Annotated in this window: 49 protein-coding genes; 31 read left to right on the forward strand and 18 right to left on the reverse strand. The window is 61.2% G+C overall.

Annotated elements, in window-relative coordinates; translation table 11 throughout:
- From FHK92_RS27850 to mqo, 6 genes are all read left to right on the forward strand, one after another.
- On the forward strand, positions 1-127 hold a 127-nt coding region (locus tag FHK92_RS27850), incomplete at its 5' end, for an aldehyde dehydrogenase family protein (RefSeq protein ID WP_258232700.1).
- A 241-nt stretch (positions 128-368) separates the two neighbouring features.
- Positions 369-440, forward strand: a complete 72-nt coding sequence (pqqA, locus tag FHK92_RS19490) for a pyrroloquinoline quinone precursor peptide PqqA (RefSeq protein WP_003243383.1) — start codon at positions 369-371, stop codon at positions 438-440.
- Positions 441-573: 133 nt separating this feature from the next.
- Entirely contained in the window at positions 574-1,731 is a 1,158-nt protein-coding gene (ercA, locus tag FHK92_RS19495; RefSeq protein ID WP_181289614.1) for an alcohol dehydrogenase-like regulatory protein ErcA, read from the forward strand.
- Positions 1,715-3,085 (forward strand): hybrid sensor histidine kinase/response regulator, encoded by a 1,371-nt coding sequence (locus FHK92_RS19500; RefSeq protein WP_181289483.1) that lies wholly within the window; start codon positions 1,715-1,717, stop codon positions 3,083-3,085. Before ercA ends, FHK92_RS19500 begins: the two co-directional genes overlap by 17 nt.
- Positions 3,086-3,296: 211 nt before the next feature.
- A complete protein-coding gene (locus FHK92_RS19505; protein WP_181289484.1) occupies positions 3,297-4,502 on the forward strand; it encodes a DUF1624 domain-containing protein in 1,206 nt (401 codons plus the stop codon).
- A gap of 374 nt (positions 4,503-4,876) precedes the next feature.
- Positions 4,877-6,517 carry a malate dehydrogenase (quinone) gene (mqo, locus tag FHK92_RS19510; protein ID WP_181289485.1) on the forward strand — a complete coding sequence of 547 codons (1,641 nt, stop codon included), beginning with the start codon at positions 4,877-4,879 and terminating at the stop codon, positions 6,515-6,517.
- Positions 6,518-6,688: 171 nt separating this feature from the next.
- Here mqo and FHK92_RS19515 read toward each other — a convergent pair whose 3' ends face one another.
- Positions 6,689-7,138, reverse strand: a complete 450-nt coding sequence (locus FHK92_RS19515) for an Rrf2 family transcriptional regulator (protein WP_181289486.1) — start codon at positions 7,136-7,138, stop codon at positions 6,689-6,691.
- A 133-nt stretch (positions 7,139-7,271) separates the two neighbouring features.
- Here FHK92_RS19515 and FHK92_RS19520 point away from each other — a divergent pair, with 133 nt between their 5' ends.
- Positions 7,272-8,171: an NAD(P)/FAD-dependent oxidoreductase gene (locus tag FHK92_RS19520; RefSeq protein WP_181289487.1), complete on the forward strand. Its 900-nt coding sequence runs from the start codon at positions 7,272-7,274 to the stop codon at positions 8,169-8,171.
- 3 nt (positions 8,172-8,174) lie between these two features.
- Here the strand turns inward: FHK92_RS19520 and FHK92_RS19525 are convergent, their stop codons facing one another.
- The 3 genes from FHK92_RS19525 to FHK92_RS19535 are packed head-to-tail and all read right to left on the reverse strand — an operon-like array spanning position 8,175 to position 11,207.
- Complete coding sequence (locus FHK92_RS19525) at positions 8,175-9,482, reverse strand: CitMHS family transporter (RefSeq protein WP_181289488.1); 1,308 nt, start codon at positions 9,480-9,482, stop codon at positions 8,175-8,177.
- Positions 9,483-9,534: 52 nt separating this feature from the next.
- Entirely contained in the window at positions 9,535-9,858 is a 324-nt protein-coding gene (locus FHK92_RS19530) for an AtuA-related protein (protein WP_181289489.1), read from the reverse strand.
- Positions 9,858-11,207, reverse strand: coding sequence for an acyclic terpene utilization AtuA family protein (locus tag FHK92_RS19535; RefSeq protein ID WP_181289490.1), 1,350 nt, complete (start codon positions 11,205-11,207; stop codon positions 9,858-9,860). The genes FHK92_RS19530 and FHK92_RS19535 overlap by 1 nt, the downstream gene beginning before the upstream one ends.
- 101 nt (positions 11,208-11,308) lie before the next feature.
- Here FHK92_RS19535 and FHK92_RS19540 point away from each other — a divergent pair, with 101 nt between their 5' ends.
- Positions 11,309-12,175 carry a LysR family transcriptional regulator gene (locus FHK92_RS19540; RefSeq protein ID WP_181289491.1) on the forward strand — a complete coding sequence of 289 codons (867 nt, stop codon included), beginning with the start codon at positions 11,309-11,311 and terminating at the stop codon, positions 12,173-12,175.
- A 104-nt stretch (positions 12,176-12,279) separates the two neighbouring features.
- Here the strand turns inward: FHK92_RS19540 and FHK92_RS19545 are convergent, their stop codons facing one another.
- Together FHK92_RS19545 and FHK92_RS19550 are read right to left on the reverse strand one after the other, a co-directional pair.
- On the reverse strand, positions 12,280-13,131 hold the full coding sequence (locus FHK92_RS19545) for a CAP domain-containing protein (protein ID WP_181289492.1): 852 nt from the start codon (positions 13,129-13,131) through the stop codon (positions 12,280-12,282).
- A gap of 195 nt (positions 13,132-13,326) precedes the next feature.
- The gene (locus tag FHK92_RS19550) at positions 13,327-14,100 is read right to left on the reverse strand and encodes an L-iditol 2-dehydrogenase (protein ID WP_181289493.1); all 774 of its coding nucleotides are present in this window, start codon (positions 14,098-14,100) and stop codon (positions 13,327-13,329) included.
- Between the two features lie 212 nt (positions 14,101-14,312).
- On the opposite strand from FHK92_RS19550, the gene FHK92_RS19555 reads away from it, so the two are divergent.
- On the forward strand, positions 14,313-15,224 hold the full coding sequence (locus FHK92_RS19555) for an AraC family transcriptional regulator (protein ID WP_181289494.1): 912 nt from the start codon (positions 14,313-14,315) through the stop codon (positions 15,222-15,224).
- Between the two features lie 91 nt (positions 15,225-15,315).
- Here the strand turns inward: FHK92_RS19555 and FHK92_RS19560 are convergent, their stop codons facing one another.
- On the reverse strand, positions 15,316-17,091 hold the full coding sequence (locus FHK92_RS19560) for a sigma-54-dependent Fis family transcriptional regulator (protein ID WP_181289495.1): 1,776 nt from the start codon (positions 17,089-17,091) through the stop codon (positions 15,316-15,318).
- A 285-nt stretch (positions 17,092-17,376) separates the two neighbouring features.
- Between FHK92_RS19560 and FHK92_RS19565 the strand changes: the two genes are divergently transcribed.
- The 6 genes from FHK92_RS19565 (at position 17,377) to FHK92_RS19590 (ending at position 26,420) form a co-directional block, all read left to right on the forward strand.
- Positions 17,377-18,849 (forward strand): benzaldehyde dehydrogenase, encoded by a 1,473-nt coding sequence (locus tag FHK92_RS19565; RefSeq protein ID WP_181289496.1) that lies wholly within the window; start codon positions 17,377-17,379, stop codon positions 18,847-18,849.
- 70 nt (positions 18,850-18,919) lie between these two features.
- Positions 18,920-19,687, forward strand: coding sequence for a coniferyl-alcohol dehydrogenase (locus FHK92_RS19570; RefSeq protein WP_181289497.1), 768 nt, complete (start codon positions 18,920-18,922; stop codon positions 19,685-19,687).
- A gap of 63 nt (positions 19,688-19,750) precedes the next feature.
- Positions 19,751-21,400: a DUF1302 domain-containing protein gene (locus FHK92_RS19575; protein ID WP_181289498.1), complete on the forward strand. Its 1,650-nt coding sequence runs from the start codon at positions 19,751-19,753 to the stop codon at positions 21,398-21,400.
- 15 nt (positions 21,401-21,415) lie between these two features.
- The gene (locus tag FHK92_RS19580) at positions 21,416-22,777 is read left to right on the forward strand and encodes a DUF1329 domain-containing protein (protein ID WP_181289499.1); all 1,362 of its coding nucleotides are present in this window, start codon (positions 21,416-21,418) and stop codon (positions 22,775-22,777) included.
- Between the two features lie 66 nt (positions 22,778-22,843).
- Positions 22,844-23,947 carry a WD40/YVTN/BNR-like repeat-containing protein gene (locus FHK92_RS19585; protein ID WP_181289500.1) on the forward strand — a complete coding sequence of 368 codons (1,104 nt, stop codon included), beginning with the start codon at positions 22,844-22,846 and terminating at the stop codon, positions 23,945-23,947.
- A gap of 52 nt (positions 23,948-23,999) precedes the next feature.
- Complete coding sequence (locus tag FHK92_RS19590) at positions 24,000-26,420, forward strand: efflux RND transporter permease subunit (RefSeq protein ID WP_181289501.1); 2,421 nt, start codon at positions 24,000-24,002, stop codon at positions 26,418-26,420.
- 565 nt (positions 26,421-26,985) lie between these two features.
- Here the strand turns inward: FHK92_RS19590 and FHK92_RS19595 are convergent.
- The 3 genes from FHK92_RS19595 to FHK92_RS19605 form a co-directional block, all read right to left on the reverse strand.
- Positions 26,986-27,693 (reverse strand): cupin domain-containing protein, encoded by a 708-nt coding sequence (locus FHK92_RS19595; protein ID WP_181289502.1) that lies wholly within the window; start codon positions 27,691-27,693, stop codon positions 26,986-26,988.
- 42 nt (positions 27,694-27,735) lie between these two features.
- The gene (locus FHK92_RS19600) at positions 27,736-28,593 is read right to left on the reverse strand and encodes a GNAT family N-acetyltransferase (protein WP_181289503.1); all 858 of its coding nucleotides are present in this window, start codon (positions 28,591-28,593) and stop codon (positions 27,736-27,738) included.
- Positions 28,594-28,804: 211 nt separating this feature from the next.
- Positions 28,805-29,731: a 2-hydroxyacid dehydrogenase gene (locus FHK92_RS19605; protein WP_181289504.1), complete on the reverse strand. Its 927-nt coding sequence runs from the start codon at positions 29,729-29,731 to the stop codon at positions 28,805-28,807.
- Between the two features lie 286 nt (positions 29,732-30,017).
- Here FHK92_RS19605 and gabT point away from each other — a divergent pair, with 286 nt between their 5' ends.
- The 3 genes from gabT (at position 30,018) to FHK92_RS19620 (ending at position 32,582) form a co-directional block, all read left to right on the forward strand.
- Positions 30,018-31,310, forward strand: a complete 1,293-nt coding sequence (gene gabT, locus FHK92_RS19610; RefSeq protein WP_181289505.1) for a 4-aminobutyrate--2-oxoglutarate transaminase — start codon at positions 30,018-30,020, stop codon at positions 31,308-31,310.
- Between the two features lie 80 nt (positions 31,311-31,390).
- Positions 31,391-32,047 (forward strand): HAD family hydrolase, encoded by a 657-nt coding sequence (locus FHK92_RS19615; RefSeq protein WP_181289506.1) that lies wholly within the window; start codon positions 31,391-31,393, stop codon positions 32,045-32,047.
- A gap of 46 nt (positions 32,048-32,093) precedes the next feature.
- A complete protein-coding gene (locus FHK92_RS19620) occupies positions 32,094-32,582 on the forward strand; it encodes an Lrp/AsnC family transcriptional regulator (protein ID WP_008146530.1) in 489 nt (162 codons plus the stop codon).
- A gap of 58 nt (positions 32,583-32,640) precedes the next feature.
- Here the strand turns inward: FHK92_RS19620 and FHK92_RS19625 are convergent, their stop codons facing one another.
- Positions 32,641-33,426 carry an SDR family NAD(P)-dependent oxidoreductase gene (locus tag FHK92_RS19625; protein ID WP_181289507.1) on the reverse strand — a complete coding sequence of 262 codons (786 nt, stop codon included), beginning with the start codon at positions 33,424-33,426 and terminating at the stop codon, positions 32,641-32,643.
- A 180-nt stretch (positions 33,427-33,606) separates the two neighbouring features.
- Between FHK92_RS19625 and FHK92_RS19630 the strand changes: the two genes are divergently transcribed.
- The 7 genes from FHK92_RS19630 to FHK92_RS19660 all read left to right on the forward strand — a co-directional run bounded on the left by FHK92_RS19630 (position 33,607) and on the right by FHK92_RS19660 (position 40,161).
- Positions 33,607-34,311, forward strand: a complete 705-nt coding sequence (locus FHK92_RS19630; RefSeq protein WP_181289508.1) for a heavy metal response regulator transcription factor — start codon at positions 33,607-33,609, stop codon at positions 34,309-34,311.
- Positions 34,311-35,684 (forward strand): heavy metal sensor histidine kinase, encoded by a 1,374-nt coding sequence (locus tag FHK92_RS19635; protein WP_181289509.1) that lies wholly within the window; start codon positions 34,311-34,313, stop codon positions 35,682-35,684. The genes FHK92_RS19630 and FHK92_RS19635 overlap by 1 nt, the downstream gene beginning before the upstream one ends.
- A gap of 409 nt (positions 35,685-36,093) precedes the next feature.
- Complete coding sequence (locus tag FHK92_RS19640) at positions 36,094-36,354, forward strand: DUF2790 domain-containing protein (RefSeq protein WP_181289510.1); 261 nt, start codon at positions 36,094-36,096, stop codon at positions 36,352-36,354.
- Between the two features lie 46 nt (positions 36,355-36,400).
- Positions 36,401-37,456, forward strand: coding sequence for an oxidoreductase (locus tag FHK92_RS19645; RefSeq protein WP_181289511.1), 1,056 nt, complete (start codon positions 36,401-36,403; stop codon positions 37,454-37,456).
- A 62-nt stretch (positions 37,457-37,518) separates the two neighbouring features.
- On the forward strand, positions 37,519-38,841 hold the full coding sequence (locus tag FHK92_RS19650; RefSeq protein WP_181289512.1) for an NTP/NDP exchange transporter: 1,323 nt from the start codon (positions 37,519-37,521) through the stop codon (positions 38,839-38,841).
- A 126-nt stretch (positions 38,842-38,967) separates the two neighbouring features.
- A complete protein-coding gene (locus FHK92_RS19655; protein WP_181289513.1) occupies positions 38,968-39,660 on the forward strand; it encodes a type 1 glutamine amidotransferase domain-containing protein in 693 nt (230 codons plus the stop codon).
- Positions 39,661-39,729: 69 nt separating this feature from the next.
- Positions 39,730-40,161, forward strand: coding sequence for a DUF1810 domain-containing protein (locus tag FHK92_RS19660; RefSeq protein WP_181289514.1), 432 nt, complete (start codon positions 39,730-39,732; stop codon positions 40,159-40,161).
- A gap of 40 nt (positions 40,162-40,201) precedes the next feature.
- On the opposite strand, the gene FHK92_RS19665 is transcribed toward FHK92_RS19660, so the two are convergent.
- The 7 genes from FHK92_RS19665 to FHK92_RS19695 all read right to left on the reverse strand — a co-directional run bounded on the left by FHK92_RS19665 (position 40,202) and on the right by FHK92_RS19695 (position 48,450).
- A complete protein-coding gene (locus FHK92_RS19665; protein ID WP_181289515.1) occupies positions 40,202-41,461 on the reverse strand; it encodes a TIGR02270 family protein in 1,260 nt (419 codons plus the stop codon).
- Positions 41,462-41,494: 33 nt separating this feature from the next.
- A complete protein-coding gene (locus FHK92_RS19670; RefSeq protein WP_258232693.1) occupies positions 41,495-42,340 on the reverse strand; it encodes a hypothetical protein in 846 nt (281 codons plus the stop codon).
- Positions 42,341-42,445: 105 nt separating this feature from the next.
- Entirely contained in the window at positions 42,446-43,633 is a 1,188-nt protein-coding gene (locus FHK92_RS19675; protein WP_181289516.1) for a PAAR-like domain-containing protein, read from the reverse strand.
- Positions 43,633-44,673: a beta-ketoacyl synthase N-terminal-like domain-containing protein gene (locus FHK92_RS19680; protein WP_181289616.1), complete on the reverse strand. Its 1,041-nt coding sequence runs from the start codon at positions 44,671-44,673 to the stop codon at positions 43,633-43,635. The genes FHK92_RS19675 and FHK92_RS19680 overlap by 1 nt, the downstream gene beginning before the upstream one ends.
- Entirely contained in the window at positions 44,670-45,782 is a 1,113-nt protein-coding gene (locus tag FHK92_RS19685; RefSeq protein ID WP_181289517.1) for a DUF2169 family type VI secretion system accessory protein, read from the reverse strand. The genes FHK92_RS19680 and FHK92_RS19685 overlap by 4 nt, the downstream gene beginning before the upstream one ends.
- Positions 45,783-45,797: 15 nt before the next feature.
- Positions 45,798-46,256, reverse strand: a complete 459-nt coding sequence (locus FHK92_RS19690) for a DUF6484 domain-containing protein (RefSeq protein ID WP_181289518.1) — start codon at positions 46,254-46,256, stop codon at positions 45,798-45,800.
- 16 nt (positions 46,257-46,272) lie between these two features.
- A complete protein-coding gene (locus FHK92_RS19695; protein WP_181289519.1) occupies positions 46,273-48,450 on the reverse strand; it encodes a type VI secretion system Vgr family protein in 2,178 nt (725 codons plus the stop codon).
- A 337-nt stretch (positions 48,451-48,787) separates the two neighbouring features.
- Here FHK92_RS19695 and FHK92_RS19700 point away from each other — a divergent pair, with 337 nt between their 5' ends.
- The 6 genes from FHK92_RS19700 to FHK92_RS19725 all read left to right on the forward strand — a co-directional run bounded on the left by FHK92_RS19700 (position 48,788) and on the right by FHK92_RS19725 (position 57,529).
- Positions 48,788-50,641 carry an ABC transporter ATP-binding protein gene (locus FHK92_RS19700; protein WP_181289520.1) on the forward strand — a complete coding sequence of 618 codons (1,854 nt, stop codon included), beginning with the start codon at positions 48,788-48,790 and terminating at the stop codon, positions 50,639-50,641.
- A 124-nt stretch (positions 50,642-50,765) separates the two neighbouring features.
- Entirely contained in the window at positions 50,766-51,992 is a 1,227-nt protein-coding gene (locus tag FHK92_RS19705; protein WP_181289521.1) for an RtcB family protein, read from the forward strand.
- Positions 51,993-52,267: 275 nt separating this feature from the next.
- Positions 52,268-53,641 (forward strand): sigma-54 interaction domain-containing protein, encoded by a 1,374-nt coding sequence (locus FHK92_RS19710; RefSeq protein WP_181289522.1) that lies wholly within the window; start codon positions 52,268-52,270, stop codon positions 53,639-53,641.
- 183 nt (positions 53,642-53,824) lie between these two features.
- Entirely contained in the window at positions 53,825-54,973 is a 1,149-nt protein-coding gene (locus FHK92_RS19715; RefSeq protein WP_181289523.1) for an iron-containing alcohol dehydrogenase, read from the forward strand.
- A 71-nt stretch (positions 54,974-55,044) separates the two neighbouring features.
- Positions 55,045-56,487, forward strand: coding sequence for a hypothetical protein (locus FHK92_RS19720; RefSeq protein ID WP_181289524.1), 1,443 nt, complete (start codon positions 55,045-55,047; stop codon positions 56,485-56,487).
- A gap of 85 nt (positions 56,488-56,572) precedes the next feature.
- Positions 56,573-57,529, forward strand: coding sequence for a cyclase family protein (locus FHK92_RS19725; RefSeq protein ID WP_181289525.1), 957 nt, complete (start codon positions 56,573-56,575; stop codon positions 57,527-57,529).
- Positions 57,530-57,671 lie beyond the last annotated feature (142 nt).

Below are 57,671 nucleotides of genomic sequence, written 5' to 3' on the forward strand. Positions count from 1 at the left end.
TGCCGCGTTCGGCGGCTACAAGAAATCCGGCGTCGGGCGTGAAACGCATAAGATGATGCTCGACCATTACCAGCAGACCAAGAACTTGCTGGTGAGCTATGACGTTAATCCGTTGGGGTTCTTCTAATCACCTGATACAGCAATTTCCCCTGTGGGAGCGAGCTTGCTCGCGATGAGGCCGGACCAGCTAGCATCGATGTTGACTGGTCGGCCGCTATCGCGAGCAAGCTCGCTCCCACAGGAATATTGTGAAATCCAGTAATACCAACGCACCCCAACCACCGCTTCGAAAGTAGCATTCGGGCCCTGGTCGCCCCGTGCATTAATGAACCTGCCGGAATCGCCCGGTACAAGAAGAGGAAAGACCCATGTGGACTAAACCCGCGTACACCGACCTGCGTATTGGCTTTGAAGTGACGATGTACTTCGCCAACCGATGAGTGCCTGGCCCGGCTTGACGCGTTCAGGCCGGGCTACCCATTGGTCGGATTGCATTAACGGCGGGATGCTTTAGGCTCAACGTATCCCTCGACAATAACAACAGGCTTACCCATGAGCCCCGCCACTGAAAAGATGAGCCTCAGCCCGCTGCGCAAGTTCGTTTCCCCTGAAATCATGTTCGGTGCCGGCTGCCGGCACAACGTCGGCAACTACGCCAAGACCTTCGGCGCCCGCAAGGTGCTGGTGGTCACCGATCCCGGGGTGATTGCCGCCGGTTGGGTCGGCGACGTCGAAGCCAGCCTGCAAGCCCAGGGCATCGATTACTGCATCTACAGCGCCGTCTCGCCCAACCCACGGGTCGAGGAAGTCATGCTCGGTGCCGAGCTGTACCGCGAAAACCACTGTGACGTGATCGTCGCGGTTGGCGGCGGCAGCCCGATGGACTGCGGCAAGGGCATCGGCATTGTCGTCGCCCATGGCCGCAACATTCTTGAATTCGAAGGCGTGGACACGCTGCATGTGCCCAGTCCGCCGCTGATCCTGATTCCTACCACGGCCGGTACCTCGGCCGACGTGTCGCAGTTCGTCATCATCTCCAACCAACAAGAGCGCATGAAGTTTTCCATCGTCAGCAAGGCAGCGGTGCCGGACGTGTCGTTGATCGACCCGGAAACGACCCTGAGCATGGACCCGTTCCTGTCGGCCTGTACCGGCATCGATGCGTTGGTGCATGCGATCGAGGCGTTCGTCTCCACCGGCCACGGACCGCTGACCGATCCCCACGCGCTGGAAGCGATGCGCCTGATCAACAATAACCTGGTGCAGATGATCGCCAATCCGGCGGACGTCGCCTTGCGGGAAAAGATCATGCTCGGCAGCATGCAGGCCGGGTTGGCGTTTTCCAACGCGATCCTCGGCGCGGTGCACGCGATGTCCCACAGCCTGGGCGGTTTTCTCGACCTGCCCCACGGTTTGTGCAACGCGGTGCTGGTGGAACACGTGGTGGCGTTCAACTACAACTCGGCGCCGGACCGCTTCAAAGTGATCGCCGAGACCCTGGGCATCGATTGCCGTGGGCTCAACCATCGGCAGATCCGCACCCGGCTGGTGGAACACCTGATCGCCCTCAAGCGCACCATCGGTTTCCACGAAACCCTCGGGCTGCACGGCGTGAGCACCTCGGACATTCCGTTCCTGTCGCAGCATGCGATGGATGACCCGTGCATTCTTACCAACCCTCGGGAGTCGAGCCAGCGGGATGTCGAGGTCGTCTATGGCGAAGCCCTCTGACGAGCAGCAGAAAGCCTTGGCGGGCTTGCTGGGGTTGGGCAACCACTCGACACGCAAGAGTCATTACCCGGAATTGGCGGCGCGTCTCGATGAGCTGGAGCAGGCCCGGCAACGCTTGCAACAGCTCAACGATCAACTGGAACAACGGGTGGCCGAACGCACCGATGCGTTGCTGGAGGCCAACCACAACCTGCAGCAGCAGATCGCCCAGCGCAAGTTGGTCGAGCAACAGTTGCGCGATGCCCGGGACGCGGCCCAGGCGGCCAACCGCAGCAAGGATAAATACCTGGCCGCCGCCAGCCATGACCTGCTGCAACCCCTGAATGCTGCGCGATTGCTGATCGCGACCTTGCGCGAGCGACAACTGCCCAGTGCCGAGCATGTGCTTGTGGAACGCACGCACCAGGCGCTTGAAGGCGCTGAAGATCTGCTCGCCGACCTGCTGGACATTTCCCGGTTGGATCAAGCCGCCGTCAAGCCAGACCTGGCGCCTTATCGGCTGGATGAGCTGTTGGCGCCGCTGACGTCCGAATTCCAGTCGGTGGCCGGTGCCGCAGGCCTGGAACTGCGCGTGCGGTTCGGCGACGAAGCGGTGCTGACCGACTTGCGGCTGATGACCCGCATCCTGCGCAATCTACTCAGCAACGCCTGTCGCTATACCGACCAGGGCGGCATTCTCCTGGCGGCGCGGCGGCGGGGAGGGCACTTGAGCCTGGAGGTCTGGGACACCGGGCGCGGCATTGCCGCCGACTGCCTGGAGTCGATTTTCCTCGAATTCAATCAACTGGACGTCGGTCGAGCGGCGGATCGCAAGGGCGTGGGCCTCGGGCTGGCGATCGTCGAGCGTATCGCCCATATCCTCGGCTATCGGGTGCAGGTGCGCTCCCGGCCAGGACGCGGTTCGGTGTTCAGCATCGAAGTGCCGCTGTCCGCCGAACGACCGCTGCCCATGTCCCAGGTTCCGGTGCAGGCGGTGGCGGGCAATCCGCTGCCGGGACGCCGGCTGCTGGTCATCGATAACGAGGTAAGCATCCTGCAAAGCATGGCGGCGCTGCTGGAGCAGTGGGGCTGCGAGGTGTTGACCGCCACCGATGAAGCGGCTGCCTTCGACGCCCTGCAAGGTCGCGCTCCGGAGTTGGTACTGGCGGATTTCCACCTCGACCACGGGGTGGTCGGCTGCGAGGTGGTCAGGCATCTTCGTGAGCATTTCCAGCAGGCGATTCCCGCCGTGATCATCACCGCCGACCGCAGCGATCAGTGCCGCCGCGCCCTGCGCAAACTGAACGCGCCGCTGCTCAACAAACCGGTCAAGCCAGGCAAGTTGCGAGCGGTATTGAGCCAGTTGCTCGGGTAGTCAGCCTAGACAGGACCTGTGGGAGCGAGCTTGCTCGCGATAGCGTTGCGTCAGGCGAAGCTAGGCGGCCTGTGACATCGCCATCGCGAGCAAGCTCGCTCCCACAGGTTCTTCGGGTGAATACGATAATATGTGTTATGTTATCCGCTTTCGTTTGGCAGGAATTCTCATTCCTGGCCTTGCACGGACCAACGACTGCCCGAGTACCCCGATGAGCCTATCCACAAGCGCGACAAGCCCAGCCGCTGTCATCACGCCGACCCTTGCATCCAGCACAGCAAAAACCGCCACACGCCTGCTCGCCATCGACGCCCTGAGGGGGTTCGTCATGTTGCTGATGCTGGTTGACCATGTGCGCGAAACATTTCTCCTACATCGCCAGGTCACCGACCCCATCGATGCCCTGAGCGTGACACCGGACCTGTTTTTCACCCGTTTGCTCAGCACGCTTTGTGCCCCGGTGTTCATCTTTCTCACTGGTTTATCGGCATGGCTGTACAGCCAGAAGCACACGGCCGGCGAGACATCGGTGTTCCTGCTCAAGCGCGGCCTGTTCCTGGTATTCCTGGAACTCACGTTCGTGTGTTTTGCCTGGAACGCCGAGTTCCCGCCGAAGACGCTGTGGTTGCAAGTGATCTGGTGCATCGGGATCTGCATGATCGTCCTGGCGGCGCTGCTCCATTTCAAGCGCAGTTGGCTGATTGTGCTTGGGGTCGCCATCGTCGCCGGGCATAACCTGCTGGACGGTATTGTGCTGGGGCCGGACTCGCCATTTTTTGTGCCCTGGTCGATTCTTCATCAACGAGCGTTCATCGACATCACCGAATTCACCCGTGCTCGCACGACGTATCCGGTGCTGCCATGGATTGGCGTGATCCTGCTGGGGTGGGGCATCGGGCCTTGGTTCGCCAAGGATGCGGACCCGGCCGTGAGATTGCGGCGGTTGTTCACGGTCGGCACCGGCCTGTTGATCGCCTTCTTGCTGATCCGCTATGCCAACGTCTACGGTGACAAGCCCTGGGTGCAGACCGGCGACGCGCTGCGCACATTCATGAGTTTCATGAGCGCGACGAAATACCCGCCATCCTTGATGTTCCTACTGCCGACGCTTGGATTGGGCTTGATCCTGCTGGCGCTGTTCGAAAAAGCCCAGGAGCGCGGAAGCATTGCGGTACTGGCGATCTACGGTGGCGCGCCGATGTTTTTCTACCTCTTGCACCTCTACGTGCTGAAGGCCATGTACCTGGTGGCAGTCCTGATCTGGGGGACCAATCAAGGCGCCTATTTCGGCTTCGATCAGTTGCCAATGGTTTGGTTGTGGAGTGCAGTGCTGGGCGTCGTGCTGTTCTTTCCGACGCGTTGGTTCGCCTCCTTGAAACAACGCCGTCGCGATATCTCTCTCCTCAAATACCTCTGAATTGGCGGGAGCGCCGCATTTACGGGACGCAAGCGAGCCACTAAAACGCCGTCATTTGGTCGGCGTTTTTGTCAGGAATGCAAAAATGCGCTTCGGTCTGTTTGGTTCATTCTGTAAACTCCCCCCCGCTGCGACAATCGGGCACGGCCACGGCAGGCCCGATCTAGACCGTTTTGCAGTGTCCCTCACCCAGCTGAAGCCAAGACCTACAAGAAGTCAGCGCCGGAGAGACATAAATGCGAGGCCGATTCGCTCGGCCCCTGTAGGTCCTTCCTTCAGTCCATTCGATACCCGTCCGCCGACCTGGCATTGGGCGAGGTTTATGCATGATCGTGACTGTGGGAGGGAATGGCGTTTTATCTAGGGATACAAACATGTTGAAGAAAACACACACGGCGCTGCTGGGCCTGGCGATGGCGATGGGTCTTGCGACCACGCATGCCGCCGAGCCGAAGAAAGTCGATGTCTTGCTCATTGGTGGCGGCATCATGAGTTCGACCCTCGGTGTCTGGCTCAATGAACTGGAGCCGGGCTGGACCATGGAAATGGTCGAGCGCCTGGACGGTGTTGCCGAAGAGAGCTCCAACGGCTGGAACAACGCCGGTACCGGGCACTCCGCGTTGGCCGAGTTGAACTACACCCCGGAAAAGGACGGCAAGGTCGACATCTCCAAGGCCATCGAAATCAACGAAGCCTTTCAGATTTCCCGTCAGTTCTGGTCCTGGCAGGTCAAGAACGGCGTGCTGAAGAATCCGCGTTCGTTCATCAACTCCACGCCGCACATGAGTTTCCTGTGGGGCGACGAAAACATCGAGTTCCTGAAGAAGCGCTACGAAGCCCTCCAGGCCAGCCCGTTGTTCGCCGGCATGCAGTACTCCGAAGATCCTGCGCAGATCAGCAAGTGGGTGCCGCTGATGATGCAAGGACGTGACCCGAGCCAGAAGGTCGCGGCCACCTGGAGTCCGTTGGGTACTGATGTGAACTTTGGCGAAATCACGCGCCAGTTCGCGGCTTACCTGCAATCCAAGCCGAACTTCTCCCTCAAGCTGTCCAGCGAAGTGGAAGAAATCACCCGCAACGAAGACGGATCCTGGCGCGTTTCGTACAAGAACCTGAAAGACGGTACCGAAACCGAGACCGATGCCAAGTTCGTCTTCATCGGTGCCGGTGGCGGCGCGCTGCACCTGCTGCAGAAATCCGACATTCCGGAAGCCCGTGAATACGCCGGTTTCCCGGTGGGTGGTTCGTTCCTGGTGACCGAAAACCCGACCGTCGCCCAGATGCACCTGGCGAAGGCCTACGGCAAGGCTTCGGTGGGCGCACCGCCAATGTCGGTTCCACACCTGGACACTCGCGTGCTCGATGGCAAGCGCGTGATCCTGTTTGGCCCATTCGCCACGTTCTCCACCAAGTTCCTGAAAAACGGTTCGTACTTTGACCTGCTGTCCAGCACCACGACCCACAACGTGTGGCCGATGACCAAGGTTGGCATCGAACAGTACCCGCTGGTGGAATACCTGGCCGGCCAACTGATGCTGTCGGACGAAGACCGCTTCAACGCGCTGAAGGAATACTTCCCGGACGCCAAGCAGGAAGACTGGCGCCTGTGGCAAGCCGGCCAGCGTGTGCAGATCATCAAGCGTGACGAAGAGAAGGGCGGCGTGCTGAAACTCGGCACCGAAGTTGTCGCTTCCCAGGACGGCAGCATCGCCGGCCTGCTGGGTGCTTCGCCAGGCGCTTCGACCGCCGCGCCGATCATGCTAAGCGTGCTTGAGAAGGTCTTCAAGGACAAGGTAGCCACCCCGGCCTGGCAGGAAAAACTGCACCAGATCGTACCGAGCTACGGCACCAAGCTGAACGACAGCCCTGAGCGTGTCGCGCAGGAATGGGCCTACACCAGCGAAGTCCTGCAACTGGACCCGCCTCCTGCCATCGGCAAGGCTGTGACCCCTGTAGCGCCGGCCAAGCCGGCTGCTGCTCGGGAAGCCAATCCAGCCGCTGACATGGCGCTGTAAACCGGACGCTGTCTGGTCTGGTACAAAAAACGCCGCTCAAATGAGCGGCGTTTTTTTATGTGCGCCCGATTATCCCTAGTGGGAGCGAGCCTGCTCGCGAATGCGATTCACCTGAATAGATAATGTTTGGATGTGCCAACGCCTTCGCGGTCAAGCCCGCTCCCACAGGGGTCAGAGGTGATGCTCAACCTTGGGGTCATTGCGAAACCGCGCGTCAAAATCCTCCGCCAACTGCGCCAACGTAATGCTCCCCAAACGCTTGAGCAGCAACGCCTGGGCTTCATCGAACGCATCCGTCAGCGCCGCATTCACTGCTTGTTCCACCAGGCATTGCGGATGATCAGTGGACAGGCCAATGGCAAAGATCGACGTGCTGCCCAACGCCTGGTGAATGTCCAGCAGGGTCATCTGCGCCAACGGCTTGGCCAGGCTCCAGCCACCACGATGACCTTTCTCCGAAGTGACATATCCCCGCTCCTTGAGCAACGCCATGGTCCGGCGCACCACCACCGGGTTGGTGCCCAGCATCTGGGCGAGGGTGTCGGAGGTCGCCGATTGCTGGTGGCGATCCATATGGATCAAGACGTGCAGCATGCGCGATAGGCGGGTGTCGTTTCTCATGAGCGGGTCCGGAAGTGAACTGGGCCGAGTATCGCCTGTAATCGCAAAAGTTACGAGACTGTTGACAGACGCTTTTCAAGATACTTACGATGTTTCGAGAAATCCCCAGCCCCTCGAAAAACGGAGATCGCTCATGGAATACGACATCATCATCGTTGGCGGCAGCTACGCCGGCCTGTCCGCGGGGCTTCAATTGGCCCGGGCCCGACAAAGGGTATTGGTGATCGACGCCGGCCAGCGTCGCAATCGGTTTGCCGCGACATCCCATGGATTTCTCGGACAGGACGGTCGTGCTCCAGGCGACATCGTTAACGACGCCCGCGCCCAGCTCATGGACTATCCAACCGTGGAATGGGCGTCGGATAACGCGACGAATGCCGCCAGGGACGCAAACGGGTTCGTCATCGAGACGGCCCGCAGGCAACGCTACAGTGCCAAACGCCTGTTGCTCGCCACCGGCGTGATCGATGAGTTGCCAGACGTGCCAGGGCTGGCGGAGCGCTGGGGAAAAAGCGTTTTCCATTGTCCGTATTGCCACGGTTATGAGTTGGAGCAAGGGCCGATTGGCGTGCTGGCGACGTCGCCGATGTCGCTGCACCATGCCTTGATGCTGCCTGACTGGGGTCCGACGACGTTCTTTACCAATGGCGTGTTCGAGCCTGACCACGAGCAACAGGACAGCTTGGCGCAACGCGGTGTAACCCTGGTGGGGGAACGGGTCGAACGTATTGAAGGCGACCGGGCCAACGTGAAGCTGGCGGACGGGCGTTTGATCACTGTTGACGGTCTGTTTGTCTTGCCGCATACCCGCGTTGCCGGTTCACTCGCCACGTCCCTGGGTTGCAGCTTTGAGGAAGGCCCGCTCGGGGCCTTCATTCAGACCGACCCGATGACCCGGGAAACCAGCGTCCCCGGCGTCTTTGCCTGTGGCGACGCGGCGATGCCGTTCGGCTCGGTTGCGCTCGCCGTTGGCGATGGAGTGAGGGCGGGCTCGGGCGCACATCGGTCGTTGATCTTCCAGGCCCACCCTTGAAGCTCAGACCTGTACCGCGCCGGTCACCACGGCGAAGGCGAGCATCGCCAGGCTGACGCCCCAGGCCCAGAAAAACGTATAGGCCATGTGCTTGCGCAGTTCCACGCCGGACAGTGCCAGTGCCAGGTACACGCTGGGCACTACGGGGCTGATGGAGAATCCGGTGTTCTCGCCGATCAACATGGCCCGTGCCACGGCTTCAAGGGGAACGCCAGCTGCGGCGGCCACGTCCTTGATCACCGGCAGCAGGGCGAAATAGTAGGCATCCGGCGAGAAGATCATGCCCAAGGGCACGCCAAAGAAACCGACGATCACGTGCAGGTATTGGGCAGAGCCGGCAGGCAGGATATTGATCAGCGCCAACGCCATGCCATCGGACATCTTCGCGCCGGACAGCACGCCCAGCAGCACGGCGGCGGCCATCATCACCAGGACCATCTGCAGCGCATCGGACGCGTGGGCCTTGAGGCGATCGGCCTGGGCGTCCAGGGATGGGAAGTTCAAGGGCAGGGCGATGCCCAGTCCCACCATGAAACACGCATACAAGGGGAAAATGCCGGTGAACAGGCACACCAGGATGCCACCCGTCAGGGCCACGTTCAGCCAGTAGCGCAGCTCCCGGGGAGAGAGGCTGAATTCGCGGCCTTGGGTTTGCAGGCCGTCTACATCACACGTCGCGGCCGCACCCAGCGACATCGGTTGGCGACGCTGGGCGCGCAAGCCCAATACCGTCGCCACCCCGAGCATGCACGCCAGGCCCACCATCTGCACCGGCAGCAAACCCAGCCACAGCGCGGTGGCATCCAGGCCTGACACGGCGGCGGCGCGGGCGGTCGTGCCGCCCCAAGGCACCATATTGATCACGCCCGCCGTGGTGCCCACCAGGCACAGCAACATCGCCGGGCTCATGTTCAGGCGTTTGTACAAGGGCAGCAGCGCGGGAATGGTCAGCAGGAACGTGGCGGCGCCAACGCCGTCGAGATGCACCACGGACGTCACCAGCACCGTCACCAACGCCACGGCCAGCGGCTTGCCGCCCGTGCTGCGGATCAGCAGGTTGACCAGCGGATCGAACAATCCCCGGTCACGCATGAGGCCGAAGAACAGGATCGCAAACAAGAACAGCGCGGCGGTCGGGGCCACCGTGATCAGGCCGGCCTTGATGAATTCGCCGATTTGGCCAAGATTGAAGCCTGCGAGCAGGCAGACGATGACGGGGAGGGTGGTGAACGCCACCACAGGGCTGATCCGGCGCAGCAATATCAAGCCGATGATGGCGAGCATCATCAGGAAACCCAGGGTTGTAATCATGTTGCAGCCTCTCTTTTTATTGTTGTCGGATGGATCGCAAACGATGGATCGGTCAGTCCGCCGGGCCGGGCAGGCGCAAGGCCAACAGCAGGTAACTCAAGCTCTTGCCGTGGCGGTCCAGGCCGCAGCTGCGGTTCACGCCGCCCTCCAGGGCATCCTCGAGGACGAAGTTCAGCGCGTTCAGGTTCGGCAGTTCATAGCGGTGCACCGTGGAGGGTTGTCGCGTCGCGAATTGCTCGGCGACCCGCTCGCAGGTCAGCGTCTGTAGCAACCAGGCGTAGTGGGCCGCGTCGTGGGGAAACACCGCGATGCTGAGAATATTGCCTTTGTCGCCGGCACGGGCATGGGCGAAATCAGCGAGGGTGACAAGGTTCATCAGTACCACTCCAGAGTCGTGTGGATTTCATCACGCGGCAGTAGGAAGCTGCGGGTTGTCACGGCCTCGGCGAGATGGCGCCGGACGCCACCGCCGCCCGCCGGCCCGTTGGTGTAGAGCGACTCGACTTCCGCCAGTAGGGCTTCGAGCAAGGGCCGGTCGGTGTGGGTCAGGCCGATGCGTACGCGCACGTCTTCAAGGGCCGGTGCCTGGGCCAACTGTTTTTGCAAATAACGCCCGCCCTGATCGTTGAACAGGCTGGCGACGCCGGACAGATCGATCCAGGGTTGCACGCCGGGTGCCAACCGGTCGAAACGTTCTAGCAGGATTTCGCGCGCCAGTGCCGCACGCGCCAAGGCGCCGGGGCCGGCATAGGATATTTCCGCTTCGCCGAACCACAGGCCGCGCACGCCCGCCAAGCCTTTCAGGGTGTCGGGGCGTGGATGGCCGAGCAGGCCGCTGATCTCGACGCGGTCCTCGCCGAGGTCCTGCACGCGGGCTTCGCCAAGGTCCAGTACAACGTCTGGCGTCAGGTAGCGTCGTGGGTCGTGGACTTCATAAAGAAGCTGCTCCTTCACGGTTTGCTCGCTGACCCGGCCGCCGCTGTGGCGGGTCTTGCCGATGATCAAGCGGCCGTCCTCGTGGATCTCGGCAATTGGACAGCCGAGATTGGCCGGGTCTGGAATGTCTTTCATCCCGGGATGGGCAAAATAACCGCCGGTGACCTGGGTGCAGCACTCCAAGAGGTGGCCGGCCGCCGTGGCGACGGCGATTTTCTGCCAATCGTCGGCTTTCCAACCCAACCCATGACGGATGGCACCGACCGCCAGCGAGGGATCGGCGACACGGCCACACAGGACGATGCCGGCGCCCTCGGCCAAGGCCTGGACGATTCCGTCGGCGCCGGTGTAGACGTTCACGGACACAGGCTGTTCCTGCGGGGCTGATGACAGCCATTGTTCGTAGCGAGGAGGCGTTTCTTCCAGCAGGTCGTCACCCAGCACACAGGCGATTTTCAGCCCTGGGAAGCGGCCCGCCAAAGTTTGGCGCAGTCGCTGGGCGGCCGCCCTCGGGTTGGCGGCGCCGCCGTTGGTGATAATCGGGATCCCGGCTCCGATGCACAGATCGAGCATGGGTTCGAGGAAATCGAACAACCGAGCGGAATAGCCTGCCTGTGGATCGAGGCGCTTGCGCAGTTGCGCTTCGGCCAGGGTCCGCTCCGCCAGCAGCTCCAGCATGATGTAGCGCGGGCCGCTGCGTTGTGCCAAGTCCTGGGCCAGGCGCAGGGCGGCGTCAGGCCGATCATTGGCAAAACCGGCGCCACACCCGACGAGAATTGTTTTTGTCATGTCCATTTTCCACTGAAGGGTGGCCCTATAGTGGAGAGGCGGGATTGTTCTGTGAATTTTAAAGGTAGAATCAATTGATCCATTAATTTTATGAGCGGGCCATGAACGTATCCTTCCGTCAGCTTCGCGCCTTTATCCTGATCGCTGAAACTTCCAGCTTCACCCGCACGGCTGAACAATTGCACCTGTCCCAGCCGGCGCTGAGCTACAGCATCCGCAAGCTGGAAGAAAGCATGGGGTTGCAGTTACTGGCGCGCAACACTCGCAGTGTCGAGCTGACACCGGCCGGCGAGCATTTCCTGCCCCAGGCCCGGCGCATGCTGCGGGATATGGACGATGCCGTGCGCGATGCCCGCGACACCCTCAGCCTGAGCCGCGGCACGCTTCGGTTGGCGGCGTTGCCCACCGCTGCGGCGTCGTTTTTGCCGGTGGTCATCGCCTCGTTCCAACGTGAGCACCCGGGCGTGGATGTGCGCCTGCTCGATGGCCGCGCGGGGGAAATAATGGGTTGGGTGCAGCGCGGGGAGGTGGACGCCGGCATCAGCTCGCTGCCGGACGACCTGTCAGGCCTGAGCTTCGAGCGCCTGCTGGATGACAACCTGGTCTTGCTCAGCCACCACGACCATCACCACGATTGGAAGCAGCAGCCCTATATCGCCCTGACGCCGGACACCAGTATTCGCCCGTTGGCGGATGCGGCGTTGCGTTATCTGAACGTTGACCCGGTGCCGGCGTGGGAAGTGGCGCACATGAGCACCGCCACGGCCCTGGTTCGTGAAGGCTTGGGGTTTTCGCTGTTGCCGGCCAGTTGCACGGCAGTGTTCAACATCGGCGAGCAGTGCGCTGTCACTGCCATCGACCAGCCGGCAAAGCGTTCGATTGGCTTGCTGCAGCGCAAACCCGTGGCGCCATCACCGTCGTTGAGCCAGTTCATGGGGCATGTGCGGCGGGTATTGCGGCAGGAGTAAGACCCGATGCGCTGCCATCGCGAGCAAGCTCGCTCCCACACTGATTGCGGCATCCCTTTGTGGGAGCGAGCTTGCTCGCGATGGCGAAAGCACGGTCAACATAACTACTGAGTACCAAACATCGCCGTCCAATAAATCCCCGCATCGCTCTTCGGGTCCATCGCATACCCGGCCCCCAACTCGCGAAATTGCGGATTCATCAGGTTGGCGCAGTGCCCCGGGCTCGCCAGCCATCCGTCCACCACCTTCAGCGCCGTGTCCTGCCCGGCGGCGATGTTTTCGCCGATGGCCTGGCCCAGGTAACCGGCCAGCTCAGCGCGATCCCCGGGCATGCGCCCATCGCGGTCCTTGTGGTCGAAGAAGTTGTTGTTGGCCATGGCGCGGGTGTGATTGACGGCTGCCAGGGCCAGCGTGGCATTCCAGGCCAGCGGTGTCGTCGCCGCAAACGCTTCGGTGCCGCAGCGGCGTGGCTGCGCGCGGGCACTGTTGATCAGCTTGAGCAGCTTCTGGCCTTCGGCCTGCCAATCCCCGAGGCGCGCCGACAACAGCGGGCGGGCCAGCACGATGCGCCATTCCCGGTCCAGGCGGCTGACGCCGATGTCGACGAACTGCGGGTCCAGAACGACTTGGCAGAAGCTTTCCTGCACCGCCTTCATCGCGGCCTGGGCGTCCCGAGGACCGGACAGGCTGATGGCCTGCACATTGACCATCGGGTACGCCGCCCGTGCCAACGCCTGTTGCAGATCGCCAATGCCATTGGCCGACAGGATCAACCTTGAATCCATCGCCAACGGCGGCAATTCCAGGGAGGCCTGGCCTGCGCAGCTTTGGGACTGGCTGCGGTAGAGGTTGATGGACTCGACCAGTTGCGTCTCTTCGGTGGCTGCTGCGCTGGCGGCAAAGACCAGTCCCAGCGACAGCGCGGCAAGACGCATGACGGAAAAAATGGCACGCATGTAAATCTCCCTTGAGCGGACGGCGCCTATGATGCGCAATTTTTGCCCCGCTGGGGCAACGGTATTCACGCTCTCTTGAAATCCCTTGGAACGGCACCGTTGGGTACCGTTCGGGATGATCCTCAAGTAGTGGGATCAATTTTCAGGCGAATAGGTCCATTTTCGTCGTCTCAAGGCCATAAAACTTCCGGCGCGTCAGTTCATCCAGTTACCGCCGTCGACGTTATAGGTCTGGGCCACCACGTATTCGCTCTCCGCCGAAGCCAGGAAAATCGCCATGCCGACCAGGTCTTGCGCGGTGCCCATCCGGCCATACGGGACCTGCTGTCCGACCAGCCGCTTCTTTTCCCCCAATGGCAAGTTCTCATGGCGAGCGAACAACGCGTCGACACCGTCCCAATGTTCGCCATCCACCACGCCGGGCGCGATGGCGTTGACGTTGATCCGGTGCTTGATCAAATCCAGCCCGGCGGATTGGGTCAGGCTGATCACGGCAGCCTTGGAAGCACAGTAGACCGCCACCAAGGCCTCGCCACGTCGGCCGGCCTGGCTCGCCATGTTGATGATCCGGCCACCGTGGCCCTGGCGGATCATCTGCCGCGCGGCGGCTTGCAGCGTGAACAGGGCGCCGGCGACATTGATGGAAAACAGTCGCTCGTAACTCTCCCGGGTGATCTCGACGATGGGCGCCAGGTCGAACAACGCCGCGTTGTTGATCAGGATGTCCAGCTTGCCTGCCCGGGCCACGACAGCATCGATGGCGCCGTCAATCGACGCCTGGTCAGTTACGTCCATCTTGATCGCATAGGCCATGTCGCCCAGTTCAGTGGCAGCGTCTTGGGCACGCCCAAGGTCGATATCGGCAATGGCAACCGTCGCGCCTTCATTGATGTAGGCCTCGGCGAACGTTCGGCCGATACCGCGGGCGGCGCCGGTGACCAGGGCGCTTTTTCCTTCCAGTCGTTTCATGAGGCAAGTCCTGTTATTGGGGGCCAGGGCGATTACAGCAGTGCCTGGGGAAGCCTACAAACGCAGGGAGGACCGTCCGCAGATACTTTTTTAACGCCGCGGGGAAGGGCGGGCGCGTGTTAAAAAAGTACCGGTGGGCTGTCGGCACCGAGGCTGGCGAACCGCCGCGCTCTCGGCGTAAGGTGCTCGCAATCACGATAAAGAGGCGCGACATGCCTGATCACCGAACGCTCCTGTACGACCAGCGACCGGCCGAACTGGAGGTCATCCTGCCCGAGCCCGAACACAGCTTTCGCTGGTACGAGCATGACTATCCCTACGCGATGGCGCGTTGGAACCACCACCCGGAATTTGAGATTCACCTGATTCGCCACGGCAGCGGCAGGCTCCTGGCAGGTGACTACATCGGCCCCTTCGGGCCAGGCCATGTGGCGATGATCGGTCCGGATTTGCCCCACGACTGGATGGGGGACCTGGCGCCGGGCGAATGCCTGGCTGGGCGCGACGTGGTGTTGCAGTTCGACGGTGCAGCGCTGATGTCGATGCGTCAGGCGTTGCCGGAACTGGGGGATTTGCACCGATTGTTCGAGCGCGCCCGGCGAGGCCTGGCCTTCAGCGGCGACACCGCGCGCCAGGCGGCGTACCTGCTCGAAGCGATCGGACCGGCCCAAGGGCTGACGCGCCTGGCATTGTTTTTCGAACTGCTCGATACCCTCGGTCGTGCCCGCGAGCGCGAGGTTCAATGCCTGGCAAGCCCGTGCTATGCGCCAGCCCTGGATGCCCGCAGCTCGGCGCGCATCCAGAAAGCCTTCGAATACCTGCAAGCCGAACTCACCGGTGATTTGCGCGTGTCGGTGATCGCCCGGCAACTGGGCATGAGCGAACCTGGCTTTTCACGATTCTTCAAACGCGTCACCGGGCACGGATTCATCGACCTGATGCGCAAGCTCCGTGTCCAGCGTGCCTGTCGGTTGTTGTCACACAGTGAAATGGCCGTGACTGACATCTGTTTTGAAGTCGGCTACAACAACCTGTCCAACTTCAATCGGCACTTCCGCATCGAAACGAACCAGACGCCCAGCGACTATCGCCGCAGCGTCATCGCGCCGGGCACGACGGACTGAGCCTCGACAAAAAACTGTGGCGAGGGAGCTTGCTCCCGCTGGCCTGCGAAGCAGGCCCCTTACTCCCTCGCCATGGATGCCTGGACAGTGCTCATGCGTCGCTCGCGAGTTGATGCTTTTTCAAGCGATAGGCGAACTGCGCCCGGCTCAGCCCCAACGACCGGGAAGCCGCGGCGAGGTTGCCGTCGCTCAGTTGCAAGGCTTCGTTGATCAGGCGCGACTCCAGGCCATCAATGGTGAAACTTGCACCCGACTGGCTGAGTGTCTGCAGCAGCGAAATCTTGGTCGCGCCATCGCTCGCAGGCTTGGCCGCTGGCGAGAGCCCGCCGTTGCCGTCCACCGAATACGCATCCACAGGCAGTCGCTCATCCCGAAACAGATGCACCAGGTCGATGGCCTGGCCTTCCTCGCTGGCAATCAAGCCGCGCTCGATGAGGTTTTGCAATTCCCGCACGTTTCCGGGGAAGTCATAGCGCAGCAGCGTCTTCAAGGCGCGCATGGTCAGGCCCACGGGTGTACGGCCATATTCCAGGCAAAATCGCTTGAGGAAGGCGTTGATCAGCAAAGGGATATCATCGCGGCGTTCGCGCAGAGGCGGCAGGGCGATGGGATAGACGTTGAGCCGGTAGAACAGGTCTTCTCGAAAGTCACCCTTGGCCACGGCTTTGCGCATGTCGATGTTGGTTGCCGCGACGACCCGCACATCGACCTTGATCCCATGTCCACCGCCGACTCGCTCGATTTCCCGTTCTTGCAATGCGCGCAGCAACTTGCCCTGGCCAGCCAGGCTCAGGCAGGTGATTTCATCGAGGAACAACGTGCCGCCATTGGCCCGTTCGAAACGACCGGGACGAGAATGGGTCGCCCCGGTGTAGGCACCGCGCTCGACGCCGAACAGTTCGGCTTCGATCAGGTTGTCCGGGATGGCCGCACAGTTGAGTGCGATGAACGGGCCGTCGCGGCGCCGGCTCAGTTGGTGCAATTGACGCGCGAACATTTCCTTGCCCACCCCGGACTCGCCGCTGACCAAAACGGTGGCTGGCGTCAAGGCTACTCGCTGCAAGGCCTGGGTCGCGGCATTGAATGTCGCACTGGCGCCGATCAAGGGCTGTTCGCTGTCCGACAGTGGAACGCTGGTGGCGACGCCCTCGGTCCGAGCGCCCGGCGCCAGGGCCACCGCCGGTTGCGAGGCGTTGAGGTAACTCAGGTCGCGCTCGATGTCGCCCCATTGCTCGGCGGTCTTGCCAACGACCCGGCAGCGTTCATGCCCCATGCCCCGGCATTCCTCTTCGCGAAAGATCACCAGTTGCCCAAACAGGCCGCTGACGAAACCGGTGGCGTAGCCCAGCTCGGTCCAACACACCGGGTCCTGCCCGGTGCCGAAGGCGGCGATATGCTCGTCGGCCTCGCAAGAGTGGTGCCAGAGAAATTCGCCTTCATAGAACCCCGAGTCCGCATCGAACTTGAAGTGCAGCGGTTCGACCTTGGTCATGCCCTCCAGCGTATGCAGATAGGTGCCGGCGCGAAACACGGCGGCGGCATCGGCCCGCGGCCAGCGTTCGCGAATCAGCCGGGCGTCTCTGGCTCCAGAGGTATAGCCCGTGCGGGTGAGCATTCCGCGCGCCTGTTCCAGCCCCAGGCGCCCGATGATTTCCCGGCGCAGGGCGCCGAACGACGAGCTGTGCAGCAGCAACATGCGTTGATCGTTGAGCCAGATGCGCCCGTCGTCGGGAGAAAAGAACAGGCAGTCCGCCAACTCCGCCGGGGTGGGTGAGCTGCTGTCGTTCAGCTCGTTGCTGTCGCCCCTCGGACGAAACGGTTCGCCGGCGAAGCGATGATCCGGCAACGGACAGTGGGGGTTGTTCATTGTTATGCCCCTGATGGCGGGATGATCGAAATGATCACCTGGCGAGATAGTTATTAAGCATAACTTTATCAAATGAACAAGCGGTGGTTGGCCAATGGCCAGGTTGGCGAACACTCCATCCACGCCGCATCAGGCTGAGACACCCGAGCCAGAGCCTTGCGTGAGGTTTATCAAACGCTCCGGCATAAACCGGCACAGCGCTTGCTCAAGCACTTGCACGGCGTTTGCCTCGATGCCTTCCAGGTGCGGCGAACGACGACAACAATAAAGAGCCGGGAGTTTTAAATGTCTGCATCCAAAAGCCAACTGCTGTCCCAGGTGATCGAGTCGGAATGTGTCTTCAATGGTGATTGGGTGAAGGCCTCGGGCCCGATGTATTCGATCATCGAACCGGCCACGGGTGAGCGGTTGATGTACAGCGCCACTGCGGACACCGCCGACATTGCCAAGGCCAGTCGTGATGCTGCCCTGGCCCAACCGGCGTGGGCGGCAGTGGGCCCGCGGCAACGCGCGGCGATCTTCCGCAAGGCCGCCGACGTGGCCTTGCAGGCCTTTGACGAACTGGCGCTGTACGTCGCCCGGGAAACCGGCGCGGCGCTGTTCAAGGGCCAGCATGAGGTGCGCGAAGCGATTGTGTTGCTGCATCAGGCAGCGGGCATGTTGTCCCAGGCCCACGGGGTGGTGCTGCCCAGCGAAGCCGGGCGCTTGTCTTATGCGCGTCGCCAGCCCCATGGCGTGGTCGGGGTGATTTCGCCTTTCAACTTTCCCCTGGTGCTGTCCATGCGTTCCGTTGCGCCGGCCTTGGCGGCGGGCAACGCGGTGGTGCTCAAGCCGGACCCACAAACCCCGGTGAGTGGCGGTTTTCTCATTGCCCGGTTGTTCGAAGCCGCAGGCTTGCCCAAGGGCTTGCTGCAAGTGTTGCCCGGAGGGGCGGACGCCGGTGAGGCGCTGTGTCGCGATCCCAACGTGCGCATGATCGCTTTTACCGGTTCCACCGGTGCCGGGCGCAAGGTCGCTGAGGTGGCCGGGCGCAACCTGAAGAAAGTCGCGCTGGAGCTGGGCGGCAAGAACCCGTTGATCATCCTGGAAGACGCCGACCTCGACCTTGCGGCCCATAACGCGGCGTGGGGCTCCTGGCTGCACCAAGGCCAGATTTGCATGGCCACCGGCTTGATCCTCGCCCATGAATCCATTGCTGCCGAGCTGACCCGCAGGCTCGTGGAAAAGGCCCAGGCCTTGACCGTCGGCAACGCCGCCCTGGGCGAAGCGGCACTGGGCCCGCTGATCAATCAGCGCCAGTTGCAACGGGTCCACGACATCGTCAGCGACAGCGTGCGCGCCGGGGCCCGGCTGGAAGCCGGCGGCAATCACGACCGGCTGTTTTATCAGGCCACCGTGCTCAGCGGCGTAAAGCCTGGCATGCGCGCCTTCGACGAAGAGGTGTTCGGACCTGTGGCAACGGTGGTCAGCTTCGCCACGGATGACGAAGCCGTCGAGTTGGCCAATCGCACCGAGTACGGCTTGGCAGCGGCGGTCATTTCACCGTCGGTTGGCCGGGCCATGGCAATCGGCGAGCGCTTGCAGTGCGGCATGTTGCACATCAACGACCAGACCGTCGCCGATGAGTGCATCAACCCGTTCGGCGGGCGCGGCGCCTCGGGCAATGGCGGCAGCGTTGGCGGCCCGGCGGACTGGGATGAGTACACCCAATGGCAGTGGGTGACGGTCAAGGACAAGGCGCCGATCTACCCCTTCTGACAAGCCGGTTGTATCGGGGCTGATGAGCTGAAGGCCCTGCGAGCAGACAAAAATAATAAGAGGACTCAACATGAAACTCGACAACAAGATTGTGCTGGTGACCGGCGTCTCGTCGGGCATCGGCGCCGCCACGGCAAGCCTGCTGCGAGCCCAGGGCGCCCAGGTGATCGGCGTCGACCTCAAGGCGCCCCATATGACCCTCGACGGTTTTGTGCAAGGCGATTTGAGCAGCGCCGAGAACATCGACCGGCTGCTGCCGCAGCTACCCGCACGGTTCGACAGCCTGTGCAACATTGCCGGGGTCCCCGGCACCGCAAATCCGCAACTGTTGGCGCGGGTCAACTACCTGGGGTTGCGCCACTTGAGCCAAGCGTTGCTGCCGCGCATCAACGCCGGCGGCAGCATCGTCAATATCGCCTCGATCCTCGGTGCCGAGTGGCCGTTGCGCCTGGAGCAGCACAAGGCGTTGGCGCGCATCGAAGGCTTTTCCGCCGGGCAAGCCTGGCTGGCCGAGCATCCGGTGCCGGACCAGACCTGCTACCAGTACTTCAAGGAAGCCTTGATCGTCTGGACCTACGTGCAGGCCCAGCCCTGGTTCCTCGAACATTCGGTGCGCATGAACAGCGTCGCGCCAGGCCCGGTGTTCACGCCCATCCTTGACGATTTTGTAAGCATGCTCGGCGAGGCACGGACCCAGGCCGATGCCCATCGCATGAAACGTCCTGCCTACGCCGATGAGGTGGCGGCGGTGATTGCCTTCCTGTGTGCCGACGAGTCGCGCTGGATCAACGGCGTCAACCTGCCGGTCGATGGTGGATTGGCGTCCACCTACATCTGAAGGGCTTATCCGTAGCACGCGGTGCAAGCCGCTATCCGAAAATAACAATAATGAGAAGCCTCCATGGATAACGTCAAAGATTGCTTTGGTTTCAAGCAGTGCGCCCTGTTCCTGGCGTTATGCAGCACCGGTGTGATGGTCGAGACGGTCGAGGCCATGCAAATGGACCTGGGCGACTCGGACTGGAAACTGCGCTGGGACAACACCATCAAGTACAGCCAGGCCTGGCGCCTGCATGGGCAGGACAGTCGCTTGACCAACGCGCCCACCGCCAACGGGCTGTACCCGTCGATCCAGAGCCAGGGCGACAAGAATTTCAGCAGTGGCCTGGTCTCCAACCGCCTGGACCTGTTTTCCGAAATGGACCTCAGCCGGCAAAACTATGGCCTGCGCGTGAGCGGCGCGGCCTGGTATGACGATATCTACAACCAGGACACCGACAGCAGCGAACAACCGCATTTCCTCAGCAAAACCCGCGAGCTCCACGGTCGCGACGCCGAGATTCTTGACGCCTTCGTGTTCTTGCGCGGTGACCTCGGTGAAGACTCCCAAGGTGTCGCGCGCCTGGGGCGGCACAGCCTGATCTACGGCGAAAGCCTGTTCTACGGCGGTAACGGCATCGCCAATGCCCAGGGGCCGACCGATGTGGTCAAGCTGCTCAGCGTGCCGGGCACACAATTCAAGGAAATCCTGCGGCCGGTCAATCAGATTTCCGGGCAGTTGCAGATCAACCCGCAGCTGTCGGTGGGCGCCTACTATCAGTTCGAGTGGGAACGTTCCAACCTGCCCGGCGCCGGTAGCTACCTGAGCGATGTCGATGCCATCGGTTACGGCAGTGGTCCGCTGCGCGAAGTGTTCGGCAACGACACGGTGAATGGCGGCGACCTGAAACCGCGTAACTCGGGGCAGGGCGGTATGCAGATCCGCTTCAAACCGAGCGGCACTGAATTGGAGCTGGGTTTCTACGCGGCCCAGTACCACGACAAAGCGCCGATCGGCTTGTACGCCTACCTGGACGGCCCGGCTGCGGCGGCCAGCGGGTTGCCGATCCTGGGGTCCTATCGCCAGGTCTATGCCGAAGACATCAAGACCGCTGGCATGAGCTTCTCCACTGCCTACGGTCCGTTCAACTTCGCCGGTGAAACCTCGGTGCGCTGGAACGCGCCGCTGGTGAGCAACCTGCAAGTGGTGGCGCCCGGCGTGGAAGCCGATGGCGGTGACAATGCGCTGTTCGCCAGGGGCAAGACGGCCCACGCCAACCTGTCGGCGATTTACCTGTTGTCGCCCACCGCGTTCTGGGATGGCGGCTCGGCCTTGGCCGAACTGGCGTGGAACCGCACCTTGAGCGTGACTGAAAACGCGGCCGCACTGGATTCCAACACTACCCGCGATGCCACGGCGCTCCGCGTCCTGATGGAACCGGCGTACTTCCAGATCATCGACGGGATCGACCTGACTGTGCCGATCGGCATGGGAATTGTGCTCGATGGCCGCTCATCGGCGGTCAACAAGTCCGGCTTCGGCAACACCCATTCCGGCGACTGGAGCGTCGGCCTCAAAGCCACCTACCTGCAAACCTGGGATGTCGGCCTCAACTACGTGAATTTCTTCGGCGCACCAAAAGCCGGGCTGCGCGAGGACGGCAATTTCAGTTACGGACAGTCGTTGGCCGACCGCGACTTCGTCTCGCTCTACGTGAAAACCTCATTCTAATAAGGTGGAATCGCCATGCAGAACACAACACTCCTGAACACCTGCCTCCTGACCCTGGCGCTCGCCAGCGCGGGCCTGGCGCAGGCGGCGGTGTCGCCTGAGCAGGCCGCGCGCCTGAAGACCGACTTGACCCCCTTCGGCGCCGAGCGTGCCGCCAATGCCGATGGCAGCATCCCGGCCTGGCAGGGCGGCTACACCCAGGTTGCGCCCGGCTATAAACCGGGAGACAAACGACCGGACCCATTCACCGGGGAAAAACCGCTGTACTCGATCAAGGCCTCGAACATCGAACAGTACGCCGGCGAATTGGCCGAAGGCACCAAGCTGTTGCTGAAGAAATACCCGGACTATCGCCTGGACGTGTATCCGACCCATCGCTCGGCCGCCGCGCCGCAATGGGTCTATGACAACACCGGCAAGAATGCCACCCGCGCCACGCTGGATGTGGACAGCGAAAAAGTCTCCAACGCCTACGGTGGCATTCCGTTCCCGATTCCGGAAAACGGCGCGCAAGTGCTCTGGAACTATCGGTTGTCCTGGCAGGGCGGTGACACCATCAGCTCGCCGTTCGATACCTGGTTGATGACCGCCGGCGGCAAGAAAGTCCAGGCGACCCGGGCCCAGTACACCTACCAGTTTCCCTACTACGTCGAAGGCGGCAGCCCGGAAAATTATTCGGGCAAGTACCTGCTGGGCAAGTTGTTCACCGAGTTGCCGTCGTCCAAGGCCGGTGAAGGCCTGATGACCCATTGGGACCTGGACCCGGCCAATCGTGCGGCCTGGCAATACCTGGTCGGCCAGCGCCGGGTTCGCCGGGCGCCAAACATCGCCTATGACACGCCGGACTTCGTGACCTCTGGCGTCGGCCTGTTCGACGAAGCGTTCATGCTGTTCGGGCCGACCGATCGCTATGACCTCAAACTGGTCGGCAAGAAAGAGCTGATGGTCCCTTACAACAATAACCGCGCCGCGCTGGCCAAGAGTGACGACCTGGTCAGGGTGAACTTCCTCAACCCGGATCTGGTGCGCTGGGAGAAACATCGGGTCTGGGTGGTCGAGGCCACGCTCAAATCCGGCAAGCGCCATGTCGTGCCGCGCCGCACCTACTACGTCGATGAAGACTCCTGGCAGATCCTGATGGCCGACGGTTACGACGCCCAAGGCAAACTCGGCCGCCAGATGTATTCATTGACACTGCTTGCGCCAGACCTGCCGGCGCTGACCGCACAGGTCATGTGGGGCAGCTACAACCTTGATACCGGGGCCTACTTCCTCAACTCATCGAGCAACGACCTGGCGGTTCAGTACCAGAAAGTCGCCAAGCCTTCGGCGTCGTATTTCACGCCGGATGCCATGGCCAACGAAAACATGCGCTGAACCTGTGGCGGCCGTGTCGCCGGCGTGTGCCGCGGCCGCTTACGATTTTCCAGGCGAGATAAAGACATGAGCGTTGAAAGAATCTTTGCGCGCCGCGGCCCGCTACGGAGCGCTTGCGCCTTGGCGTTCTGCCTGCTGGCGAGCATGCCTTGGGCCGCACAGGCCACGACATTGGCGGTGCTGGAGCAACCGGCACTGCCGACGGCCAAGGCCCAGCGCGCGGTATTGCTCGGCCTGACCCGGGCCGGCGAGCGCCTGGTGGCGGTCGGCGAGCGTGGGATCGTGCTGCTCTCGGATGACGCCGGCGTGAATTGGCGCCAGGCCAAGGTGCCGGTCAGCGTCAGCCTGACGGCGGTGCAATTCGTCGATGCCGAGCAGGGCTGGGCGGTCGGCCATCTGGGAGTGGTGCTGCACACCCAGGACGGCGGCGAAACCTGGCAAAAACAACTCGACGGTGAACGTGCGATCGCGTTGGCGGTGCACGTTGCCGAGCGCGACGCCAATCAACCGGGCGGCGCGAGCAACCTGGCCCAGACTCGGAACATGCTGGATGACGGACCGGACAAACCGTTTCTGGACCTGTACTTCAGTGATCGCCTCCACGGCTACGTCGTCGGTGCCTACAACCAGATCTACCGGACTGACGATGGCGGACGCAGTTGGCAGCCGTGGATGCAACACGTGGACAACCCCCAAGGGTTGAACCTGTATGGCATCCGCGCCTTGGGCAACGATCTTTTGCTGGTAGGGGAGCGCGGCTTGCTGTTGCGTTCGATCAATGCCGGACAGTCATTCCAGGCCCTGAAGTCGCCGTACGAGGGCAGCTTTTTCGGCCTGCTCGCGACGCGCGATGGGGCCTTGGTTGCCTACGGACTGCGGGGAAATGCCTGGCGTTCCGACGACCGTGGCAATAGCTGGCGACGTCTTGATACCGGTCTCGAATCGACGCTGGCGACTGCGGTGGAACTGCGCGACGGCAGCCTGTTGTTGGCCAGCCAGAGTGGCGAGCTTCTCTTCAGTCAGGACCAGGGCCGCAGTTTTGACAAACGTCAGGTCCGCAGCGGCGGCACTGTTTCTGCCGTGCAACAGGCGGTCGATGGCAGTCTGGCCAGCGTTGGCCTGAGCGGCGTGGCCGCTGACCAGGATCCGCGTGCCAGCGGTAAACCTTGAAACCTCACGGTGTAGCGCTATCGAGCCACGGCTCGCGCAACAGGAGTCAACCTTGAAAGACGACAAAACCCAAACCGTGATCAGCCGCCAGGAAGACTTCGACCGGGCGTCGGGCAACTTCGCCGAGCGGGCGATCTTCAACCATCGACCGCTGGTGGTCCTCCTGTGCCTGTTGGTGACGTTGGTGCTTGGTTGGCAAGCCACGCGCATCGGTATCAACGCCAGTTATGAGAAGACCATTCCCACCGAACATCCCTATGTTGCCAATTTCCTCGAGAATCGCAGTGAACTGAGCGGCCTGGGCAACTCGCTGCGCATCGCTGTGGAAGTCAGGGAGGGGAGCATTTTCACCAAGGATTACCTCGACACCTTGGCCAAGCTCAACGACGAACTCTACCTGCTGCCCGGCGTGGATCGTCCCTACATGAAATCTCTGTGGACGCCGACCACGCGCTGGACCGCGGTGACGGAAGAAGGGCTGGACGGCGGCACGGTGATTCCCGATGACTACGATGGGTCGGCGACGAGCCTTGAACAAGTGCGGACCAACGTGGCCCGCTCCGGCGAAGTGGGTCAATTGGTCGCCGGCAACTTCAAGTCCAGTGTCATCTTCGTGCCTTTGCTGGAGATCAACCCGCAAACCGGAAAGGCGCTGGACTACGGCCAGTTCTCGCGGCAACTGGAGGTGTTGCGGGACAAGTATCAGACCGAGGACCTGCGGATTCATATCACCGGTTTCACCAAAATCGTCGGCGACCTGATCGAGGGGATGACCCAGGTCCTGCTGTTCTTCCTGATGGCGGTGCTGGTGACGGTCTTGGTGCTGTTTGGCTATACCCGTTGCGTGCGCAGCACCTTGGTGGTGGTGGCTTGTTCGCTGACGGCGGTGCTGTGGCAGTTGGGTTTGCTCGCCATGCTTGGCTATGAGCTGGACCCGTACTCGGCATTGGTGCCGTTCCTGGTGTTCGCCATCGGCATGAGCCATGGCGCGCAAAAGATGAACGGCATCATGCAGGACATCGGCCGTGGCACTCACCGGGTCGTCGCCGCGCGCTACACCTTCCGTCGACTGTTCGCCGCCGGCATCACCGCTTTGCTCTGCGATGCGGTGGGGTTTGCGGTTCTATTGCTGATCAACATCCGGGTCATCCAGGACCTGGCGATTACCGCCAGCCTCGGTGTCGCGGTGCTGATCTTCACCAACCTGATCCTGCTGCCGATCCTGCTCAGCTACATCGGCGTCAGCCCGGCGGCGGCGCAACGCAGCCTCAGTTCGGAAACCACCGAGCAGCAGGCGTCGGTCAAACATCGGTTGTGGTGGGTGCTCGACCTGTTCACCCAACGGCGCTGGGCCGTGGGGGCCATGCTGGTTGGCTTGCTGCTGGCGGCGTGGGGGTTTGCTGTAAGTCTGCACCTGAAGATCGGCGACCTGGACCCCGGCGCTCCAGAGTTGCGCGCCGACTCGCGCTACAACCGCGATGCGCTGTTCATGACGCAGAACTATGCGGCCAGCTCGGACATCTTCGTGGTCATGATCAAGACGCCCGAGGACCAATGCACACGGTACGCCAGCCTTTCCGCGGTCGACGCGCTGGCCTGGCAACTGGAACAGCTGCCGGGCGTTGAATCGACCTCCTCGATGGCGGCGCTGAGCAAGATCGCCACGGCCGGTTACAACGAAGGCAACTTCAAATGGTATGAACTGATCCCCAATGACGGCGCGCTCGGGGCCGTGCAAACCCGCGCACCGCGAGAGCTGTTCAACCAGGGTTGTTCGATGCTGTCGCTGTACGTTTACCTGGCCGATCACAAGGCCGACACCTTGAACCGGGTGGTGGAGGCCAGTGAGCGCTTTATCGCCGGACACCAAGTGCCCGACGTGAAATTCATGCTGGCGGCCGGTAGCGCCGGGATCGAAGCCGCGACCAATATCGTGGTCAAGAAATCCATGCGCGAGATGCTGCTGTGGGTCTACGGGGCGGTGAGTCTGTTGTGCCTGGTGACCTTCCGTAGCTGGCGCGCCACCCTTTGCGCGATGCTGCCACTGATGCTCACCTCGATTCTGTGCGAGGCGCTGATGGTGGGGCTGGGCATGGGCGTGAAAGTGGCGACATTGCCGGTCATTGCGCTGGGCGTGGGGATTGGTGTTGATTATGCGTTGTATGTGTTGAGTGTGATCCTGGCTCGGATGCGCGCCGGCGATACCTTGGCCCAGGCGTATTACCAGGCGCTGCTGTTCACGGGGAAGGTGGTGTTGTTGACGGGGATGACGTTGGCTGTGGCGGTGTCGACCTGGGCTTTTTCGCCGATCAAGTTTCAGGCGGACATGGGGATTTTGTTGGCGTTCATGTTTTTGGTGAATATGTTGGGGGCTTTGATTCTGTTGCCGGCGTTGGCTTGGTGGTTGTTGCCGCGGGAGGTGTTTGTAAAAAAGCCTGAGTTGAGTCGGCGGGAGCGGTGGGTTCGGGGGTAGTACGTTTTTAGGATGGCGTGTATATCCGTTATTTGCGTAACGGCGACTTATGGTTCCGCTCTTACAGCGGCTCACTTTTGGAAAAGCGCCAAAAGTAAGCAAAAGCGCTTTGCCCCACCACTCGGCACCTCGCCTAGGCTCGGTGTGCCCTCACTCCGGCCTTGCTCCGTGGGCCCGCCGCGATGGGCCATCCATGGCCCTGCGCGGCTATCCCGGCATCCATGCCGGGATGCCCACTGCGCAAGACCTGCGTTCGGCCAGCGTGGTTTAACGGGGCGCTGAGATCAAGATCAAGATCAAGATCAAGATCCAAAGCAAGAGCAAGAGCAAGAGCAAGAGCAAGAGCAAGAGCGGGGCATCAGCCAGGATTTATTTGGCTGAACCACCGCTATCGCGAGCAAGCTCGCTCCCACATTGGATCGTCAGCAGCCACAAAATTCATGTCTACCACAGCCCCCTGTGGGAGCGAGCTTGCTCGCGAAGAGGCCGGTACATCAAGCATCTTCATCGACTGGCACTCCGCCTCCGCAAGCAGGCTCGCACCCAGGGCACAGGGCGCAAAACGCTACTTGCAGACATAAACCTTGCGCACATAAACCCCGCTCTTCCAGGCGCAAGGAGCCCCCCGGGGCACAAACACCGTATCCCCAGTCCCCACCGCCAACCCCGAGCCATCTGCCAGTTGAAGAACGATGTTGCCCTCGGTCAAATGCATCAACTCATGCATCGCGTGTGGCTTGGCGCGGCGGGTGTAGGGCGTCGAATCCCAGATGCCGATTCGCAGGTTCGTCGCTTCCTCGACGAACAGATTGTTCGAGCGACATTGCGGTGTCTGGCTCAGCAGGATTTCCTCACTCGGTGGTGTCGAAGGCGAGAGCAAGGTTTGCGTGGGGAGGAACGTCAGCCCAACTTTGCCCACTTCAACAGGCTGGATATCGGCGCAGAACGCCCAGAGTGAATCGGCCTGCGCCTCGATCCGGATCGACGTGCCACGGGCAATCACCGCGCTGTCTCCCGGATTGAGTCGGAGCGTCTGTTCCTGGCTCCGCAGGGTGACCTGTCCCGCGTGCACCACGATCGTTTCGCTGCAGGGATATTCATCGACGCTAAATTCGCCACTCGCGTGGACCACGCCGGCAACGATGTCATCCGCCGCGACATAGGCAATGCGCCGGTCGAAAGGGTCGTTGGCGCTCAATGAACCGGAAGTGAACGCGGTTGAGGCCGGGCGGCCGTCGGCATGTGCCAACAGCACGGCGGTGGGCTCTAGCATGATGCGGTGTCTCCGAGGGTTATTACCGATGAAAGAAAGCGGTCAGCCGATGGCCTGGGTCACCAGGGCAAACTGATGGACGCCGCCACTGGCCTTCGGCGGGGTACCACGGGCCATTTGTGCGACGGTGTCGACGTGCTTCAGTCCGGCTTCTTCAAGCCAGGGCCCCAGCCCGCAGTCGGAAGGGATGTCCATGCGCAAGAAAGCGTCCGGTGCCTGGGCCAACAGCACCGCGATCAGATGCCTGGCCTGTTGTGGATTTTCCGCGACGACCGGGCCGATATAACGACCACGACCGAAAGAGCGCAGGAGGGCGAAGGCGCGTAGCTGGCCATCGCGCTCTATACCGACGGCGTGCTCGGTACTGTCGAACAGGTCGTTGAGCACGGTGTGCCGGTCCAAGCCGCTGCCCGCGTTTGCCAGTTCGATTTGCTGGCGTCGATCGGCGTTGGTCAATTCGCGGCAGCGTTCGCCAGTTGGCAGAGCAGGAACCGCAGGGGCAAGCACGTGGCCCTGGTGCTGTTGGATATGTCCAAAATCAACGAAGCCCTGGCTGGCATAAAGTGGGGCGCCGGCCAGCGTCGCGTTGAGCATCGGGATTTTCGACCCGCATGCCTCGAGTGCCAGCTCCATGAGCCTGCGACCGATGCCTTGGCCCTGGTATTCGTCACTGACGATCACCAGGCCGATCGTGGCGTAGTCGCCTTGCGCACAGGTGAACGCGGTACCGATCAGGCGGCCGTCGTCCTGCGCGACGAAACCCTGGGAGACTCGTTGCAGCATGGCCCAGTCTTCCAGGCGGTGGGGCCATTTCAATTGCATGGACAAGGCGTGGGCCGATTCCAGGTCGGCGCCGGTCATGGGGCGAAAGGTATACGCGGGGCGTTGCGAGTTTGGCATGACATAGCTCCGTGGACAGGGCCGAAAACCGGTGGGATTTCGCCGCTGAAAGTGTGTGTATCTCACCTGCCATTTGGCCTGGCAAGGGGCGGGCAGTGATTCGGCAGATTGCGTGAGTGGCGTCTTCCATGGCCGCAGTTATTGCTCAAATCCGCAGCACGCACAGCAATAAATTCCAGCGATCTGCGTCGAAGAAAAAGGCAAGCCCAGATCAATAACAGCGCTTGCGATCAACCTCGCCGAGCATCGATTCATTGCGTTGATGCCGACGGATATTGTCCAGCAATACGCCAAAGGCACTTTCAGGTTGGGTCATCGCCGCGATATGCGGCGTCAGCCAGATTTGCGGGTGGTCCCAGAACGGGTGATCCGGCGCCGCTGGCTCCTGTTGCAATACATCGAGCACCGCCGCACTGAGCTGGCCGCTGGCAAGCGCATCAAGCAGATCCGCTTCTACCAGGTGTCCGCCACGGCCCATGTTGACCAGGGCGGCCCCCTTTGGCAGGTGCCGGAACAATTGGCGGTCGAGAATCCCTTTGGTCTGCTCGGTCAATGGCAGAACGCACAGCACGATGTCGCATTGGCCGAGGAAAGCCGGGAGCTGTTCAGTGCCGGCAAAACAGTCCACCCCGGCGATGCGATGCTCGCTGCGCGCCCAGCCCGACAAGGCGAAACCAAAGGTTTGCAAGGTCGAGAGAATCTGCCGGGCCTGCGTGCCGAGCCCCATCACACCGACCCGGCGCTTGGCGGCCGGCTGCAGCATATGAGCCTGCCAGCACCGGGCCGACTGTTGCTGGCGATAACGGAGCATATCCCGGTGCAGGCTGAGCACGGCGAAACTGGCGTATTCGCACATGCCTTGGGTGATGCCCGGGTCGAGTAGACGAACCACCGGCAAGGAAGCAGGCAGCCTGTCGAGGTCAAGCTGGTCGACCCCGGCCGACAGGGCAAACAGCACTTCCAGGTTTGGCAATACGACCTCAAGGTCGTCCGGTGCCTGCCAGGCGGCCAGGTAGCGAATGTCCCGCGGATCGCCGATGTCCGGCCAGGCACGCCATCCGATATCTGGAGCGTGCTCGGCGAATAGCCGTTTCCATTGTTCGCCGCGCACCGGGTCGGCTTTATAAAGCAGGGCCATGGATGATTTCTCATGCTGGATGGGGTGCCTCCAGCATGCCCGAATGGCGAAGCAGGATGTTTCGAAAGCGCCGGCGTAACGGCGGGCCCCTGCGGTGTAGAGGCCCTTAATCGGCAGATTCCATGGGGCCGGAGCCGACTGATGGATTCTGCTGTTTGGCGGGGTGAAAACAGTCGATCCGAATTTCCCAGGGGTCAACTTCGGCTTAGACCATTGCGTCGAACGCTTAACCTGTGGAACACATCGCAGCCGTTTCCCGGTTGCCCGGTTCACTGTGGGAGATGCCATGAACAGTAAAGTCGAAGAAACCCCGAACTTGCTCCGTCAACGTGATCAATTCGTGCCTAGGGGATTGGTCACCGCGCATCCGCTGGTCATCGACCGGGCCCTGGGGGCGGAGGTTTGGGATGTGGATGGCAAGCGCTATCTGGATTTCGTCGGCGGCATCGGCGTTTTGAACATCGGCCACAATCACCCGAACGTGATCGCCGCCGTGCAAGCCCAGTTGCAAAAGGTCAGCCATGCTTGTTTCCAGGTTGTGGCCTACAAACCCTATCTCGACTTGGTGACGCGCTTGTGCGCGTTGGTCGGTGGCCAGGAGGCCTACAAGGCGGCACTTTTCACGTCTGGCGCGGAGGCCGTGGAGAACGCGGTGAAGATCGCGCGCGCCCACACCAATCGGCCCGCCGTGATTTCTTTCCGTGGCGGATTCCACGGGCGTACATTGTTGGGCACGACGCTGACGGGCATGAGCCAACCGTACAAGCAGAACTTCGGGCCGCTTGCTCCGGAGGTGTTCCATACGCCTTACCCGAACGCCTATCGCGGTTTCACCAGCGAGATGGCCTTGCAGGCCCTGAGCGAATTGCTGGCGACCCAAGTCGCCCCGGATCGAGTCGCGGCGATCATCATCGAGCCGGTGCAGGGCGACGGCGGTTTCCTTTCCGCGCCGCCGGAATTTCTCCAGGCGCTGCGCCGCCTGACCGAGCAACACGGCATCGTGCTCATCCTCGACGAAATCCAGACCGGTTTCGGCCGCACCGGCACATGGTTCGGTTTCCAGCACTCCGGGATCCAGCCGGACCTGGTGACCGTCGCCAAAAGTCTCGCTGGCGGCTTGCCGATATCGGGCGTCGTGGGACGTGCGCAGATCATGGATGCGCCATTGCCCGGTGGCCTGGGCGGCACCTATGGCGGTAACGCATTGGCGTGTGCGGCCGCGTTGGCGGTGATCGACACCTACGAGCAGGATCAATTGCTCGAGCGCGGTAAGGTACTGGCAGAGCGTTTGCGCCAAGGCCTGCTGCGCTTGCAGGCACGTTACCCACGTATCGGCGACGTGCGCGGTACCGGTTTCATGTTGGCCATCGAATTGATCAAGGATGATGAAGCACGTAGTCCTGATGCCGAACTCACCCAACAACTGATCGATCAGGCCAGGGTCGGCGGGTTGCTGGTGATCAAATGCGGGGTGTATCGGAACGTGCTGCGTTTCCTTGCGCCCCTGGTCACCGAGGAAAATCAGATCGACGAAGCCTTGGTCATTCTTGAAGGCGCATTGTCACGGGTGTTGAGTTAACTCCAGGTCTCGGTCGGCGGTGATTCTGCGCCGACCGATTGCCTATGGAGCACATGGATGCATCACGGGAGGCGACACACATGCACCTGACTGATTATCGCGCGCTGCTGATCGATTGCGACGAAGTCCTGGTCGATCGGGATTCGGGTATCTGGACAGCCTTGCAACCTTTGCTCGAAAGCCACCCGGACGCGCCTGCCAGGGAGGCGGTGCTGGCGGAATTCGACGCAGCCGTTCGCGGGCTCCACCCGCGCTTTTCCGAGTTGGGCTTCAGTGGCCTGTTGTGCTTTGCCCATCGCCAGTTGGCCGAGCGCCTGAAGCTCAAGGCCAGTTGGGAGGAGGGCATGAGTTTTGCCCGTTCGGCCAGCACCTGGTCGCTGTTCGAGGACGCACCCGGTGCCATGTTGTACCTGCGCAAATTCTATCGGCTGCTGGTGTGTTGCGACCGTGATGCCGAGGATCGTGACGCGCTTTGCGAGCGATTGGGCATCGCGCCCGAGGACTTGCATTCCCGGGCCAACAACCCGTTGGAAGACGAAGCCTGGTTGTTGGCGAACACGCTCCAGCCTGAGCACATCATGCAGGTGTCCAAGGTCTGCGAGCGATTACAGAAGTCGGCGGGCTTATGCCTGATCCGCCGTGACCCGGAACAATCCACCGAAGCACAATCCGCCGATTTCTACATCACCAGCATGGCGGATCTGGTGGCCCAGCATCAGCTATCTTTGCGCCGTTGAATTTGCTAAAACCACTGTCACCTGAACGGCAATAATGGGGTACCCGATGGAAGGTTTAATCAAACTAGACCGAATTGATATCAGTATCCTTGTCGAACTTCAGAAGGACGGTCGAATGACCAACGTCAGCCTTGCCGATGCGGTGGGGTTGTCCTCCAGCCCTTGCCTGCAGCGGGTCAAGCGCCTCGAGTCGGCCGGCTACATTTCCGGGTACAGAGCGCATCTGAACCTTGCCAAGATCACCGATTCGGTGACGGTTTTCACCGAGATCACCCTCAGCGACCATAAACGCGAAGACTTCGCCAAGTTTGAATCCAACATTCGCCTGGTCGATGAAGTACTTGAGTGCCATTTGATCAGCGGTGGCTACGATTACCTGGTGCGTTTCATGACGTGCAGCATCCAGCATTATCAGGAAGTGATCGAAGGGCTGCTGGACAAGAACATCGGTATTTCCAAGTACTTCAGCTATATCGTCATCAAATCCCCGGTACTCAAGGACGGGGTGCCGCTGCGCAGGCTCTTGCGCCACTGATGCACTTGCCACAAGGGAATACAGGCCGAGTCAAGTTCGGCCCGTCTCATCTCGTGAATCAGCGCCCAGGCGCCTTGTTCTCCACCAGACAGTTGCCACCATCCACCACCATCACCTCACCAGTGATGTAGCTGGACTCAGCGGATGCCAGGAAAGCCACGAGGGCGGCGACCTCCTCGGGGCGTCCCGCCCGGCCCATCGGCGTGTAGCTCGCCGCGTGGGCTTCTTCGGCAGTGGTCGAGCCGGTAGCGATCCAGCCGGGCGCGACGCAGTTGACCGTGATTCCCTGCCGGGCCACTTCAAGCGCCAGGCCCATGCTCATGCCGACCATGGCTGCCTTTGCGGCGCTATAGGCGGCCTCGCCGGGGTTGCTGCAACGGGTGCCGGTGGTGGAACTGATATTGACGATGCGGCCATAATTGCGCGCCTGCATGCCGGGCAGGACGGCACGAGTCAGCAGGAACGCCGTCGTCAGGTTCCGGGCCAGCGACAGGTTCCAGGTGCCCAGACCCATGGTCGCCACCTCGGCAAACGACTCCGGGCTGCCTTGCATGGCCATGCCCGCGTTGTTCACCAGCACATCGATGCGCCCCCACACCGACTCGGCCCACAGGCCGAACTCACGAACTTGTCCTTCATCCGTGAGGTCAAGGGCCCGTCCTTCGACCTCAAAGCCTTCACCCCGCAGTTCTTCGACACGTTGCGCAATGCGCGCGCTGCTGGCGGTGACGATGAGCCTCGCACCGGCGGCACCCAGCCTGCGTGCGATCGCCATACCGATTCCCATCTCGCTGCCAACCCCGCTGATCAGTGCCACGGGGTTCTTTCCGGTTGTGTCTGGCATGGCATTTTCCTGTTTGTTGTTGTGATTGCTACGGAGCTAGCCCGCTGATGACAAGCGCTGCGGGCCAGTATTGCATTGCGGAAACGATTTCTGACAAGAATGTCAGGAAGCGGTCAGTCTCCGGACACCTTCGCTGGCTAGACTCAGTAGGTTGCCCCGCGTCCAGAGAGGAGATACCTGATGCGCTTGCTCATTGTCGAGGACGAAGAAAAAACCTCCTCCTATGTTCATCGTGGCTTGAGCGAGCTCGGCTACATTGTCGATGTCGCGACGAATGGCATCGATGGCCTGCACTGTGCGTTGGAAATGGATTACGACGTGGTGATCCTCGATGTCATGTTGCCGGGCAAGGACGGCTACGGCGTGTTGCAGGGGCTGCGCCTGCATAAGAAGACCCCGGTCATCATGTTGTCGGCGAGGGGCACGGTGGATGATCGTGTCCGAGGCTTGCGGGAGGGGGCCGATGACTATCTGGGCAAGCCCTTTTCCTTTGCCGAACTGGTCGCTCGCGTCCAGGCATTGATCCGGCGACGCGCCGATGATGCGGCCGACCCCACGCATTTGCGCATCGACGACCTGGAGGTTGACCTGCAGGCTCGCAAGGTCACACGTGCCGGGTCGCGGTTGGACCTGACGGCCAAGGAATTCTGCCTGTTGAGCCTGCTCGCCCGGCACCAGGGCGAAATTCTTTCCAAATTGATGATTGCCGAGCAGGTCTGGGACATGAATTTCGACAGCGACGCCAACGTGGTCGAAGTGGCGATCAAGCGTGTGCGCGCCAAGGTTGACGCGCCATATCCGCGCAAATTGCTGCATACCGTGCGGGGTATGGGCTACGTGCTTGAGAGCCGTGAAGTGGTCGATAGGCAAGTGGCGGCGCTGTGATGAAAGGTTCGATAGCCAAGCGGCTCGCCCTGATGTTTGCCGTCGCGGTCATGCTCATCACCGCCGTCTGCGCGACGTTGTTGCGCTGCTCCTTGAAGCAATCGCTCGAAGACCAGATGCAGAACGAACTGATCCTGCGCCATTCGGTTCTCGACCCAGTGCTCGCCAAATATGACTCTCCGGAATTCTGGGTGGGGCTGCGGCAGAAGCTCGACGGCCTGACGCCCGCCGACGAGCGCGTGCGCTATTGGGTCCTGGTCGACAATCCGACATACAGCTATGGCGGCGCGATGCCGGATGGCCAGGACTGGTCGACGCGTCCGGATGGATTTTCCAGCGTCGCGATACCAGGCCGGGACCGCCCGATGGTCTTGCTCGTCGAAACCATCGCCGCCATGGGCAGCCGTCCGGAGTTGCGTTTTATCGTCGGGCTGGACTCAACGCCGTTCATGAAGACTCTGGACCATTTCACCAAGACATTGGTCCTTACGTCGGCGCTAGGCGTGGTGCTGGTTGGACTGCTCGGCTATTGGATCGCGCGTTTTGGCCTGGGACCGGTCCGGCGCTTGAGCCGCCAGGCCAACAGCCTGCCGCCGGGAGACTCGAAACAACGATTGGACACCGAGGCGCTGCCGGGGGAATTGCAGGAACTGGCGGTGTCGTTCAACGGCGCCCTGGCGCGCCAGGAAGCCGCCTGGTGTCAGCTCGAAGGGTTCAACGCCAATGTCGCCCATGAACTGCGTACGCCCTTGACCAATCTGATCGGCCAGACCCAAGTCGCCTTGGCCCACGGACGAGACGTGAATGAATTGCAGGACTTGCTGCAATCGAACCTCGAAGAGCTGGAGCGGATGGGTACGATCGTCAATGACATGCTGTTCCTGGCGGGAGCGGAAAGCGGGCAGCGGGCCACTGAACTCAGCGACGTTTCGCTCTGCGAAGAGGCGTCGAAGACGGTGGAATACCTGGAACCGGTCTTGCACGACAAACAACTGAACGTGGTGATCCAAGGCGACATGCGGGTGCGTATCGACCGGCGTCTGTTCCACCGATCCCTGGCCAATCTGATCCAGAACGCCGCCCGATACGCAGTGCCGGCCAGCACGATCACGGTGAGCCTGGTCAGCCATGGCATGCAGGCCGAGGTCAGCGTCTCCAATGCCGGTGAGCCCATTGAAAACGTGCATCTGGAGCGTCTGTTCGAGCGTTTCTACCGAGCCGACGCCGCAAGGGCCAGGAGTGACGCACATCATGGCCTGGGGCTTTCCATCGTACGCGCGGTAGCCTCCATGCACGGCGGACGGGTTTTTGCCCATAGCAAGGACGGGGTCAACACCTTTGGGTTCTCTTTGACGAGCCAGCCGGTGCGTTAATCAACCTACAATTCCCATTGACCGGGCCTGCGCTTTCGCGAGCAAGCTCGCTCCCACATTGGATCTCCAGCAAACCTGAAATCCATGCACGCCACAGCCCCCTGTGGGAGCGAGCTTGCTCGCGAAAACGCCGGCACATCAAACATCTTCATCCACTGAAACACCGCCATCGCGAGCAAGCTCGCTCCCACATTTGGATCTCCAGCGAACCTGAAATCCATGCACGCCACAGCCCCCTGTGGGAGCGAGCTTGCTCGCGAAGACGCCGGAACATCCAACATCTTCATCCAATGAAACACCGCCATCGCGCTCGCGTTTGACATGTTCCTGTCAGTCACCGGTCACCTTGACGTCAGTGTCCCCCTCCTAAAGTGCATCCACCATCCCGGTCAGGACAGTGGAGTACGCCATGAACATTCAGAACTTTTCGGTCGCCAGCCTGCTGGCAGTGATCACGTTGAGCGGTTCGCCTCTGTTTGCCAAAGAACAGACCCAGGTTCCGGCCTATGAATACGGCATGCCGCTGGACATTGCCCAGGCCATTCGTATCGAGGCACCGGCAACGCCGGTGTGCGAGGTGGTGCAGGCCGAGATGACCTACGTGGATACGCAGGGAGAAATCCGTCGCGTCAGCATTCTCCAGCTGGCCGAGGCCTGTGCCATCCAGTGAGCCTAACCGCGTCGTTTCATCAACCGAACAATCAAGGAACCCAACCATGTGGAATACAACAACCAGCCCGGCAGCCGGCCTTTTCCAGACCTTCAACCAGCTTATGAATCTGGCCCGCACGTTGATTGCAGGCGTCGCGCTCCTCAGTGCGATGAGTATCGAAGCGTCGGATCGTGCCGCGCCGAAACCCGACTGGTCGACCCACGACATGCCTTCCCAGAGGGGCCGAATTATCCTGGTAACCGGCGGCACCAGTGGCATGGGCTATGAGGACGCCCTGGCACTCGCGCGGGCGGGGGCCGAGGTCATCATCGCGGCGCGCAACCTGGAGCGCGGTGCGGAGGCCATCAAGCGTATCCGCCAGGCCGTGCCCGACGCCAAGCTGCAGTTCGAGTCCGTGGACCTGGCCAACCTGTCTTCGGTGCGCGGCCTGGCCGAGCGTCTCAACCAGCGGCTGCCGCGCCTGGACGTGTTGATCAACAATGCAGCCGTCATGGCGCCGCCCGAGCGGGGCACTTCCGCCGATGGCTTTGAGCTTCAGCTGGCCACCAACTACCTCGGCCATTTCGCGCTGACCGGCCTGCTGGTTCCGCTCCTGCGGCAAAGCGACGATGCCCGGGTGGTGAGCCTTTCCAGCATCGCGGCCACGCGCGGTGCGGTGAATTTCGACGACCTGCAGTCCGAGCAGAAATACGACCCTTACGCGACCTACGCCCAGTCGAAACTGGCCATCCTGCAATGGGCATTTGCGTTGCAACGGCGCAGTGACGCGCAGAAGTGGGGTATCCGCAGCATCGCCGCGCATCCCGGCGTGGCCGTTACCGAACTGATCGCCCGAGGGCCGGGGATCAACAGTGAGTTCGGCCAGCGCTGGGCGAAGGATCGCGATGCGTACCATTCTGCGGCACAAGGCGCGCTGCCCACGTTATATGCGGCCACTGCCGAGCAGGCCGTTGGCGGTGCCTACTACGGGCCGACCGGCGATGACGAAAAACGCGGTCCGCTGGGGTTCGCCAAGACTCCACCGGCCGCGACCAAAGAAGCGGATGCCGAACGGCTCTGGGCCACCTCCGAGCGCCTCACCGGCGTGACCTATCGCTGATCCTATCCAGGGCGCGGGCATCCGTTCCGCGCCTTCCCCGTAGCCGTTTCCCCGGAGTTTCCATGAGTACGATTTCCTACTTGCACCGGCTGAGCCTCGCCCTGAATGCCCGCGACGGTGAACTGCGTCCGGCACTGTGCGGGTTCTTGCTGTTCCTTTGCCTGTTTACCGGTTATTTCATGCTGCGTCCGATCCGCGAGTCGATGGGCATTGCGGCGGGCGTGGAAAACCTGCAATGGCTATTCACCGCGACTTTCCTGGTCATGCTGGCAGCCGTGCCGTTATTCGCCTGGCTCAGTTCCCGGGTGCCGCGACTGCGCCTGATCGATTGGGTGTATGGCTTCTTTGGCATCAATCTGCTGATGTTCGTCGAGTTTTTCCAGTTCCTGCCGGACAGTGTCTGGCTCGCCCGGGTATTTTACGTCTGGATATCGGTGTACAACCTGTTCGTCGTGTCGGTGGCCTGGAGCTTGATGGCGGATGTGTTCGACAGCGAGCAGGCCAAGCGCCTGTTTGCATTCATCGCCGCCGGGGCCAGCGTCGGCGGCCTGCTGGGGCCGGCGCTGAGCGCATTGCTTATCGACGCGGTGGGAGCGTCAGGCTTGATGCTGCTGGCGGCTGTGTTGCTGGGTGCCACCCTGGTGTTGAAACGGACCTTGATGAAATGGCGCGGACAGGGCGGGGCAGGGCGACCCGGTGCAGCACCCACCCAAAACCCGCAACAGCCACTGGGCGGCAATCCGTTCAGTGGGATGGTCGCGGTGTTCAGATCGCCTTATCTGGTGGGAATCGCCGGTTTCGTGGTGTTGTTGGCGACGGTCAGCACTTTTCTTTATTTTGAGCAGGCGCGCTTGGTGGCCGAGCATTATCCGGACCGCGCATCGCAGGTTCGTATCTTCAGCGCCCTCGATATCGTCGTGCAGGCCGGCGCGTTGCTGTCCCAACTGTTCATCACCGGTCGCGTCGCGCCGAAGTTGGGCGTGCGTGCTTTGTTGGCGGTCGTGCCGTTGCTCATGTGTGTCGGTTTCCTGGGCCTCGCCCTGGCGCCGGGCTTTGCGCTGCTTGCAACCTTGATGATCGTGCGACGAATCGGCGAGTACGCGTTTGTCCGGCCGGGCAGGGAAATGCTGTTTGCGCCTCTGGACGCCGAGAGCAAATACAAGGCCAAGAACTTCATCGACACCGTGGTCTATCGCGCCGGCGATGCCGTGAGTGGCTGGGCCAAGAGCCTGCTCGATCAGATCGGCCAAGGTGCAGGCGTGGCGGCAATGGTGGGGGCGTGCTGCGCGTTGCTGTGGGGTTATCTGGGCTGGCAGTTGGGGCGGCAGGCGGATTATGCGGCTTCGCGCGAACTGCGCCTGGCGGCGATTTCGGCAAGAGCGTGAAGAACGTCATCTGAACGATTTTCCTCACGCTCGCTACGCTCATTTGAACGTATGGACCAGCGCAGCCTCTGACACTAATGCAGGGCGAGCGCACGTCGCCCATTCCCGCTCGGAGGACAGGTTCACATGAAGATTCTAATGGTGCTTACATCCCACGATCAGTTGGGCGACACCGGTAAGAAGACCGGGTTCTGGCTGGAAGAGTTCGCCGCTCCGTACTACGTGTTTGTCGACGCCAAGGCGACGGTCACGCTTGCTTCTCCAAAGGGCGGGCAGCCACCGCTGGACCCCAAGAGCGACGAGGAAGGTGCCCAGACAGACGCAACGCGTCGCTTTGCCACGGATACCCAGGCTCAAGCAGCGTTGGCAAACACGGTGCCGCTGGGCGAGGTTGATCCCTATGACTTCGATGCCGTGTTCTATCCGGGAGGCCATGGCCCGCTGTGGGACCTGGCCGAGGACACTGACTCCAAGACGCTGATCGAAGCCTTTTATGCCGCGAATAAACCCATCGCCGCCGTCTGTCACGCGCCGGGGGTGTTCAAGAACGTCAACGCACCGGATGGCCAGCCCGTGGTGAAAGGCAAGAAAGTCACTGGCTTTACCAACTCCGAGGAAGAAGCGGTGGGGCTGACCCAAGTGGTGCCGTTCCTGGTGGAGGACATGCTCAAGGCCAAAGGCGGCGAATATTCCAAAGGCGCGGATTGGGGCAGTTACATCGTCGAGGACGGCCATCTGATCACCGGCCAGAACCCTGCTTCATCGGAAGCTGCGGCCAAGGCGTTGCTCAAGCGGCTCGAACAGGAACTGAGCGCTTGAAGCGATTTTTGTAGGGCGGCCGGCCGTGTCGCCCTTTGCCAGCCACTCAACGACGGGGAAGGATCGATCATGCAAGACCCTTACAACCTTGCGCGTTTCGTCGAGGCGCAGCGTCCGTTGTTCAGTCGCGTCATGGACGAACTGCATGCTGGCCGGAAGCGGAGTCACTGGATGTGGTTCATCTTCCCGCAACTGCAAGGGCTTGGCCGTTCCGAAATGGCCAGTCTCTTCGCGATCTCCGGCCTTGCCGAGGCTCGCGCATACCTGCAACACGAGGTGCTTGGCCCCCGACTGGAGGAGGCCGTCAAGACGGTCTTGCAACACAGTGGCACCAGTGCCGAGCGGATATTCGGCTCACCTGATGATTTGAAGTTTCGTTCCTGCCTTACGCTGTTCCTCAGCGCCGAATCGGGATCTCCTCTGTATCAACAGGCACTCGATCAGTTCTATTCGGGGGAGCCAGATCGCAGGACGCTCGACCTGCTGGGGCGACAGATATGAGTGACGTGGCCCTCAGTCGCTGACGACGTTGCAACGCAGATTACCGTCCGGACGTGTCCACCGCGGCCAACAAGCACTTTTGTCGCCAGGCCGGTGCACTGGTTGGAAACAACATCTCACTCGGTCGAAACCGTGCGAGACCGCAGGCGGCGGCAATGCGCTGACGCTGCTGGCCATGGACCAGCGCCTGCACAAAACTGCTTTCGTTTTGCGCCTGTCCCAAGATGTAGCGAGTCCCCACTTGGAAGTTTCCGCCATTGGCCTGCCACCAGGCATCGACACACACGGGGTTTGGCCAGGGCAGGTTCTCATCGGGGTCCATGAGGACATGCGGATCTTCGGGGTCATCGTTCGGGCCCGCATCGAAATCCGGCAAGACGTGTAGCTCCAGATCGAGCAGGGCCAGGTCGGCTCCGGTGATCAGGCTGAAGGCTTCGCCAGCGACACGTGCATAAGGCACGTCGGCCATGTGCTGGATCAACCACGGCACGCTGACCGGATCGCCCAACAGCCCAAGGGCCTGGATGCCGATGCGCCGCTGCCGGGGATCCTGTACCAATTGGCGTATCCAGGCGATGCTCGGTTCGCGCGCCTGCCAGGCCAGCAGCACACAGATTGCGCGATATTGAAATTCACCTGGCTGCTCGGCGAACTGCCGCAGCGGTTCTAGGGCTTGCTGATCGCCCATTTGCGCCGCCGCCCAGCTGGACCAGAAGCGCGTGGCTGGGTGCTGATGCAGTCGATGGAGCCGAATGACCGGCAACAGGTCCTGCCGGCGCAACTCGCCGGCGGTGCGGGCGGCACGTGCAAGCACGCTTGGGTCGACATCGGACAGTCCGGCCAGCAGAGCAGGGCCAGGGTCGTGATGATGCATGCCACACGCCGCCAGGCCCAGGCGGCGAAACAGTGGCTCTGGAGCAGCGAGCATGCGGTCGATCCAGGGCGATACGCGCGCCCAGTCCAGCCAGCCCAAAGCCATCAGATAACCACGTTCTGTATCCCCGGCGCTTCGCAAATGCTCGCTGAGCCGCGATAACACCTTCCCGTCGGCCGTTTCGAAGGCCAACACCACGCTGGCGAACATCTCGCCGATGGCGTGCGGGCCAAGCTGCTCCAAAAGCGCTTCAAGTCCGCGCGGCCCGGCGACGCGCAGGCCATCGAGGTGTGCTTCGATGCGATCTTCCAACGTGCCCAGTTCATCCAGGTCGTAGTGGGGCGCGCGCAATGCGTCGTCGCGCAAGACCACCAGAAATCCAACTTCTTCTACGTGCAGGTCAAGGATCACGGGCAACGTGTTCATGGGCTTTCGATCCGGACAGGAAATTTGGCCTGATCAATCAATTTGCAGGCACCGCTTCCAGTTCGAACCATCGAATTCCATGACGTCCTTCGGACCGATGGACCACAGGATCCCGTCTGCCGCACTCAGGTGATAACACGTGCCCGGCGCGTCATCTCCGAAGTCGACGGGCTTGAGCGTGTCACCCTCCAGTCGGTAGACGAAATGGGTGGAAGACACATACAACTGGCCCTGGAAATACTCCATGCCCCACAGGTCTTCCCGGGTGCTGTCGTGCTCGATCACTTCCCATTGATCATTGCGGCCACGCAGCAAGGTCCCGAGCTGGCCGCAAGCATAGGCAAAACCGTCCGGCGCGCAGCGCACCTTGTACAGCGCCAGGTTGGTCGGACTGTTCTGCTGGGTGAAGACGCTGCCGTCGTACTTCCAGATTTCGCCTTCCCAGCCGACGGTGTAGATTTCCTGCTCGCTGAAACCGTCAATGGATTCGAAGCTGGTGTCGGTGATGGGCGTGTCACCGACCTGGGCGCTCTGGTCGATGCATCGCCATTGGTCTTCGCCGTCGCGCACGTAGGCTTGGCGGCAAGTCCCCACGGCGTAGGCGCGACCTTTGGAAATGCCGCGGATCTCGCGGAGGGGGCCGCGTTTGGCGGGTTCGAATCCAGATTTTGCGATCGCCTCTTCAGTCTTGGTGCCTGCGCCGCTGGCTTCGACTGATCCATCAACGCCCAGCATCAAGTGACGCTCTGCTGGCACATGGCAAACCGTTCCGGAGCAAGCAAGCCACGGCACAGTGCCGGCGTACAAAGTTCCACGATACAGGGTGAACAGTATTGAACCGGTGTAGCCCTCGCTGATGGAAAGGTCGTTCGTGGTCATTAAATAGTAGAGGCCTGAGTGTCGAACGACCCCAGTCGTTATGCTGAGTCCGCTGAGGCGCGGGTCACGAGGATCCATATGGGTCTCATCCTTGTACGATTGGTGTTAAGGGTTCGGACTTTCAGGGCACATCTCGCTGATGGCCTTGTCACGCTCATGCTGGTTACTAGTCATCGAAGCCCTGGCATTGATCGGTTTCTCCTTGCCTGGGCCCTTCGCCTGGTCGTGGTAACTGTTCAACTGAGCTTCCAGGCATTTTTGGGAACACTTGGAGTCCGGAAAGGTTTTCCTGGCTGCCTTGGCCCCTGTAGCCGTGGCCGTGGACCTTGGCCACTCGCCTTTCGCGTCAGCCTCTTTCAGGGCTACCACGCCACGCCGAGTATGCATCTGGCCATGGGTGGCCGTGGTCTGGTTCGGGCCCTCCACGCACATGACCGGGGCCTTGTCGGTCTCATATTTGCTCCAGCCGGTTTTTGTCGGGTGCTGGTTCCTGGGCTGGCCCGCGAAGGCCGGGCCGTCGGTGAAGGAGGCCGAATCGATTAGGTGATCTCCGGTTTGTCCCGGGCAACATCTGTTGGGCTTGTACGGGGCAAGAAAACAGCGCAGGGCCTTTTGGCAAGGATCAGCGTTGATGGTCTTGGCCAAGGAGGAGTACTCCTTGAGAACGCCAGTATGGGCAGCCATATACGCAGGATCATCTGAAAAACCATCGCCCGATTTTTTCTTGGCGGCGTTGCGTGTCTTGAGCGCGTCTTTCAGCGTTTTGGTATCCGGGCAGACCACTTTCTTGCTGGTGTCGCACGCCTTTTTCACCCGTTTCCTTTCCCCCTCGCACTGCGCCAGGTCCTTGGCGATGTCCATTCTGTCCGAATAAGGCCAAGGCACCGTATTGCCGGGTTGGGATGCATGGTTGTGGGTGGTCAGGTCCATGTGCCGGACGACATTCTTGCCCTCGTACTTCACATCCATCGACCAGGAAGTGAAGTACACCTTGCCCTTGTTCCTACTGGTGACGATGCCCTTTTTGGGCGCGTTCCCGGCCTCGTCGCCATAGCTGGTCTTGAAGTAGCTCTTGTCCTTGAGCATCACTTCCTTGCCAGTGATCTTTACCGTCCGGGTGCCTTTGGTCGTGTCCTTGGCCATGCCGGTGTTGGGGTAGGGAATCGGCACGCCCAGCGGGGTGGGCGGCGCCTGGGGTGGGGTGAAGCAGACGTCCGGAAAGCAAGCGATCGACTTGCCGTCCGCCGCCTTGCAGGAAACCTCCATGCTGTTGGCAAACACTTCGTTGGCCATCAGGCAGCCCTCACGATCCGGTAGCTTAGCAGCGCGGCGGCGCGTTCGCCGGCATCGTTGCCCAGATGGCAGAAGATGTTCGGCCCTTCACCGTAGCCCTTGCGACTGGCGGCCAGCGCCACGGCAAGCATCACCGGGCCGATGGCGGCGCCGACTTCGCCGATGCAGTCAGCTGGATGCCAGAGGTGGAAGAACTCCTTGCGCACCCGCAGGCTGCGGCTCAGAGCCAGGGACGCCTCCTTGAAGTAGTACTGTTCGCCGGAAATATCCGTCAGGCGATAATCCATCTGTTCAAGCCCGCAACCGGCTTCGCCCAGGGCCGCGCGCACGGCTTGGGTCAGGCCTTCGGCGCGCAGCGGCAGGTCTTCGGCTTCCACTGTGGCCTGTTCCATACCGAAACCCAGGCCAATGCAGGTCAGTTGCGGCTTTTCTTCGGAGACAGGAGCGGCGAGTACCACCGCTGCGGCACCTTCGCCGGGGATGAACCCGTTGGAGTTCTCGCTGGTCAGCAAGCGTTCGCGTTGCTCGAAGGCGGCCAGGGTAGCGCCACAAAGCAACGAATCGACGCCAGCAACCAGCACGTGGCGATGCCCGCCCTGGTAGATCAACGTTCGCGCATCGCGCAGAGCCACGGCCGCACTGACCCGGCCCCTCGGAATGACGATCGAGTCGGGATGAAAGCGCAGGCCCAATTCAACCTCGATGTCACGCAAGAGCGCCATGTCGAGGCCGTTCAGCCGCCCGGGACGCTCAGCTTCAGCCACGCCCAGCAGCAGCGGAATCTTTTCCGGGGCGATCCCAGGCAGGTTTTGTAACGCCTCGGCGATGGCGCGGGCGGCCATCTTGATCAGCTTGGTGCGGCCGCGCCAGGGCTGTTCCAACGGCACGCTGGCCCCGATGATCCATTCGCCGGCACGATCGATGAAGCGGGTTTCCTGGAAGTGGTCGATGGCACAGCGGATTGCCGCGCAGCTCGCCGCCGCGCTGAGGCCGACGGCACTGACCATCCCCGAGCCGATAATGGACAGGGCGGCCATCAGTGCGTTTCCTCGGAAGTCCGCTTGGCTTTTACCAGGGCATCGAGTGACCGATAGTAATCCTTGCCAAGTTCGCGAGCTCGCCACCAGGCCTTGGGCATTGTGCCGACGAGCACTTGAGCAATCTCAAAGATGTTGCGCCGCAGCGGGCGGGCAATGCGCCAGGTCAACTGCACCTGGCGGGCATCGGTATCGATCAGCAGGGTGTCGATCAACGCCGGCACCGTTTCATGGCCGCCTTTCTTCAGGAAAAAGGTCACCGGCACGTCCATCTGGGGAATGCGAAAACTGGTTCGCTCCTGCGGGGTCAGGTTCAGCAACAGCACCTCTTCGCCGCCGTGCAAGTAGTCGGTTTGCTGATCATCAGGGGCGGCCTGGAAGTAGCGGTTGTCGAAGTCCGCGGGTAAAAACGGAAAGCTGTCAGCCAACCAGGCATCGTCGTACGTCCCGGCGAAGCGCGCGCGTTGCGGCCAGCTGCGGCCAATGGGACCCAAGGCCATCGGGCGGAAGTCGCCGGACGGCGAGTCGATGGGCTTGCCCAGTTCCTCGGTGTTGGGCATCGGCCGGCCGATGATGTCGATGTCATCCGTGCCACCTGGGTACCAGCCGCAACCGCTTGGGTTGTCGGGATGGCAATCGCGCATGTCGGGCGCATTCACCATGGCGCGGGAGCCGCCGAAGGCCTGGGTGTAGGAGATGTCCTGCTCCGTAAAAGCCAGGGGTGAACCGGGCGACAGGCCCATTAATCCCGGCTGCCATTGCCGTGGACCCAGCACCGATAAGGCTTTGCTGACCCGTCCGACACGAATGCCTGCATTCAGTTGCGAGACAGGCCGTCCGCCTGGGGCATAGGCCTTGCCACACACCAGCACATCGCAAAACGGTTTGAACGGGGCGAAGTCCATTTCCTGGCGTGGGGCGCTGAGGCCCGGCTCACCGAGAAAGGTGTCGGCCATCAGCAAGGGTTGCTGGATGTCGGCGAGGACTGCGGCGCGGCCATCCAGCGGCAGATCGAACGTACCCTTGGCCACAACCACCAAGGATTCGCCGCCGTCGGGTGTCATGCCCAGGGTATAGGCGACTTGCAGTTGGCTGGCGTTGAGCAATTCCATCGAGCGACTACCTGTCTAGTTGATCTGCACCGAACCGCCCTTGATGCGGTTGACCCCGCTGGAGCGGCTGGACAGGTAGGTGCCCCGGATGATCACCTTGCCCGCGCGGGTCAGGGTGATGCTGGCCTTGCCACAGCGCAGGACAATCTCCCGCTCCGCGCAGAACTCCAGGCGCTCGCCGTCCAGGTGGGCCACAGCCGGCGTCGTGGTGTCCGGCAAGCGCTGGATGCGACCAATCACCAGCGGTCGGGCAAGGTCGCCGGCCTCGAACATCAAGGCGACCTGGACACCGATGTCTTCCCGGGTCAGCGGCGTGGTCGTGCGCGCGGCAAGGCCAGCATCGGTGGGGCAGCCGGGGAAAGCAACCACCGGCGCCTGCGCCGTGGGCACATCCAACAGCACGCCGATCACCACGCCGTCGACGCGCGCTGAAGTGGCGGCGCAAGATTGTGGAAGATGATATTCAACGCTCATGACGCCCACTCCGTGGCTAGTTCTGCAGGATCTTCTGGCCTTTGACGACCACGTTCTTGTTGGCCTTGATGTTGATGGCACCGGAGCCGTCAATGGTGATGTTCTTGCCACTGATCACAATGCTGCCGTCTTTCTTCAGGGTGATGCTGGCCGCGCCCGTGGTCAGGCTGATCGAGTCGCCGGCGTTGAGGGAGAAATGCTGGCCTACGTCCAGGCTGTCGTTCTGCTTGATGCCAGTGCTGCGGTTTTGCGCAACGTCCCGGGATTCGTTCTGGCCGATCCGAGTGCTCTGGTTGCCACTGATCTCGATACCTTCGTTACCCTGGACGGTCTCGTTGCGGTTGCCGGCGATGCCGATGGTCTCGTTGCCGCCGACGTCCTCCGTACGGTTACTGGCGATGCTGATTTTCTCGTTGGCGCCGACCTTTTCCGTGCGGTCCGCACCGATGGTGATGGTCTCGTTGCTGCCCACGCGCTCGGTGCGATTGGCGCCTATGGTGATCTTTTCGTTGCTGCCGACATCCTCGGTACGGTCGACGCCGATGGAAATCGTTTCGTTGTTGTCGACCCTTTCCGTGCGGTCGTGTTTGACGCGCACGGTCTCGTCATTGTCGATGGTCTTGCTGCGGTCGTGACCGACCCAATGGGTCTCGTCGTTCTCGACCTCGATGTCCTGGTTCTTCTCGGCATGGATAAACAGTTGTTCCGCACCTTTCTTGTCTTCCATGCGGATTTCATTGAAGTTGGCCTGGGTGCCATCCTTGCTCGATCGGCTTTTCACTCCGCTCTGGGTGGCATTGGCCGGCAACTTGTAGGGCACTGTCTGCTCGGCGTTGTAGACCCGGCCAGTAATGATCGGCCGGTCCGGATCCCCTTCGAGGAAGCTGACGATGACTTCCTGGCCAATCCTGGGGATCTGCACCGATCCCCAGTTCTTGCCAGCCCAGGCCTGGGACACGCGAATCCAGCAGGAGCTGTTTTCGTTCGACTGGTCATGACGATCCCAATGGAAGTGCACTTTTACCCGGCCGTATTGATCGGTCCAGATCTCTTCGCCACTGGGCCCGACCACCACGGCCGTCTGAGGGCCGCGAACGATGGGCATAGGTGTGAGGGGCAGGGGACGGAAGACCTCGCTGGCATCCATGCAGTCCAGCTCGCTGACGAATTGCTCGGCCAGGTCCGGTTGGCCGCTTTCATAGGCCTCCTGGCGGATCTGATAGCGGGCGATGACTACCAGGTATTCGCGGTTCTGGTCCGCGCGGTCGTAGCCGGTCAACGTGAACAAATGGCCGCAGCCCAGCCCGCGGGCGCGACCGCGCAACTGCACGCGCTCGAACTGGCTGTGAATGGCTTCGATACGGGTACGCGCGTAGTGGTCGCCGTCATTACTTTGGACGTATTCACCGGGATAGTCATAGAGCGGGTATTCGCCGTGAGTGTGATTGCGCGGAACACTGGAGCGCACCTCGAGGCTGGCGCGGGGACGCAAGAAGTCGTAGTCGTTCAGCGCCAGCGAACCAGGCTGCACCTCTCGGGCCATTTGCCAATCATAAAAATGGTCGCGCTCGCGCATCTGCCGATCGGGCGGGTAGAAGGGCACCGAGGCATAGTCCGCCGCCGTGGAGTGCGCACCGTAGGCGTCGGCCAGGACCAGCACATGACGGGCCTTTTCATGGCGAAAGTAATAATAGATGCCTTCCTGCTCCATCAGCCGACTGACAAAGTCGAAGCTGGTCTCGCGGTACTGCACGCAATATTCCCACTCGCGGTAGCTGCCGCTCAGGCTGTCTTCGAAGTCCGAGAAACCGAGGTCGCGAAACACCTGCTTGATGATGTCAGGCACGGTCTTGTTCTGGAAAATCCGGCAATCGGAGGTGCGCGTGAGCAACCAGAACCAAGGACGCAGGCTGACGCGGTAACCGGCAAATTGGCCGTGGCCCGTCAGCTGTCGGCAATTGCTGACGATGCCGTGGAAGTAGCGTGTGCCGCCGTCGTAAAGCTCGAGGGTCAGGCCCATCGGCTTGCCGAGCAATTGATCGAACTGGATCGCCCGGTTTTCCGAGGTGAGGTCCAATTCGTAGTGGAACAACCGGCCCAGCTCTTCGCTGCCATCCATGCCTTGCAACAACAGGATGTCCGCGCCGAGGGGACTGTCGACCTGGACCAGGCGATTGTTCTGAGTGATTGCCATCACGGCTTCCAAGCCGCGCGGATGACCGCGAAGGCCCAGTTGCTCGGTCGCAACGGCTCGGTAATCAGCTGGGTGGCGTGCAGGAACGTGGCGTTTTGATCTAATCGAAGAACATCCACCACTGAGGCGATCTCCCTATCGGTCTCGAAATCAATTCAAAGCGCGCACGCAAAACTCCTTTTACGTGCAGATAGCGTCTGGGATTGGTTATAGCAGTCATTCCCGGAAACTGCCTATAGGACGGATGGCCTAAGCACATAAGCTGATGGCCCTCGAAAGTCCTCAAACCCAGCGTTAAATGCCAGAATCTCCCAGTCAGATCGTTTTGGAGACCACCATGCTTCACGCATTCGAACAACGGCTCGACCCTTTCCCGCCCGACGAAGTCCCGCCACCGCCTGACGGTCTGGCCCGGTTCCTGTGGGCCTGCACCCGGGGCGCTCGCGGCTACATCCTTGCGTTCGCGCTGCTCAGCGCCGGTGTGTCGATCTACGAAGCCTGGCTGTTTTCTTTTCTCGGGCAAGTGGTGGACCTGCTCTCGACCTGGCAGTCGGGTGGCGATGCGGCCGGACAGGAAAGCCGTGTGTTGTGGGGCATCGGCATCATGCTCGTCACCAGCATTGGCCTGGTCGCGTTGCGTACGATGGTTCAGCATCAGGTATTGGCGATCAACCTGCCGTTGCGGCTGCGCTGGGATTTTCATCGACTGATGCTGCGACAAAGCCTGTCCTTCTTCTCCGACGAGTTCTCCGGCCGGGTCACCACCAAAGTGATGCAGACGGCGCTGTCGGTGCGCGAGGTGCTGTTCACCCTCATCGAGATCATTCCGGGGATCGGGGTGTACTTCATCGCAATCATCGCGTTGGCCGGCGGATTTGATTTGAAGCTGATGCTGCCTTTCATTGCCTGGATGGTCTTGTTCGGCATTGCCATGCGCTACTTCGTGCCGCGCCTTGAGAAAGTCGGGCAGGAACAGGCCAACGCGCGATCATCCATGACCGGGCGTATCTCCGACGCCTACACCAACATCACCACGGTGAAGCTGTTTTCCCATTCCAAGCGCGAAGCGCATTTCGCCCGCGCCGCCATGGAGGATTTCAAGCAGACCGGTTTTCGCCAGATGCGCTTGGTCAGCCAGTTCGAGATCGTCAACCAGGCACTGGTGGTCGGGTTGATCATGGGTTCAGGCGGTTATGCCCTGTGGCTGTGGCATCAAGGCGAAGTGGGCACAGGCGCCGTCGCCGCGATCACAGCGATGGCGTTGCGCATCAACGGCATGTCGCACTGGATCATGTGGCAAATGACCTCGCTGTTCGAGAATATCGGCACCGTGCAGGATGGCATGGCGACCTTGACTCGCGGACCCAAGGTGCAAGACGCGCCGGACGCCGGCGTGCTGGCCACCACCGGCGGTGCGGTAACGTTCGATAACGTGAGATTCAACTACAACGGTGAACGCCAGGTCCTCGATGGCCTGAGCCTGAGCATTCGCCCGGGGGAAAAGATCGGCCTGGTGGGCCGCTCCGGTGCCGGCAAATCCACGCTGATCAACTTGCTGCTGCGCTTCTACGACGTGGACAGCGGCGAGATCCGGATCGACGGGCAGAATATCGCCCATGTCACCCAGGACAGCCTGCGCAGCGCCATCGGCATGGTCACCCAGGATACTTCGCTGTTGCACCGTTCCATCCGCGACAACATCGCCTATGGCCGCCCTGACGCGACGGACGAACAAATCCGCAGCGCCGCCGCCAGCGCCCAAGCCGACGGATTCATCCGTCAACTGAGCGACAAGCAAGGCCACTCCGGCTACGACACCCTTGTGGGCGAGCGCGGCATAAAGCTGTCCGGCGGCCAGCGTCAACGCATCGCAATCGCCCGTGTAATGCTCAAGAATGCCCCGATCCTACTGCTGGACGAGGCCACCAGCGCGCTGGATTCAGAAGTCGAAGTTGCGATCCAGGAAAGCCTCGATGAGATGATGAAGGGCAAGACCGTGATCGCCATTGCCCACCGATTGTCGACTATTGCGGCCATGGACAGGCTCATCGTCATGGATGAAGGGCGAATCATCGAGCAAGGCACCCACGCTGAGTTGCTTGGGAAGAATGGGACCTATGCGCGGCTTTGGCATCACCAGAGTGGCGGGTTTCTGGGTGAGGATCAGGGTGTGGTTGAGGCGGTGGAGTAGGCACGAGGGTATAAGCAGTAAACATTTGAAAATCAATGAGATAAGTAATTCGTGACTCACCAACGATCAAAATTGGCACGCCGCTCGCTATGGAGCTCCCACACAAAAAAACAGGAGCGAAACAATGACCACTCAAACCTACCAACTGCTTGAAGTCGAAAACGGCAAGCCCATCAAGATGTGGACCCGTGGCGTACCGGTTGAGCCGGAGGCCAGGCAACAGTTGATGAACACTGCGCAGATGCCGTTCGTGTTCAAGCACATGGCAGTCATGCCCGATGTTCACTTGGGGAAGGGCTCGACGATCGGCAGTGTGATCCCGACCAAGGGCGCGGTCATTCCCGCAGCCGTCGGGGTCGACCTCGGGTGCGGAATGTCGGCAGTGCGCACCTCGCTTCGCGCCACCGATCTTCCCGATAACCTGTTTGGCCTGCGTACGGCCATCGAGAAAGCTGTTCCGCACGGACGCACTTCCGGGCGCAACGGCCGTGACAAAGGCGCCTGGGAGACCACGCCGCAGATTGTCGATCAGGCTTGGTCGGCGCTTGAAGGCCGGTTTGACCTCATCACCGACAAACACCCGCGCCTGAAAAAAACCAACAACCGCAAACACCTCGGAACGTTGGGCACCGGCAACCATTTCGTCGAGGTGTGCCTGGATGAAGCCGACCATGTCTGGGTGATGCTTCACACCGGTTCCCGTGGCGTAGGGAACATGATCGGTACCTATTTCATCGAGAAGGCCCGCGAGGAAATGCGCAAGCACATGGTGAACTTGCCTGACCGGGACCTGGCCTACCTGCGCGAAGGCACATCGAGCTTCGATGACTACGTCGAGGCGGTTGAATGGGCCCAGGATTTCGCCCAGCAGAACCGCGCGGTCATGATGCTCACGGTGCTCGACGCAGTGCGATCGATCATCAACAAGCCTTTCGAGTCCCGGCTGATCGCCGTCGATTGCCATCACAACTATGTGGAGCGGGGCACCTACTTCGGAGAGGACATCCTGCTGACCCGCAAAGGCGCCGTCTCTGCGCAGAAGGGGCAGATGGGGATCATTCCCGGGTCGATGGGCGCGAAGAGTTTCATTGTGCGCGGACTGGGAAACGAAGAGGCATTCTGCAGTTGCTCACACGGTGCAGGCCGAGTGATGAGCCGTACCAAGGCAAAAGCGGTGTTCACCGTCGAGGACCAGGTTCGGGCGACCGCCCATGTCGAGTGCCGCAAGGATGAGGCCGTCATCGACGAAATCCCGATGGCTTACAAAGACATCGACGCGGTAATGGCGGCCCAGCGTGACCTGGTTGAGGTGGTCCATACCTTGCGCCAAGTCGTTTGTGTGAAGGGCTGATCGATGGACCAGGATCTGATTCTGATAGACGGCACCCAGGGAGGAGGGCAGGTGCTTCGTACCGCCCGAATGCTGCTGTCATCAAGCAGTTTATCGATGTCGACGTGCTACTGACTGAGTGTGGCAATCAGGCCAGCATTGCTGTTGAGCCTCCTCGCTAGGCGAGTTCCAGTCGGCTGAATCACGTCTGGCACGGCGCCAATCGTTTGTGTCGCCTCAAACCGCGGCTCTACGTTTACACTTGATGGTCACGCCCCCAGGAAGGAATGTCCCCGGTGAACCTCAACGACGCCAGTTTCGAAGAACTGCTCAACGCTTTGCATGACGGCGTCTACATCACCGATGGCGACGGCAAGACGTTGAAGGTCAATCAAGCCTATGAGCGCCTGACCGGGCTCAGCGGCGGGGATCTCATCGGTCGATCCATGCAGGAACTGGTGAAGGAGGGCGTCATTTCGCAATCGGCCACCTTGCGGGTATTGCAGGGCGGTCGGCCGGTGTCGGTGATGCAGAGCCTGAGCCAGGGCAAGAAACTGCTGGTCAGCGCCACGCCGATTCTCGATGCTGAAAAGCGGATCTCATACGTGGTCAGTACCGTGCGCGACATGACGGAACTGCTGCGCATGAAGCATGAACGCGATGAGTTGCAACAGCTTAAGCAACTGCGCAACAGCACCGCGAAACTCCATGCCGGCCAACGGGACAACCTCCTGCGTTCGCCGCTGATGGCCGATCAGGAGATGTCCGGCCGCGTTCTCTCGCTGGCCCGCCAGGTTGCCAACAGCACGGTCAAGGTCTTGCTCCAAGGTGAAACCGGTGTCGGCAAGACCCTCGTCGCGCAGTTCATCCATAACGCCAGCCCGCGAGCCAGCGAACCCTTTCTCGCACTCAATTGCGGCGCGCTGCCCGAAAACCTGATCGAAGCCGAGCTGTTTGGTTATGTGTCCGGAGCGTTCACCGGCGCCGGTCCCAAAGGCAAGCGAGGCCTGCTGGAGCTGGCCCACCACGGCACGTTGTTTCTCGATGAAATCGGCGATTTGCCGTTGCCGGTGCAGGTCAAGCTGCTCAAGGTGATCGAAGAAAACCGCTTCATTCCGGTGGGCGGCCTGGAGCTGAAGGAGGTCGATGTGCGCATCATCAGCGCCACCCACCATGACCTCAAACAGCAGGTGGCGCAGGGGCGCTTTCGGGCTGACTTGTATTACCGGCTCAACGTGGTGCCGATCCACATTCCGGCACTGCGTGAGCGTCGCGAGGAAATCGCGCCGCTGCTGAACTACTACCTCGACAGGTTCAACAGCCGTTATGAACGCCAAGTCCAATGGAGTCTCGAAGCCCTCGACCTGATGTGCGACTACGACTGGCCCGGCAATATCCGCGAGTTGATCAACCTGGTCGAGCGGCTGGTGGTGACCAATCAGACCGGGACCGTCGAGGCGCTTGATATGCCGGAAGAGATCCTCGACCTCAGTCCATCCAACGCCAGTGACACTGGCCTGCCGCTGCGCAAGGTATTGGAAAATGCCGAGCGCAGTGCGATTCGCGCCGCGCTGCTTGCGCACAAGACCACGCGCCTTGCGGCCAAGGCGCTGGGAGTGAGCCAAGCAACGGTGGTGCAGAAAATGAAACGCTGGGAACAGTCTGATTAGGATTCTGATCGGCCCCGGATAAATCGATCAGAAAACTAATCGGCGCTGGTCGATAAAAACCCTCCTGCTTTCGTGAAAATCCCGCAAAGCCCAGTGCAACAAGGGCTTTGTGGGCATTGGCACGCCTTTCGCTATCTCCCGTGGCACGTCTTCCAATAAAACAACATCAACTGGACGAGCCCGATGAATATCTCCGCATTCAAAATCGCTAACAAATTGATTACCGGACCTGGCGCTGTCGAACAGCTATGCGCAGAGCTGACGCGCCTCGAGGTCAAGAATCCGCTGATCGTCACAGACGTCATCCTGGTGAATTCCGGCACCGTTGGCCTCGCGCTGGCGCAGCTCGGCGATCGCCCCTACGGCATTTTCGATCAGGTCAAACCGGAGCCTGAAGTGGCCATCGTTGAAGCGTGCACCCGTGCTTATCACGAGGGCGGCCACGATGGATTGATCGCCGTGGGTGGCGGCAGCGCCATCGATATCGCCAAGGGCGTCGCGGCGTATGCCGGGCATGCCGGTCCGCTGAGCGAACTGTTCGGTGTCGACCTGGTGAAACGCAAAGGCCCAGCGTTGATTGCCATCCCGACGACCGCCGGCACCGGATCGGAAGTGACCAACGTCGCGATTTTTTCCGACAAGCAAGCGCAGTTGAAGAAGGGCATCGTCAGCGACTACCTGCTGCCCGACGTGGCCTTGGTCAGTCCGGCCATGACGTTGACCTGTCCTCGCAGTGTGACGGCGGCCAGTGGTGTCGATGCGCTGGTGCATGCCGTCGAGTCGTATATTTCGGTGAACGCTTCGCCGATCACCGATGCCATCGCCTTGGGCGCGATCAAGCTGATCGCCAAGGCGCTGCCGAAGGCTTATGCCAATCCAACCAACCTGCGGGCTCGGGAAGACATGGCCACCGCCAGCCTGATGGCCGGCATGGCGTTCGGCAATGCGGGAGTAGGGGCGGTGCATGCGCTGGCGTACCCGTTGGGCGGACGGTTCAACATTGCCCACGGCGTCAGCAACGCCTTGCTGCTGCCGTACGTGATGGAGTGGAACAAGACCGCCTGCGTCGAGCGTTTTCGCGACATCGCCGAAGCCATGGGCCTGCGCGTTGCGAACCTGAGCGACAAGGATGCCGCAGATCAGGCTGTCAGGGCCATGGCCGATCTATGTGCTGCCGTGGACATCCCGTCCGGTCTGCGCAGTTTCAACGTGCCCGAGGATGCCATCCCCGCGATGGCCGAAGAGGCCAGCAAGATCGACCGCCTGATGCGCAACAACCCGCGCAAGCTGACCGCCGCCGACATCGAAAAGATCTATCGCGCTGCCTATTGATTCCCGTCATTCACGACCCCGGTATTACCGGAGCGTGCGCCCGTACAAAACCAATAAAACAGGTGAACTCCATGTCTGACACTCCCGCGCAACGGAGCGAAAGCCCTTACATCCCGCTGGGTCCTTTCAAGGTCCGGCTACCCTTTATCCACTACAAGATCGAGCTTCCAGACTATCTCCAGGGCTTGCTGATGTGCGCCGTGGACTTGGCGGCCATTCCGCTGATGACCGAACTGTTGGGCATGCCCTTTGAGGTCGCGCTCGCCGTCGTGATGCTCAATGGCTTGCTGTACCTCGCGCACCATTTGCTCGGCGATCCCACCGTGCCGGGCTGGATCACCCCGGCGGTACCGCTGTTGATGGCCTACTGCGCGCAATTCCCGATGGGCCCGGAGCGTGTCCACGCGCTGATTGCCTTCCAGTTGATGCTGGGGATTTTCTCAATCGCCCTCGGGGCGACCGGCATGGCGAAGAAAGTGGTGGAATATGTGCCCTCGGCGATCAAATCGGGAATTATCGTCGGCGCCGGCTTGAGTGCGGTGATCGCAGTATTCCAAGTCGGGGGTAAGTTCAATGTGCTGCCCTGGACGATTTCCATTACGGTCGGTATCGCCTTCTATTTGATCTTTTCCCAACATTTCAACGTGCTCAAGCAGCGCAACCGTTTCTGGTGGAACTTCGCCAAGCTCGGCATCTTGCCGATCGTGCTGTTGGCCGTGGTGATCGCCCCGTTGTTCGGTGAAGCGCCATGGCCAACCCTCCAATGGGGCATCAGCCAGCCGGATTTTGCCGGCCTGTTGAACAACTACACGGTGTTCGGCCTGGGCATGCCGCCGCTGTCGATGTTCATCTCCGCGCTGCCGACCATGCTGGCGGCCTACATCATCGTTTTCGGCGATGTCCTCAGCGCGAAATCACTCCTCGACGAAGCTGAAACCGTCCGCACCGACGAAGTCGTCGACTACAACGCCGACCGCGCCCACCTGATCTTCGGTGCACGCAACGCATTCATGAGCATCTTCGGCCCGGATGTCGCCATGTGCGGCCCGAAATGGGCGGCGATGCTGGTGGTGGTGATCGAGCGCTTCAAGGGCGGGCCGAAGGCGATGAAGTCGATCATCGGCGGTGTCGGATCGTTCCGCTGGGGGACCAATAGCGGCCTCCTTTTACTGCCGGTTGTCACATTGGTCCAGCCGATTCTCGGCGTTGCCCTGTCGCTGACGTTGCTGATCCAGGGTTACGTGAGCGTACGCCTGGGAATACTTGAAGCCAGAAGCCAGCGCGACCTGGGCATTGCCGGTGTGATCGGCGCGGTACTGGCGATCAAAGGCGCGAGCTGGGCATTTGGGGTTGGCGTTGTGTTGTGCCTGCTGATCTATGGCAGGAATTTCTTCAAGGGGGAGGTGGATGGGACGTTTGCCAAGGATTTGAAGGCGGCGGATACCAGGCCGGGCAGGGATGTCGAGCTGGTTACAGCGAAGAAGCGGGTAGTGGGGGAGGCTATGGCTGATTGATCGGGCTTGTATGCCCTGAACGGTATGGACGCAAGGCGCATTTGTCGTGCGCTTTGATAATCACGGAAACTAAAAAGGAAGACTCATGACCACTGCAGTTCCCACGATGGATGAATTACTGAAGGACGCGCCTTCTAACTGGGGCAAATGGGGAGCGGAAGACGAAGTTGGCTCGCTGAATTACCTGACGGCGCCAGAAGTCATGCGCGGTGTTGCGCACATCAAGACGGGAAGGGTGTTTACCTTGCAGCGTATGATCGGGAATCCTGCTGGCGATCCGGTTTGGCCAGGCCGTACCCCGGCAGAACGCACCATGATTCTCGATGAGTCGAGTTGGGACGATAATCATGGCCCTTGTTACCCCGGCGGTTTGCATTACGCGGATGACAAGATCGATGCATTCCTGCAAGGGTCCACCCAATATGATGCGCTCGGTCATCTCTGGTACGGCGGAAAAATATGGAACGGCTACGACGCGCGGACAACCGTGGGCGGCCTCGACAAGGCCAGTGTCGCGCCGATCGGTGAGCGAGGCGTTGTCGGCCGCGGTGTTTTGCTGGACATGGCAAGGCATCGTGGCAAACGCATGCTCGACAAAGGTGAAACATTCACCCATATCGATCTTGAGGCTTGCGCAAAGGCTCAGGGCCATACGATCGAGCCCCACGACATCCTGATTATCAGGACTAATTTCCTTCAGGCTTTCTATGAACAGGGCGAGGCGTTTTACGACGGATTCTGCGAGCCGGGTCTCACATATTCGGAGGAACTTGTCCAATGGTTCCACGACAAGGAAATTCCAAACCTTGTCACCGATACCATCGCCAACGAAGTCACGACCGACCCGGTATCAGGTGTGGCGCTGCCTCTGCATTGTGCGTTGATGCGTAATCTTGGTATCGCCTTTACCGAGATTTGTGACTTGGAAAAGCTGGCTGAAAGTTGTGCCGAAGACGGGCAGTACGCATTTCTCTATGTGGCTGCACCGCTTAAGGTGCATCGCGCCACCGGATCACCGGTCAATCCGGTGGTGATTAAATAATCTTTGTGTGCTGGGGCAGGTTTGGTCCTGCCTCAGTGTGCTTTGAGCGGCAGGGGATCTGTCTCATATGCAGAATGCTGCTAGACGTAGCTCGACTGAATCGCGTCTCCATCCGGCCAATGGTGCCGGAAATTCGTGGGAC

Source organism: Pseudomonas brassicacearum subsp. neoaurantiaca (assembly GCF_013608025.1).
Classification (GTDB): domain Bacteria; phylum Pseudomonadota; class Gammaproteobacteria; order Pseudomonadales; family Pseudomonadaceae; genus Aquipseudomonas.

Excerpts from the sequence above, each read along its gene's own strand:
- FHK92_RS19625 (WP_181289507.1), bottom strand. The coding sequence starts at position 33,426 with ATGCCAGACACAACCGGAAAGAACCCCGTGGCACTGATCAGCGGGGTT.
- FHK92_RS19535 (WP_181289490.1), bottom strand. The coding sequence starts at position 11,207 with ATGACAAAAACAATTCTCGTCGGGTGTGGCGCCGGTTTTGCCAATGAT.
- FHK92_RS19620 (WP_008146530.1), top strand. The coding sequence starts at position 32,094 with ATGGAAGGTTTAATCAAACTAGACCGAATTGATATCAGTATCCTTGTC.
- FHK92_RS19540 (WP_181289491.1), top strand. The coding sequence starts at position 11,309 with ATGAACGTATCCTTCCGTCAGCTTCGCGCCTTTATCCTGATCGCTGAA.
- gabT (WP_181289505.1), top strand. The coding sequence starts at position 30,018 with ATGAACAGTAAAGTCGAAGAAACCCCGAACTTGCTCCGTCAACGTGAT.
- FHK92_RS19630 (WP_181289508.1), top strand. The coding sequence starts at position 33,607 with ATGCGCTTGCTCATTGTCGAGGACGAAGAAAAAACCTCCTCCTATGTT.
- FHK92_RS19585 (WP_181289500.1), top strand. The coding sequence starts at position 22,844 with ATGAGCGTTGAAAGAATCTTTGCGCGCCGCGGCCCGCTACGGAGCGCT.
- FHK92_RS19595 (WP_181289502.1), bottom strand. The coding sequence starts at position 27,693 with ATGCTAGAGCCCACCGCCGTGCTGTTGGCACATGCCGACGGCCGCCCG.
- FHK92_RS19695 (WP_181289519.1), bottom strand. The coding sequence starts at position 48,450 with ATGGCAATCACTCAGAACAATCGCCTGGTCCAGGTCGACAGTCCCCTC.
- FHK92_RS19655 (WP_181289513.1), top strand. The coding sequence starts at position 38,968 with ATGAAGATTCTAATGGTGCTTACATCCCACGATCAGTTGGGCGACACC.
- FHK92_RS19555 (WP_181289494.1), top strand. The coding sequence starts at position 14,313 with ATGCCTGATCACCGAACGCTCCTGTACGACCAGCGACCGGCCGAACTG.
- FHK92_RS19635 (WP_181289509.1), top strand. The coding sequence starts at position 34,311 with ATGAAAGGTTCGATAGCCAAGCGGCTCGCCCTGATGTTTGCCGTCGCG.
- FHK92_RS19550 (WP_181289493.1), bottom strand. The coding sequence starts at position 14,100 with ATGAAACGACTGGAAGGAAAAAGCGCCCTGGTCACCGGCGCCGCCCGC.
- FHK92_RS19725 (WP_181289525.1), top strand. The coding sequence starts at position 56,573 with ATGACCACTGCAGTTCCCACGATGGATGAATTACTGAAGGACGCGCCT.
- FHK92_RS19640 (WP_181289510.1), top strand. The coding sequence starts at position 36,094 with ATGAACATTCAGAACTTTTCGGTCGCCAGCCTGCTGGCAGTGATCACG.
- FHK92_RS19715 (WP_181289523.1), top strand. The coding sequence starts at position 53,825 with ATGAATATCTCCGCATTCAAAATCGCTAACAAATTGATTACCGGACCT.
- FHK92_RS19570 (WP_181289497.1), top strand. The coding sequence starts at position 18,920 with ATGAAACTCGACAACAAGATTGTGCTGGTGACCGGCGTCTCGTCGGGC.
- FHK92_RS19560 (WP_181289495.1), bottom strand. The coding sequence starts at position 17,091 with ATGAACAACCCCCACTGTCCGTTGCCGGATCATCGCTTCGCCGGCGAA.
- mqo (WP_181289485.1), top strand. The coding sequence starts at position 4,877 with ATGTTGAAGAAAACACACACGGCGCTGCTGGGCCTGGCGATGGCGATG.
- FHK92_RS19700 (WP_181289520.1), top strand. The coding sequence starts at position 48,788 with ATGCTTCACGCATTCGAACAACGGCTCGACCCTTTCCCGCCCGACGAA.
- FHK92_RS19580 (WP_181289499.1), top strand. The coding sequence starts at position 21,416 with ATGCAGAACACAACACTCCTGAACACCTGCCTCCTGACCCTGGCGCTC.
- FHK92_RS19515 (WP_181289486.1), bottom strand. The coding sequence starts at position 7,138 with ATGAGAAACGACACCCGCCTATCGCGCATGCTGCACGTCTTGATCCAT.
- FHK92_RS19500 (WP_181289483.1), top strand. The coding sequence starts at position 1,715 with ATGGCGAAGCCCTCTGACGAGCAGCAGAAAGCCTTGGCGGGCTTGCTG.
- FHK92_RS19705 (WP_181289521.1), top strand. The coding sequence starts at position 50,766 with ATGACCACTCAAACCTACCAACTGCTTGAAGTCGAAAACGGCAAGCCC.
- FHK92_RS19525 (WP_181289488.1), bottom strand. The coding sequence starts at position 9,482 with ATGATTACAACCCTGGGTTTCCTGATGATGCTCGCCATCATCGGCTTG.
- FHK92_RS19530 (WP_181289489.1), bottom strand. The coding sequence starts at position 9,858 with ATGAACCTTGTCACCCTCGCTGATTTCGCCCATGCCCGTGCCGGCGAC.
- FHK92_RS19505 (WP_181289484.1), top strand. The coding sequence starts at position 3,297 with ATGAGCCTATCCACAAGCGCGACAAGCCCAGCCGCTGTCATCACGCCG.
- FHK92_RS19690 (WP_181289518.1), bottom strand. The coding sequence starts at position 46,256 with ATGAGCGTTGAATATCATCTTCCACAATCTTGCGCCGCCACTTCAGCG.
- FHK92_RS19605 (WP_181289504.1), bottom strand. The coding sequence starts at position 29,731 with ATGGCCCTGCTTTATAAAGCCGACCCGGTGCGCGGCGAACAATGGAAA.
- FHK92_RS19720 (WP_181289524.1), top strand. The coding sequence starts at position 55,045 with ATGTCTGACACTCCCGCGCAACGGAGCGAAAGCCCTTACATCCCGCTG.
- FHK92_RS19670 (WP_258232693.1), bottom strand. The coding sequence starts at position 42,340 with ATGACCACGAACGACCTTTCCATCAGCGAGGGCTACACCGGTTCAATA.
- FHK92_RS19650 (WP_181289512.1), top strand. The coding sequence starts at position 37,519 with ATGAGTACGATTTCCTACTTGCACCGGCTGAGCCTCGCCCTGAATGCC.
- FHK92_RS19520 (WP_181289487.1), top strand. The coding sequence starts at position 7,272 with ATGGAATACGACATCATCATCGTTGGCGGCAGCTACGCCGGCCTGTCC.
- FHK92_RS19665 (WP_181289515.1), bottom strand. The coding sequence starts at position 41,461 with ATGAACACGTTGCCCGTGATCCTTGACCTGCACGTAGAAGAAGTTGGA.
- FHK92_RS19685 (WP_181289517.1), bottom strand. The coding sequence starts at position 45,782 with ATGGAATTGCTCAACGCCAGCCAACTGCAAGTCGCCTATACCCTGGGC.
- FHK92_RS19660 (WP_181289514.1), top strand. The coding sequence starts at position 39,730 with ATGCAAGACCCTTACAACCTTGCGCGTTTCGTCGAGGCGCAGCGTCCG.
- FHK92_RS19615 (WP_181289506.1), top strand. The coding sequence starts at position 31,391 with ATGCACCTGACTGATTATCGCGCGCTGCTGATCGATTGCGACGAAGTC.
- FHK92_RS19565 (WP_181289496.1), top strand. The coding sequence starts at position 17,377 with ATGTCTGCATCCAAAAGCCAACTGCTGTCCCAGGTGATCGAGTCGGAA.
- FHK92_RS19675 (WP_181289516.1), bottom strand. The coding sequence starts at position 43,633 with ATGGCCAACGAAGTGTTTGCCAACAGCATGGAGGTTTCCTGCAAGGCG.
- FHK92_RS19645 (WP_181289511.1), top strand. The coding sequence starts at position 36,401 with ATGTGGAATACAACAACCAGCCCGGCAGCCGGCCTTTTCCAGACCTTC.
- FHK92_RS19545 (WP_181289492.1), bottom strand. The coding sequence starts at position 13,131 with ATGCGTGCCATTTTTTCCGTCATGCGTCTTGCCGCGCTGTCGCTGGGA.
- ercA (WP_181289614.1), top strand. The coding sequence starts at position 574 with ATGAGCCTCAGCCCGCTGCGCAAGTTCGTTTCCCCTGAAATCATGTTC.
- FHK92_RS19575 (WP_181289498.1), top strand. The coding sequence starts at position 19,751 with ATGGATAACGTCAAAGATTGCTTTGGTTTCAAGCAGTGCGCCCTGTTC.
- FHK92_RS19600 (WP_181289503.1), bottom strand. The coding sequence starts at position 28,593 with ATGCCAAACTCGCAACGCCCCGCGTATACCTTTCGCCCCATGACCGGC.